This window comes from Cupriavidus sp. 01L45, from assembly GCF_056399885.1.
On sequence record NZ_JBFTSG010000029.1, the window covers coordinates 56,557 to 106,781 of the forward strand.

Sequence of the window (50,225 nt, forward strand, 5' to 3'; positions counted from 1 at the left end):
AGACTACCGGCTCGCCGCCGTCGGCCACGGCTGGGTTGCCGTGGTCGTGCCACGTCCACGATGGCGTGATGATGAAATCGCCTGGATGCATGGTGGTGCGCTCGCCGTTGACGGCGGTCCAGGCGCCGCAGCCTTCCACGATAAAGCGCAATGCGGACTGCGTGTGGCGATGGCTGGGGGCGATCTCGCCGGGCAGGATCAGTTGCAGTCCGGCATAGAGGGTGGACGTGATGCTCGACTTGCCGGGCAGACCGGGATTCTCCAGCACCAGCACGCGGCGCACGGCCTCTTCCGCGCTGATGACCTCGCCAGCCTGCATCACCAGCGGACGGATCTCGGCGTACTTCCAGATCGCCGGCTGCGCCTGCGGGCGCGGCTCGCGCGGCACCAGCGCGTGCAGCGATTCCCACAGGGGGGCGAGATGGTTGCGGCCGATGCGGCCGTAGTACGCCGAGCGATCCGCGTTCTTGCTTGCGTCTGACATGCTTGTCTCCGGGTCCTTCGCCCTGCGGGGCGGGGAGCAGCCACGGCGGGCTGCGGGCTGTGGGCTTCGATGGAAGATTTATACGCCTGGAGATATACCTTGTAAAATAACCAATTCCTCTTATCCATATCGATATGGATATAGCTCAAAGGGAATACCCTGATGGATTGGACCCAGCGCCTCCGGTTGCGCAACTTGCAAATGCTGCTCAGCCTGGCCCAGACCGGCAATATGAGCCAGACCGCCGTGGCGCTCAGCACCACGCAGCCGGCCCTGTCGAAATGGCTCAAGGAACTCGAAGACGATATCGGCCTGCCGCTGTTCGAGCGCCACGCACGCGGGCTGCGTCCGACGCCCTACGGYGAATCGATGATTGCGCACGCCAGGCGCATCGAGGCGCACCTGGATAGCGCCCGCGACGACATGCAGGCCATGCGCGAAGGCGGCGCCGGCCTGGTCGTGATCGGCACCTCGGGCGCCTCTGCCGCCGATACCGTGCCGCTTGCCGTCACCTCCCTGCTGCAGCGCCTGCCGAAAGCCCAGGTCCGGCTGGTGGAAAGCACGATGAACCTGCTGATGGCGCAACTGGCGCGGGGCGAGRCCGACATCGTGGTGGGACGCTCCGCCCCGGAACTGCAAGACGGGCAGATGCGCACCGAGGCGCTTTACATGGAGCCGATCCATTTCGTGACGCGCCCGCGCCACCCGCTGTTCGAACTGGCCGAGCCCGCCTGGGGCGATCTGCGTGCCTACCGGTGGATCGTCTGGCCGCGCGGCACGCCCATCCGCAACACGCTGGAATCGGCGCTGAACGCGGCTGGCGAGAGCATGCCCGGCGACTGCGTGGAGTCGAACTCGGTCATCCTCAACCTGACCTTGCTCAACCACAGCAATATGGTCGGCGTGGCCTCGCACCGGACCGCGCGCCGCCTGGAACAGCTCGGCGCCCTGCGCATCCTGCCCTTGCGCCTTGCCGGCTTCGGCTCGGTGTCGATGTACTGGCGCGACGATGGCTTCGGCCGCACCGCCGTGAGCGCCGCGCTCGACGCCTTGCGGCGCGCGGCGGTCCGCTCGGTCGACGAACACCCTGGCGACGCGGGCAACTGACGCCGGCGCCTCAGCCGCAAGGCACCAGCCGCCACTCCCCGCCGTGCCAGGCCAACCGATGTGTCAGCCGTAGCGCATCGAGAAAGCGCTGGTCGTGCGACACCACCAGGATGGCGCCCGGATAGGCGCTCAAGGCCTGTTCCAGCGCGCGCACCGAATCGATGTCGAGGTGGTTGGTCGGCTCGTCGAGCAGTAGCAACCGGGCCGGACTCCCCGCCCACAACGCGCACGCTAGCGCCGCCTTCAGGCGTTCCCCGCCACTCAACGCACCCGAGGGTTGCCGCACCAGCCCGGCGCCAAGGCCGAGCAAGGACAGGTGACTGCGCAGCACGCCCTCCGGCAAGGGACTGTCCAGCTCCCGCAGCCGCTCCAGCACCGACTGGCCAGGCGGCAGCAGCGAAGCCGCGTGCTGGTCGAGCCAAGCGCTGGGGACACCTGTCGTGCAACTGCCGGAAACGGGCCCGCACATACCGGCCAGCATGTTCAGCAGCGTCGTCTTGCCGCTGCCATTCGGGCCGGTGACAGCTACCCGCACCGGCCCCGACAGCGTCAGGCTGAGCGGGTGCGCGCCAGCCGGGAACGGCGCGACGGCTTTGTCCAGGTGCACCACGCGCTTGCCGGCGGCAACCACCGCGCCCGGCAGCATCAGTGCCACAGGCGGGCCCGGTTCGGTGCGCTGCGCGGCTTGCATGACGGCTTCGTCCAGCGCCGCGCGGGCTTCCTGCTGGCGCCGCTGTTCGCGGCCGGAATATGCCTGCGCGCCATCCTTGAGCCGGCTTAGGTAGATACCGGGCAGGTTAGCCGTCTTGCCCACGCGGTCGTTGCGGGCGGCGCGGCGCTGGTGGGCATCGTGCTGGCGCCGCAGGTCGCGCAGGGCCGAGCTCCTGCTGGCGCGCGCATGGTCAAGCGAGGCCTGCGCGGCGGCGGCTTCGGCATCCCGTTGCGCCGCGTACAGCGTGTAGTTGCCGCCGTAGTGCCGCAAGCCCTCTGGCGTCAGCGCCGCGATGTGCGTCATCTCTTCCAGCAATTCGCGGTCGTGGCTGACCACTACCAGGCCGCCGCGCCATTGCCGCAACTGCTCGCGCAGCCAATGCCGGGCGACAAGATCGAGGTGGTTGCTGGGCTCGTCCAGCACCAGGCCATCGGCACCGGAAAGAAAAGCACCAACCAGCGCCACGCGGGTGAGTTCGCCGCCGCTGAGGCTGCTGGCAGGCCGCTCCGGCTCCAGGTGGCCCAGGCCGGCTGCCTCGCAGGCCAGCCGCAGCTTGTCGCGCAGATCCCAGCGTCCCTCCAGCAGATCGAAGTCCGGCCCACCTGCCTCGCCGCGCTCAAGCCGCGCGAGCGCGTCGAAGGCCGGCGTCAGGCCGGCCACGTCCGCCAGCGTTGCGCCGTCGGCCGGTCTGCCGTCTTGCGGCACATAGGCCACCGTGCCGCTGCGGACCACGCGCCCGGCATCCGGCGCGACAAGGCCCGCCATGACTTTTGCCAGCACGCTCTTGCCGGTGCCGTTGCGACCCACCAGGCCGATGTGCCCGGCATGGAAGGTGTCGCTGAGGTCGTCCAGCAGAACCCGCCCGTCGGGCAGCGCCACGGTGACATGGCGCAGCGACAGCGAGAACGCCGGGGATGAGTTCGAATTGGAGTTCGAATTGGAACCAGTAGGGAAACCGCCGGACGGCGGCGCGCAGAATACCGCGAACGGCATCGATGTGAAGTCAGTCATGCAAGCTCCAGGCAATACGGATAACGCGTCCGGAACCCGAGGGGCTCGACAGGCGCGACCAGTCTTGAAGTGGGCTTACAGGATCATTTGGCGTTGACTCCGGTGATGATGGGGGATGTGACCGGTCAGGCCCTGGCCGAGTTCCCTCGTCCTGCGCCAGCTAGTACCGGACAAGGTAAAGCCCTCTACTTTTACAGCACTTTTCGGCCTGGATAACACAGGGCACCTGGCAGGCTGGCCCGGCAAGCCGCCGCCTTCCTGCCTTTGCCGGCTTTGCATGCCGCAGGCGCTTCCCTCGCCCACCCTTTCGTGCACAGCAATGCGCCATTGCACTTGCTTGTCATGACAAGTATTTACGCCCACTGTGGAGGTGAACAAGCAGGAGTCAACCATGAACACCCACTTCGTCTGGCACTACACCACCGCGACCCATTTGCCGACGATTGCCCAGTCCAGCGCACTGATCCCGACTGCGCAGCCCTTCGCCTCCGCCGCGGCCAAGGTGCTTTGGTTCTCGCGGCAACAGCAGTGGGAACCCTCGGCAGCCAATATCGAATGGAAACGCCGCGACGTTTTTTGTCACCGTGCCAGGAACGATGCCGGTTCGTCGCACGGTCTGTACCGGTTTGGCCTGCCCGGCTCGGATGGCCGGCTGCTGCCCTGGCCTACAGTGACGCGGGTAGCGGGGATCGGCGTGCCCGAGGCGATGGTCATGGTCGCCAACGGTATCCGCGCAGGGGCAAACCCCACGGACTGGCTGGGTACGTTGTCGGCCATCCCGCTTGCCGAACTGCGTTTCCAGGCCTGGAACGGCGAGAAGTGGACGGACGCGGACCTGCATGAATACGAACTCGCGGCGCGGCATGCGAGTGCCGCCGGGACGCAGGCRATCCCTCTCAGGGGCATGGATCTCGCTGCTCGCCGGGGCGCGGCACCCGACCTGCATTGAGAAATGATGCCAACCGATACGAAGCGAGACAGGAGGGCCACCATGTTTCAGCCGCCTCGCATGCCTCATCAGGCACGATAGTTTCCGTTTGCGGAAACTATCGTGCCTTGTCACCATCATCACCTATAGTTTCGCTAAACGGAAACTATATTGACTTTGGCTGTCATCAATCCTATTGTTTCCATATACGGAAACAATGAGCCCGGTTTCACTTCGCATGACGCTTGTTTCCGTAAGACGAAACAATCCCCCAGAAGCCAGGAAGTCTCAAACCCTATGCCGCGCCAGCTGCCAACCTCCCTGCCCCCTCCCCAGCCGCAAATCTCCAGTCTTGGCGAACTCGGCGCGCTCGTCCGTCATCGCCGGCTCAAGCAGAAGCTCAGGATCGACGACGCGGCGAGCTTTTGCGGCGTATCGGCGAATCTTCTGTCGCGGCTGGAAAATGGCCGCCCGGTCCAGACCGACAAGCTCCTGCTCGTCCTTTCCGGACTGGGCCTTGGCATGATCCTGGGACCGAAGGCGGCCACCGCGGATATCGAGATTTCCGCCAGCGCTTTCGAGGGTGCCTGATGGCAACGCACTCGCTCCGCGTTTTCGATGGTGCCGAGCTGGTGGGAGCCGTCCAGTATGACGCGCTGGAAGACAGTTTCTCGTTTGCCTATGACGAGGCCTGGCGTTCGGCCGCGCATCGCTACCCACTCTCGCCAGCCATCCCCTTCGATAGGCCAGCCAGTTCGGCAAGTCTCAGGCGCTTTATTGAGAACCTGCTTCCCGAAGGGCGGGCACTGGACATCGCCTCGGTCTACGGGCAAGTCTCGAAGAACAACGTCTACGGCCTGATCCGCCAGCTTGGCGGGGAAACTGCGGGGGCACTCAGCTTTCATGCCGACGCCCCGCCGCCAGCGCAAGCGCCACAGCTGCGCGAGATCTCCGCCGCTGAACTGAACCAGCGCATCCGCGACCGGGAGCAAGTGCCTTTCACCGTCTGGGATGTCCGGGTTCGCCTGTCCATCGCCGGCTACCAGGACAAACTGGCCGTCTTCATGGACGGGGAGCGCATCTACCTGGCCGACGGGGCCGGCGTCGCGTCCACCCACATCGTCAAGCCCGAGCCGGTCCATGACTCGGCCAGCTGCATGGTGGCAAACGAACACTTCTGCATGACGCTGGCCGGCCGCCTGGGCTTGCCCGTGGCGCCTGTGTCGATACTCCGCATCCCCAGCCCGGTCCTGCTGGTCACGCGCTTTGACCGCGTGAAGGAAAACGGCATCGTCAGGCGCCTGCATATCGTCGATGCATGCCAGGCGCTGGATCTTCCGGTGAGCTACAAATACGAACGGAATTTCGGCGCCGCCAGGGACGTTGCGGCGATCCGCGACGGCGTCAGCTTCGCACGGTTGTTTTCATTGCGAGAGAAAACGGTCGACCAGGCCGTCGCCCAGCGCATCATGCTGCAATGGGCGATTTTCCAGTTCCTGATCGGCAACAGCGACGCGCACGGGAAGAACTTCTCGTTCTTCTGCACGCGAGCCGGGCTGACGCCCACGCCCTTCTACGACCTGGTCTCCGTGGTCCAGTACGATCAGTTCCTGCATGACCTTGCGATGGCGATCGGCGATGCGTTCGACATGGCGGAGGCCACGCCCTATGCCTTCGCGGATTTCATGTCACGCATCGGCATCCGCAGGCCGACCGCCGTGCGGACCATGACAAGCCTGGCGCGCGCCGCTGCCGCGCAGGCCGCCGGGCAAGCGGAGGATCCGGTGTATGTCGGTGAAGAGCGTGACATGGTGCGCTCGATCGTCGCCCTGGTCCGGCGCCAGGCCGACCGCCTCATCGATATGGCGCCGAAGATACTGGCGGTCGACGCAGCCTTGCTGTAGGCCTAGGTGCTCCGGCTTTGCCAGACTCCGCCGCACAGGCAACAGCCCGTCTTTTGTCCCCCATCTTTATTTCACCTCGCGGTCAGGTCTTTGTCTTCATTTCCTGGAACCGGAGGCGCGGCGGCCAGTCATGCCGCGCCCTGCCGGACCGGCCCCGCGGCTGGCAGCGGCACCACCGGGACCGGGTCGACATGGGTCATCACATTCAACACGCCGCGCACTTCCAGCGCGCGCCGGCGCGCCTCCACGGCAACGCGGTGTCCGGCTTCCACGGTCATTGCGCCATCGATCTCAAGGTGCACATCCGCAAGGATGAAGTCGCCCATCTTGCGTGTCTTCAGGTCATGCAGGCCCTGCACGCCTGGCGTGGCAGCCATGGCCTGCCGGATCGCCTCGACGGTCTGCTCGTCCACGGCGCGATCCATCAGGTCGTGCAGCGCGTCGCGGGAAAACGTCCAGCCCATCCTTGTGACCATCAGGCCAACCACCAGCGCCGCTACGGGATCGAGCATGTGGTAGCCGAGCAGATTGCCGCCAATGCCGACCGCGACCACCAGCGACGAAGCCGCATCCGAGCGCGCATGCCACGCATTGGCAACCAGCATGCTGGAGCGCACGCGCTCGGCTACGGCGAGCATGTAGCGGAACAACAGCTCCTTTGCCGCCAGCGCGCCCAATGCCACCCACAGGGCGATGGGCTTGACCGGCAGCACCAACTCCGGTTGCTCGAGCTTTTGCACGGCCGACCACAGCATGCCGACGCCGACCGCGAGCAGCAGCACGCCGATCGCCAGCGACGCGGCCGTCTCGAAACGCTGGTGGCCATAGTGGTGATCGGCGTCCGCGCCCTTGCTGCTATGGTGGCTGGCAAACAGCACCACGAAATCCGAGACCAGGTCGGACAACGAGTGGATGGCATCGGCAATCAACGCCTGCGAGCCGGCGAACAGGCCGGCCAACAGTTGCATGCAGGTCAGCAGGATGTTGACCGCCACGCTCACCCACRTGCTGCGTCGCGCAGCCTGCGCCTTGGCCGGAGCGTCCTCGCCGGATGCTTCGTCTATCGTATCGACTTCCATCGATTTCTCTCTATGGCGTTGGGCGTTGGGGGCGTTGGGGGCGTTGGGGGCATTGGGGGCGTGGGGCTCGGGCGATCTCGCTTCGCGTGGCAGCCAGCCAGGGTGGCACCTGGCCGCAGCAATCCATATGCGGCCAAATGCTATATCAATTTACCTATTGATGCCGCGGGCAGCCCTCAACACCGCTGGCCCGTCAGTGCGACATCAGCAACGGAATTTCGGCATGGCGCATCAGCGTGCGCGTGGTGCCGCCCGTTACCAGCTCGCGCAAGCGTGCGTGGCCATAGCCACCCGCCACCAGCAGATCGGCCCCCAGGTGGCGCACGGCTTCCAGCAGCAGCCGGCCCACCCGGTCGCTGCCTTGCACGGCATGCATGACAGCGGTGATGCCGTGCCGCGCCAGATGATCGCGCAGGCCTGCGTGCGCGCCGGGGACATCGGGCATACCGTGGGTGCCTGTCCGATCATGCGTGCTCGACGCCGAAACCACCGTGACACGCCGCGCCTGGCGCAGCAGGGGCATTGCATCCGCCACCGCGCGGGCAGCCTCCCGTCCGCCGTCCCAGGCGATGGCCACATGCTCGCAAGTCAGGCGGCGCGCGCCAGGCGGCACCAGCAACACCGGCCGGCCGGCGTTGAGCATCACATACTCGGCAGTCTGCGCCACCAGCACGGGGACGGATTCCGGGCCGGGCGGGCGGGCCAGGACAACCAGGTCGGCCATCCGCCCCTGTTGGGCCAGGGCCCAGCCGGGCTCGTCCTCGATGAGCCGGTGCGTGAAGCCCACGCCCGGCGCCGCCTCGTGCATGGCACGATGGAAAGCGGCGCTGGCTTCGGCGCCCTGCGCCAGCAACTGGCGCCTGGCCAGTTCGGCGTAGCGCCCGGCCTCGTCGCCCGCGCCCCGGAAAGGCTCGAGCCGCATGCCGGTGGCTGTCACGCCGATCACATGGCCCGCGGAGCGCTGCGCCAGCCCGGCGGCAAGGCCGACGCGATCCGCACAGCCAGCGTCGGCGCCGAGTTCGACCAGCACGGTCTTGAAATCCATGGTGTTTTCCCTCCGTTCCGGGGACGTCCGCGAACGCGCGGAGACGTTGTCCGACCATCCGGGATGGACTCTACTCCGTGTGCCGTGCAGCGCAAGCGGGCGATGCGCGGGTGTTGCGGCAGATCAAGTTTTCTCCTGCCCCGAGTCCCCCTGCGCCGGGGTGCGCCGTGGCTCAATCTGGCTGGGCATCGGCGCCAGGCTGCGGATCAGCATGATGCTCATGTCGCTGAACGCCTGCGTGCATTGCGCCAGCGTGCCCCGCCACGCGGCATCTGCCAGCGTCAGGTTCTCCCACACCTCGACCGGGTGCGCCGGCGCAACGCCCTGGGCCACCAGCCAGGCGGCGATGTCCCTGGGCATGAAATCCCAGGGACGTGGAATGACGATGGCATTGCGCTGGTCCGCCAGCACATGCAGGAGATGGCGCTTGAACGGATCCAGGTCGCCGCGCCGGTGGAACGTCAGGAAGGTGGTTTCGTCGAAACAAACCTTGCCGCGCGCGGCCAGCACCTGGGCGGCGGAAATGCCAGGTACGGTTTCCACCGGATGGCCGCAAGCCCGCTCCACCCGCTCCAGGTACTGGAAGCCGCTGAAGTGCATGTCGCCCATGAACAGCACCACGCAGCGGCGGCCGGCATGATGCTCGGCCGCAACCCAGTCGAGCCGCTCGACCTGGTCCTGGTAGCCCATGGTGACAATCCGGGCATTCGGCGGCACCAGCGGCCGTATGACCTCGATGACCGTATCGAATCCGGCCACGATGTCGGCGCCGAGGATGAGGTCCGCTACGCCAAGGGTGAGGAAGTCAAGGTGCCCGGGACCTACGCCGGCGCAGATGATCATGGGAAATTCCGGTTCGATGGGAACGGCACGTGCATCGCGCCGCCAGGACAGCGCGCCATTATGCCAAGCCGGCCGCGTCGCGCCGGCCTTGCGGCAGGCGCTGCCATTGCGGTCCTGCGCGGGCAACCCGCGGTTTTCAGCGGTCGCTGAATCAAGTCCCCGATAGCGGTATGCAAAAAAAACTTCAGGATCCGCTACCGGATGCCGATACCTGCATCAGAGCCGAGTCAATGTCCCATGAGCCCAGGCGGGCCAGGCAGGCATTCTCGGGCGTTAGCGACGTTTACCTCACCCATGCCAGACAGAGACAAAGCGCTCAGCATAGCCGACCCGCATCAGTTGTTCCGCAATTCGCTTGAGCAAGCTTCCGACGCCGTCTTCGTACTGAACACGGACAACCGGGTRATCTTCCTGAACGCAGCGGCGGAGACACTCTATGGGGCATCCCGCAAGCAAGTCTTCGGGATGGACGTGGACGCGCTCGTGCAAAAGCTGCCCGGCATCGGCGCGCGCGCTCACGGCGCGGAACCCGGTCAGGACGGCGAGCATGCCCTGCCTTTGCCCGCCGTCCAGATCCTGCGGCCGGACGGCGAGCGGCGCTTTGGCTTTATCGCGGAGGCCAGTACCCGGCTCGGAGACGTCACGCTGCGCACGCTACTGTTGAAGGTGGCGGGCARCATCGAACCCAGCCGCGACGACCATCCACTGCTTTCGGTCATCGCCGACGAGATCGACAGCGCGGTCCTCGTGGTCGATGACGACTGGCATATTGTGTACGCGAACGCCGGGCTCACGCGCATGCTCGGCTACACGCGCGGCGAGATGGTTGGAAAGACGCCGCGCGAGCTGCTAGCCCGCGAATTCACGGATCCGGGCGTGATGGAGCGGCTGCATGCCCACCGCTCCTCCCCCGGCGGCGAACGCCATGAAGCGCTGGTGTACGCGCGCGATGGCAGCCCGCTGTGGGTCTCCGCCACGGTCCGGCATCTGGTCGCCAGCGACCGTCATCCGACCGGGGGCGACCGGCATCACGGCATCGTCATCCTCACGGATATCACTCAGCAGAAAGCCTACGAACTGCTGCAGCGAAAGGTGTTGCAGGCCATGGTGATGGAGCAGCCGCTCCCGGCCGTGATGGAACTGATCTGTGAGGAAGTGCAACGCGTTGCGCCTTCAGTGATTGCTTCGGTACTGCGGGTGGACGCCGACGGCCGTTTGCGCCCGCTGGCCGCGCCGAGCCTGCCGGCGCACTACGCGGCGGCACTGGACGGCATGAGCATAGGGCCCGCTGCCGGCTCCTGCGGCTCGGCCGCCTGGCTGGGCGAGCCGGTGGTGGTCAGCGATATCGCCAACGATCCGCTGTGGGCGGATTACCGCGATCTCGCCCTGCCGCTTGGCCTGGCGGCGTGCTGGTCGTATCCGATCAAGGCCAGCGACGGGCGCGTACTCGCCACGCTGGCGTTCTACTATCGCACTGTCCGCCAGCCAGATGCGTTCCACCTACAGCTCTTCGAGGTGTGCACTTCGCTATGCAAGCTCGCGTTTGAACGCGAGGCAGCGGCCGAGCGGATCATGCAGCTCGACCACTACGATTCGCTGACCGGCCTGCCCAACCGCAGCCTGCTGCAGATGCAGGCTAGCACCCTGCTGCTCGCCGCACGCCAGGCCGGCACCACGCTCTGCGTGCTGTTCGTCGACCTGGACCGTTTCAAGCATATCAACGACTCGCTTGGCCACGCCGGCGGCGACAAGCTGTTGCGCGAGGTTGCCCAGCGCCTGATCGCGCATGCCGGAGAATCCGCGCTGGTGGCACGGCTTTCGGGCGACGAGTTCGCTCTGGTACTGCCCGACAGCGACCGCCCCCGGACCATTGCCGCGGGCAAGCGCATCCTGGCCGCGCTGCACCAGCCGCTGCGCATCGATCACGCCAGCATCGCTCCGTCGGCCAGCATCGGAATCAGCATGTTTCCCGCCGACGGCGATGCCCTGGACTACCTGCTGCACTGCGCCGAGATGGCCATGTACGACGCCAAGGCCGCGGGGCGCAACCTGTTCCGCTTCTTCAGCATCGAGATGAACTGGGCCGCCCAGGAGCGCCTTGCGCTGGAATCGGCACTGCGCGATGCCTTGCTCGCGGAGGAACTGCATCTCAATTTCCAGCCCCAGGTGTTCCTGCGGGATGGGCGGCTCTACGGCCTGGAAGTCCTGGTCCGCTGGCATCACCCGCATTTCGGCATGGTGTCGCCCGACCGCTTCGTACCGCTGGCCGAAGACAGCGGCCTGATCGGCGCACTCGATCGCTGGGTGCTGGAGCAATCGTGCGCGCAACTCGCCGCCTGGCGCCTGCAGGGGCTGTCCGTGCCCACGATCTCGGTCAATATCTCGCCCGCCAGCTTCCGGGACCCGGGGCTGCCGGCACAAGTGGCCGAGACCCTGGCCCGCCACGGCCTGCCCGCCCAGGCGCTGGTGCTGGAGATGACCGAGGGGCTGCTGATGGAGGATGACGCCGGCATTGCCGCCACCGTCGCGGCCATCCACGCACAGGGCGTACGCTTGTCCATGGACGACTTCGGCACGGGATATTCCAGCCTTGGCTATCTCAGGCAGTTGCCCGTGCACCAGCTCAAGCTTGACAAGAGTTTCGTGATCGACCTGGAAAGCGATGCCGCCGCCCGCGAACTGGCCAGCGCCGTCATCCGTATTGGCGACAGCCTGAAACTCGCGGTGGTCGCCGAAGGCGTGGAAAACGAAGCGCAGCGCCAGTTCCTGCTCTCGCAGGGATGCCATATGGGACAAGGCTACCTGTTCTCGCGCCCGCTGGACGCCGCCGCGGTAGCACGCTGGATCACCACGCCACGGCCGGCCGAACACCAGTCCGCGGTGCCCGGCGACCGGCATTCCAGGCGCTGAGGGCAACGTTCACGTCTGGACCCGCCCAGGGCGATAGCCCGGGCGGTTCGCGCGGCCGGCTCAGGACGGCGAAGCCGGTCTCGCGTTTCCAGCCGCGCCCGCCGCTTTGGCGGCCTGCGCTCAGGCTTCCTCGCCCCCCACCTGCGCCTCGCCACCAAGCCGTGGCTTGGTGGCATAAGCTACGCCATGCATTTCCAGATAGTCGCGAATCAACTGGCGCACTACCTGGGAGGGCGTCTTGTCCTGTGCCGCGCACAGGTTCTCGAAGGCGTTCTTCTTCACCGGGTCGATCAGCAGGGTGAGACGGGCGGTTTTGGATTCCATGGGATTGCAGAGTGCCAGCCAGTGCGCCAGCAATGTTAATTTGATTAACATTTAATGATAATAGAACAACGGCCCAAGGGCAACCGACCGTCTTTCGTGCTGTGCAAAGGACTGGGCATTATCGATGTTTTTACCGAGGGTGCCGGGGGGCTGGCCATGTGATATCCCCGCTCGACCTCATCCACGGCTTGCTTTATTCCTGTACCGGGGCCGGTTGCCGTGGTGGCCGCGCAACGCCCCACCGGCCGCATGGCTGCCGCGGTCATCATCGCGCCATGGATCAGGGCAGCCATGGTGATGACCACGCGGCTCGCGCGGTACACTCCGTGGCTCGGACGCAACTGATTTACGGCCCAACACCACAAAGGTTCGCGCAGACACATTGCTTTGCAATTGCCCGGCTCGCCGCTATCTACAATCGAATTGTCGGGAGGCACATCCCGCCCATCAACGAGCCAGCAACGCATCATGCAGGACCAAGCTTTACCTCCCATCGTGATTTGCCTGCAGGGCCTGCGCGAGTTTGCCGCTTCGCTCACCGCGGGCTCCTTGCTCCAGTCCGCCACCTTGCAGGTGATCGCCGAATACGAACGCAATGCCCGGACTTCCGAGGACGCGTACTGCGCGCGGCTCCACTGCTGGGACTAGCCGCGGATCCAGCGGGACTGCCGTGCCGGCCGTTCAATGCCGGCACGCCAGCGGAGAGCGCGCGCCGCCGTCGCGCACCAGCGGCAGGATCGTAGGCGCGAGCGATTTCAGCAGTTGCACGGACAGCGCGCTGGTGAAGGCGTAGCGCGCGGCGTAGGGTTCCTGCACATAAGCCGTAACGTTGCCGAAATAACGGTCGCCAAGGAAGAATACGAAGGTGGCCGAGCGGCTGACCACGCGCGAGGAAATCAGCCGGCCGCCCGGCCCGTAGACTTCGTAGCGATGGTCGCCGGTGCCGGTCTTGCCGCCGGCCAGGATGCCGCTGCTGCCCAGCGCGGCTTTCAGCGAGCCAGCCGTGCCCGAATTCACCACGCCGACCAGCGCCGCGCGCACTACCTCCGAGATGTCCTCGCTCAACAGCCGCTTGCCCTGCCCGGCCAGCCCGAAATCGGTGGCGTATGGCGTGCCCTGCGCGAATTCCAGGCTGCGCAGCGCGGTCGCCTGCTGGCGCACGCCATTGCCCTGGATAATCCCGACCAGTTCGGCCAGGGCGGCGGGACGATCGCCGGCAGCGCCGATCGCCGAGGCATATGACGGCGTGATCCCGCTGAACGGATAGCCCAGCCGTTGCCAGCGCCGCGCGATTTCGGCGAAAGCCTGGCGCTCCAGCTGGCTGCGGATGCGGCGGGTCTGGCCACCGGGATTGCGAGCCTTGAACAGCCAGACGTACACCTCCTGGCGCTGGTCGGCGCTGTCGCGCAAGACTTCATCCAGGCTGGCGTCAGGCCGCTGGCGCAGGTAATCCAGCAGCCATAGCTCCAGCGGATGCACCCGTGCGAGGTAGCCGCGGTCGTTGAGCGAGAAGCTGGTCTGGCCGTACTTGCGGTACAGCGTCGCCAGCTTGTCATCGGTCAGCCCCACGCGCGGCAGGGTGGCACGCATGATCTTGTTGAACTGCTCCGGATCGATGTCAGGTTCGACGCTACGTAGCGCCACCGCCAGCCCCACCGGCGAGAAGTACCGGTTTTCCAGCAAGCGCTTCAACGCTTCCTGATGGGTCTTGCCGCGATACTTCGAATAAAAAGCGCGCAGGTAGTCGCTACCCTCCTTGTCGGCAAAGCGGACCAGGTAGGCCCGCCGCTGCGGCGCGGCCGGGTTGTTCAGCCACTCGTCGGCATCGGGATGCAGCCGGTAGGTCTCGTAACGCACGATATCCCGCATCAGGCGGATGAAGACCAGGTTCACGGAATGCTCGAAACCCTCCCGCACGGGCATGATCTTCGTGTTCTCCCAACGCTCGAAGTTGGTGAAGGTCTGTAGCCCGCCGCCGGTAAAGAACGCTTCGCCCGCCCCGCCGGAGTAGCGGCGCAGCATGGCGGCCTCCAGGATGGCGCGACGGCTCTTGTCGGAAGCGGTGAGCAGGTAGTTCAAAACCCACTGGGTCAACACATCGAGCTTGGCCGGCTTGACCTCGCGCAACCCGGCGGGCGCCATGTCGGCATATTTCTCATGCAGTTCCGAGATGATCTCGAGGTAAGTCACCAGCGTGCGCAGCTTGGCGGTGGAGCCCAGGTTAAGCCGCGCGCCGCGGTTGAGGTCGAACGGCAGGTCCAGGTTGTCGGCCTGCACGCGCAGCAGGTTCGCGCCGTCGATCTTCTCGTAGAGCGTGAAGCTGATCGCCAGCTTGCCGGGGTCGTCGCCTTCGCGCAGCAGGTTGTGGCCATACATGTTGAAGGCATGGGCGCCATCGCGCGTGCCCGCCTTCAATAGCGCCTCTGTGACGACACGTTGCAGACCGGTATTGATGGTGCTATGGGCCGTCAGGTCGAGGCGGTCCAGTTCATAGCTGCTGTCGAGATCGAGATAGCGCAGCAGGTCGGTGCGCACGCCGCTCAGGGCCTTGCGCGAAACAAACGAGATTTCGGGCCGGTCCAGCGACGGGGGAGACAGCTTCAGTGGCTGCGCCAGCGCCGCATCGCGCAGCCACGGCGGGATGGCGCCCGCAGCCGCCAGCAAGCGCAGGTAGCTGTCGGTCAATGCCACCAGCCCGGCGGTATTGCGGCGCAGGAAATGCGATGGCCCGCGCTGCGCGATGATCAGCGAAAGCGCCTCCTTGAACACCTTCGCCTGCCGCTCGCCGAGTTCGCCTTCGCCCTGGCCAGCGCCGGGTCCCGGGCCTGCCGCATTCGCCAGCAAGCGGTTGGCCTCGTCGAAATCCTGCCCGTACCAGGCCCACAGGCCATCCCCCAGCCCGTTGATCTCGCCCAGGCCGGCACGGGCCGAAAGCGGCACGGAGTTCAGGTAATCGAGCAGGATGCGCTGCCTGGCGGCCACGGTGTTCGGGCCGTCCAGATAGGCGCGCATCGACGCGCTGGCCATCTGCCGAAGCTTTTCCTTGGGCGAACTGGTTCGTCCCGCGCGCGAATGGCGGTATTTCTCGATCTGGGTGGCGAGCGTGCTGCYGCCGGCGGCGTCGTGCTTGTCGTTGAAAAAGCGCACGCCCTGGTCCATTGCGGCGCGCGTGAAGCGCCGCACATCAAGCGCGGGGTTGCGCGTGGGAAATTCGGGATCGAGCAGGTCGCGGTTCTCGATAAAGAGCAAGGCGCCCACCAGCAAGCCTGGAATCTGGTCGAAGCTGCCGTAGGTACGGGGCGGCGCGCTCCTGGCATTGAACGCCTCATCATTGCAATCGAGCAGGTCCAGGCGCGCATGGGTCTTTTCGTGGTACGGCGCGAATAAGCCGGAATCGGTCAGCTCGAGCATCTGGTCGGACCAGCGCGCCTGGCGTTCGCGGCGATAACCGCGCGCCTCCAGCAGTTCCGTGAACTGCGGCAAGCGGCTGTAGCCGAAGCGCAGATCATAAGGCCCGTCTTCCGGAAAGCGGATGCGATCACTCGGACCGTCCTTCACCGCGAACGCGATGTCCTTCGCCCGCCCGGCAAAGTAGCGCGCCTGCAACCGCGAAGTGGCCAGCTCCTCGCTGACGGCCGCGCAGACGAAGTAGACGCCACTAATGAGCAGCGCCAATAACAGTAGCCTGGGCCAGAGACGTCGACGCACGATTCAGGTCCGTTTGCGAGGAAACCGGGGATTCCCGGCACTTCGGCCACCGCAGGCCGCCTGCTGGTAACGATGGCACCGTTCCGCCACCTTTGTCACTACGTATACCCTAGTCCAATGGGGCCAAACGCACAAAAGTGGCATGCGGCGCCACCGCGCATCCCCCATCCCGCCATATGCGCGGGCCCGACCGCCAGCTTACACGCGGAACGCGGCGATAGCCTGGTCCAGTTGGCGCGCCTGCTCCTCCAGCGAGGCCGCCGCGGCAGCAGCCTGCTCGACCAGCGCGGCGTTTTGCTGGGTGCCTTCGTCCATCGACGTCACCGCCCGGTTGACCTGCTCGATGCCGCTGCTCTGCTCGGYCGAGGCGGCGGCGATTTCGCCCATGATGTCGGTCACGCGGCGAATCGCCGCGACCACGTCCTCCATGGTGCTGGCCGCGCGCCCGGCCAGGCTGCTGCCGGTTGCGACATGCGCCAGCGAAGTCTCGATCATGGACTTGATCTCGCGCGCCGCGCCGGCGCTGCGCTGCGCCAGGCCGCGCACTTCGCCCGCTACCACGGCGAAGCCGCGCCCCTGCTCGCCCGCGCGGGCAGCCTCGACGGCGGCATTGAGCGCCAGGATATTGGTCTGGAAGGCAATGCCGTCGACGACACCGATGATCTCCGCGACGGTCTTGGCCGCAGCGCTGATATCGCCCATGGTGGCCATCACGTCGCCTACCACCGCGCCACCCTGGTGGGCCACCTCGGCCGCGCTGACGGCAAGCTGGCTGGCCTGGCGCGCGTTGTCGGCGTTCTGGCGCACCGTGGAGGTCATCTGTTCCATGCTGGACGCCGTTTCTTCCAGGGAGGCGGCTTGCGCCTCCGTGCGGCCGGAGAGGTCGGCGTTGCCGGCTGCGATCTGCCGCGTGGCTGCGGTGATCGCACCGGCGCCCTGGCGCACGCGCCCCACTGTGTGCGCCAGGCTGGCCTGCATGCGCGCCAGGCCTTCAAGCAGGCGCCCCATCTCATCGCGGCGCGTAACCTGCACGGGATGGCTGAGATCGCCCGCCGCGATGCGGTCGAACTGCTTCAGCGCCAGATCCAGCGGGCCAACGATGGCGCGCAGCAGGAACACGGCGCAAGCGGCCGCCACCAGCAGCGCCAGTACGATGGCGGCAACCACCCCGTTGCGGAAATGGCGATACGCCACCTGCGACGCCTCGAAATTGCCGGCGGCCATCTTGAGTTGGAACTGGCTCAGCTTGAGGCTGCTGTCATTGGCGTCGCGAAACAGGCGGGAGAGCTTGCCGTCCATGATCTGGTCGGCCAGAGCGCGGTCCCCGGCCCGCAGCGCGACGATGATGGCGGCGATGCCATCGCGGTTGGCGGCCTCCCGCTTGGCCGCGACAGCCACGGCCAACTGGTCTTCCTCGCTGTCGCGCGGCAAGGCCATGAAGCGCTTCCATGCCTCGTCCGAACGCCGCGTCAGCTCTTCGGTACGGTCGAGCAAACCCTTGGCTTCCGGGCTGTCCGGGTAGAGCATGGCGCGGTCCAGCGCCGTACGCGCGCGGGTGAGGCTCAGGTCCGCTTCGCCCAGCGCCAGCGCCGAAGCGAGCTGGTTCGTGTAGGTGGACTCATGCGCGTCGTTGGCGGCACGCAAGCCGAGCAAGGCGGCCACTCCCACGCCCAGGGCAAGCAGGAACAGCAGGGAAACGGTAGCGAGAAGGCGGGCGCGAATGGTAAGGCTGGCAAGCATGGCGAGGTGCCCGGAGGCTAATGGCTGTGGAGCCCGCGCTGGGCTGAAAGCCTGTCTATCGGTGCGGTGCGGCGACAACTTGAGGGTCGGCCGCAAGTTGTGCGCAAACAGACACCTGGCCGCCTATTTCAAGCATCGGGATTGATCTGACGCAAACATCGGCATGATCCCGGTCAAGTCCGGGCCACGGCCTCCGTTAGTCCGGTGATCTCAAACCCCTGTCCCGATCCGATGATGAATAACCTGAGCGTGCGCACCGCCTTGCTGGGCATCCTGGTGACCTTTGCATGCATGATCGTGTTTGGCGCCGGTGTCGGCGTGCTCGCGCTAGGCGCCGCCAACCAGGCAACCGGCCGCGTCCAGCAGCTTTCCGCCTCCACGCTGTTGCTCAACGATGCGTACAAGGACATGACCCGGGCCCGCGCAGCGCTAGCACGGGCCTACGCCACGGCGCGCGAGGGTGGTGCCGGGGTCGATGCCGGCGCGCTTGATGCCGCCGCCAAAGCCCTCGGAAATTCCGCCAGGGCGTTGCAGCGCTTCGAGGCCACGCCCGCGCAGGAAGAGCAGGACGCGTCCCTGCGCCGCCAGGTCGCCGACGCCGCGCGGCGCCATGCCGGCACGATAGAGCGCGCCATGGCAGCGCTGCGCAGCGGCGACGCTGCTGCCTATGCCACCCTCAACGACAAGGAAGTCACGCCTTCGGGCGCGGACTACTCGGCGGGTGTCGAGCGCTTTCAGGTGGAGGCGGCCCGGCTGTCGCAACAGGAAACCGAAGCAAGCAGCGCGCGCTACCAGTTGGTGGTGAAACTGGTGGTGGTGGGCATCACCGCAGCGCTGGGCCTGATCGTGGCGGTACACCTGGGGCTGCGCGCGTTCGTCGTAGCGCCCCTGGCTGCCGCCGCCGAGCATCTCGACTGCGTGGCCAAGGGCGACCTGAGCCACCGCGCGGTGGCGGCCAGCGGCAATGAGGTGGGACGCGTGCTCGCCGCCGTGGCACGCATGCAGGAGGCGCTGACGCGCACCGTCAGCCAGGTGCGCGCAAGCTCCGACTCCGTCAACACCGGCGCGCGCGAGATTGCCGCGGGCAACACCGACCTGTCGGCACGCACCGAGCACCAATCCGCATCGCTCGAGCAGACCGCCGCCAGCATGGAGGAACTCACCTCCACGGTCAGCAACAACACGGAAAGCGCGCGCCAGGCCAGCGAGCTGGCCGCCGAAGCCGCCCGCCTGGCCACGCGCGGCGGCGACGACGTACGCGGCGTGATACAGACCATGGGCGACATCAGCAGCAGTTCGAAGCGGATCGCCGACATTATCAGCGTGATCGACGGCATTGCATTCCAGACCAATATCCTGGCGCTCAACGCCGCCGTGGAAGCGGCGCGGGCGGGGGAGTCGGGACGCGGTTTCGCCGTGGTGGCGGGCGAGGTCCGCGCTCTGGCGCAACGCAGCGCCAGCGCCGCACGCGAGATCAAGTCCCTGATCGACGACTCCGCCAGCAAGGTCGGTGCGGGCAACGCACTCGTCGCCCAGGCCGGCCAGACCATGAGCGAGACCGTGGACGCCGTGCAGCGCCTGGCGCGGATCATGGAAGACATCTCGTCGGCATCGCTTGAGCAAAGCGCCGGCATCGTGCAGGTCAGCGAGGCCGTCACCCAGATGGAGGCCGTCACCCAGCAGAATGCGGCGCTGGTGGAACAGGCGGCCGCCGCGGCCGGATCGCTCGAAACGCAGGCGCGCCAGCTTGCCGAGGCGGTCGGCGCCTTCCGGCTCGCGCAGGCCGCCTGAGGGCCAGCACGCACGCCCCTCTACAACCACCTCAGGCCACTTTCATGCAGCCGCCAGTCCGCGCTGCAAAGTGGTCTTGAGCATGGAGAACACCTGCCGCGCCACCGGGTTGGCCGCATTCGGCCGGGCCCACAGGTAATACGTCACATCGGGCAGGCGCGGCAGCCCGTCCTTGTCGCCCAGCACCCGCATATCGGCGCCAAGCAGGTCGATGCTACGGGCCGTGATGCCCAGGCCCGCGCGGATGGCCGCCTTTATGCCAATCAGGCTCGGCGCAAAATAGGCCGTGCGCCAGGGCACGCCGGCCTCCTTGAGCGCTTCCAGCGCCAGCTTGCGAAACAGGCTGGGTTCGTCGGCCAGGATCAAGGGCACCGTGCTGCCCTGCTCATAGGCAAAATCCGCCGCGCACACCCAGATGGTGGGCGAAGTGCGCAACACCAGGCCATCCAGGCTGCTGTCTTCGCGGGTGGAGACAGTCAGGTCGATTTCCCCGCGCCGCAACGACTCCATCAGGAAAGGGCTGCGCCCGACATGGATCTCCAGGCGCAAGGCGGGGGAAGCCCGCGCGATGTGCGACAGCAGCGGCGGCAGGATGGTGTCGGCCACATCGTGCGGCGCGCCGATACGCAGCGATCCGGTCAGGTCGCCCTCGCGCAGCACGCGCAACGCCTCGTCGTTCAGGTTCAGCAGTTGCCGCGCATATTCCACAAGCTTGTTGCCATGCCGTGTGAGTTGCTTGCCGCGCCCCTGGCGCTCGAACAACACCAGCGCCACCTGCTCCTCCAGCCGCTGCATCTGCTGGGTGACGGCGGACTGGGTGCGATGCAGCCGTTCCGCCGCCGCGGCAAAGGTACCGTGGTCGGCAATGGCCACCAGGGTGCGCAGCAGGTCCAGGTCGAGATTACGCATTCATTAGACTTGCTTAAGTGTTTTCATGGGTGATTAAGTGGTTTTGGGCACGGGCCTTCATTACAGTGAAACCAGACAAAGATACGTCCCGCCCCGCAAACCAAGAACTATCAAGACTCAGCAAGGATTCTAGAGACATGTCGATCGCACAACAACGCCAGGCCGCCGTCGGGGAAACCATTCGATCCATCAAGGAAATCGTAGCCAGCGGCGGTGTCACCCGTGACTCGCTGGCCAGCGTCCTGGATCAGGTGGCGCAACTGGCGGCCAGGCCGCAACTGTGGGCCGAGAGCGAATTCGCCCCGCCCGAGGAAGGCGAGCGCCAGGCCCGCTACCTGATTGCGGAAGATCCCGACCAGAGCTTCGCGCTGTACCTCAACGTGATGCGGCCGGGCAAGCGCATCCCGCCGCATGACCACACCACCTGGGCCTGCGTGGCCGGCGTGGTGGGGACCGAGTACAACGACGTCTACCTGCGCACCGACGACGGCAGCGTGCCGGGCGTGGGTACGCTGGCGCACTCGCACACCGTGGAAGTGGGCCCGGGCTCGGGCATCGCGCTGCTGCCCGACGACATCCACTCGGTCGAAATTCGCGGCGAAGCCGTGATCCGTCACCTGCATATGTACGGCCGCGCCCTGGAAACCCTGACCAGCCGCACCGCTTATGACCTCGAAACGGGCCGTTGCCAGGCCATGAGCGTGGGCGTCAAGACGCGCCGCTAAGCGGCACCGGGGCGGTGCGGCACTGACACGCCCGCACCGCCCCGCCTCTGCCGAAGCCCTTTTCCAACGCACTACCGCTTGCCTCCCGCCCGTGCGCGGCCAGGAGGCCAGGCCCCCTTTTTGCCTGAAGAACCGCATGCCCGACATCCTTACTACCCATTACACCCTGCTCGATCCCGCTGCCCTCAAAGGCTGGCTGCACGACCAGGAGGAGATCGCCCTGTTCGATATCCGCGAACATGGCCAGTACGGCGAAGGCCATCCCTTCTACGCGGTACCGCTGCCTTACAGCCGGCTCGAACTAGACATAGGCCGGCTGGCCCCGAATCCTTCGGCGCGCATCGTGCTGGCCGACGATGGCGACGGCCTGGCGCCGAGCGCCGCGCAGGCCCTGGCGGCCCTCGGCTACACGCGCTTGTTCGTGCTGGACGGTGGCGTACCGGGCTGGCATGCCGCCGGCTATGCGCTGTTCGCCGGTGTCAATGTGCCATCCAAGACCTTCGGCGAACTGGCCGAGCACCATTACGGCACGCCCCGCGTCTCGGCCGCCGAACTGGCCGCCATGCAGGCCGGCGAGCAAGCCCCGGTGGTGCTTGACGGCCGGCCCGTCGCGGAATTCCGCAAGATGAATATCCCCGGCGCCATCTGCTGCCCCAATGGCGAGCTGGCCTACCGCCTGCGCGACCTCGTGCCGGACCCGGCCACGCCCATCGTGATCAACTGTGCCGGCCGCACGCGCAGCATCATCGGCGCCCAGACCTTGATCAATTTTGGCGTGCCCAACCCTGTATACGCGCTGGAAAACGGCACCCAGGGCTGGTACCTGAACGACTTCAGGCTGGAACACGGCGGCACGCGGCGCTATCCGGACAACGCCGCGCCCCGCGGCCTCGATGCGGGCCGCACCGCCGCGCAGGCGATGGCGCAGCGCTTCTCGGTCCCTCGCATCGATGTGGCCGAGGCCCGCGCGTGGCTCGACGACCGCTCGCGCACCACCTTCCTTTGCGACGTCCGCACGCCGGAGGAGTATGYCGCCGGGTCGGTACCCGGTGCCCAGAACACACCCGGCGGCCAGTTGATCCAGGCCACCGACCAATATGTGGGCGTGCGGCGCGCGCGCCTCGTGCTGATCGATGCCGATGGTGTGCGTGCGACCGTGGCAGCGAGCTGGCTGCGCCAGATGGGACACGACGCCGTAGTGCTCGAAGGCGGGCTGGAGGCGGCGCTTGGCGGCCGCCTGGCCGCGCCCGCCGGTCCGCAGGCGCCGGCTCGCGCCCTGCGCCGTATCGATGCCCCCACGCTGGCCGCGGGCCTGGCCGGGCAACAGGTGCTGGCGCTCGATGTGCGCGCCAGCATGGCGTATCGCGCCGGCCACGTGCCCGGCAGCCGCTGGTCGATCCGCCCGGTCTTTGCCCGCGACCTGGCCGGCGTGCCAAGCGACACGCCGCTGGTGCTGATCGGCGACGAAGGCCAGCCGGGACTGGCCGGGCTGGCTGCCGGCGAACTGGCGGTGCTCGGCTACCGCGATGTCCGCCTGCTGGCCGGCGGCGTGGATGCCTGGCAGGCCGCGGGAAATACGCTCGCCACGGGGGACGAGGCGAACAGCCTGCCGGATGCGCGCTGCATCGATTTCCTGTTCTTCGTGCACGACCGCCACGACGGCAACAAGGAAGCCGCGCGCCGCTACCTGGCGTGGGAGACCAACCTGATCGGCCAGCTTGACGCGCAGGAACTGGCCACTTTCCGATTCGCCTGATCCGGCCAGCCCGGGATCGTTCCGCAACATGACCCGCCAACAGCGACCGAGCCCTTCGCGCATCCGGCACCCGCCCGCACGCGTGCTGGGCCATGCGCGCGGACGGCAAGGCGAGTCGCCTGGCTTTGATTCCCACACGGCTCGACGGTGCAGCGCCAAGGGGACGTCCCGGCATTCCGGGAACACAGGGGCAAGCGGGGCCGCAGAAGCCCGCCCGGCCCCCCTTCGCTCTGGCATCTCTCTACATACAAAGGGGTTCTTCATGTCACGCATCAAGCAGGTACTGGCCGGCACTTTCGCCACCGTCGCAGTCCTCGCCATCACGATGGCCACGTCCGCTACATCCGCCACTGCACAGCCGCTGGCGCCGGTTGGCGGTTTCCCGTCGCAGCCGCTGCGCTTTGTCTCGCCGTTTCCGGCCGGCGGCGGCAACGATGCCGTCACCCGCATCGTCACCACGCGGCTCACCGAAGTGCTCGGGCAGACCGCCGTCACAGACAACCGCGGTGGCGCCGGCGGCAATATCGGTACGCGCTTCGTGGCCGAATCCAAACCCGACGGCTATACCTTGCTGACCTCGCAGGTGTCGGTGATGGCCGTCAATCCGACGCTGTACAGCGCCCCCGGCTTCGACCCGGTCAAGAACTTCATGCCGGTCACGCAGATCAACGCGGCGCCGCTGGCCATCGTGGTGGCAGCCAATGCGCCGTGGCAGACGTTTGCCGAACTGGCCGCCCAGGCCAAGGCCCAGCCGCAGAAGATCACCTTTGCCACGCCCGGCAACGGCACGCTCTCGCACCTGGTTGGCGTGGTGCTGGACAAGGACAGCGGGGTGGCCCTGCAGCATGTGCCCTACAAGGGTGCCGGCCCCGCCATCAACGATCTGCTGGGCGGGCAGGTGAATGTGCTGATCACTTCCACCTCCTCGGTGGCGAGCTTTATCCAGAGTGGCCGCATGCGTGCGCTGGCGGTCACCAGTCCACGCCGCCTGGGTGTGTTCGCCAAGGTCCCGACGCTTGAGGAACTCGGCTATCGCAATGCCCGCTTTGAAGACTGGTATGGCGTGTTCGCGCCGGCCGGGACTTCGCCCGAGCGTATCGCCTATCTGAACCGCGCCATCGCGCAGGTGCTGCAGATGCCCGAAGTGGTGAAGCTGATCAACGAAGGCGGCAGCGACGTGGTGGCCAGCAAGCCGGACGCATTCGCCGCGCAGCTCAAGAGCGACATCGCGCGCTGGTCGCACATCGTCAAGCTCTCCGGCGCCCGCGTGGACTGATCAGCCTGGATTCGAAGCGGGCGGCATGGCTCTTGCAGCCGCCTGCACAGGCAACGACAAAGTACAAAAGACAAGCACCAGCCGTCATCACCGCCGTGCCACCCCGGCGCGGCGTCCTACCAGGCCAGGCCATGAAAAAGCAAAGCATACTTACCCATCTCGCCCACGTCGGCCGAACCGCCTCCGTGGACGGCGGCCAGCCGGTCAATCCGCCCGTGGTGCGCGCCAGCACGGTGCTGTTCGACTCGGTGGCGCAGATGCGCGAGATGCGGGCGCGGCGCGGCAGCGAGCGCCTCTTCACTTATGGCGCGCGCGGCAACCCCACCGCGTTCGCACTGGAAGACATGGTCACCGAGCTGGAAGGCGGCTACCGTACGCGGCTCTTTCCCAGCGGGCTGGCGGCGGCGGCAATGACGCTGCTGGCCTATCTGCGCCCCGGCCAGCATGTGCTGCTGCCCGATTGCGTCTACGAGCCGGTGCGCAAGCTCGCCGAAGGCTTTCTCGCGCAGCACGGGATTGCCACCAGCTTCTATGCCGCCGACGGCCACGACCTGCAAGCCAGGCTGCGGCCCGAAACCCGTCTCGTGTACGTGGAAACGCCCGGCTCGCTGGCCTATGAGATGTGCGACCTGCCGGCCGTCGCCGACATAGCGCATCGTCATGGCGCGCTGGTGGCGGCCGACAACACCTGGGGCTCCGGCCTGCTGTACCAACCACTTGCGCTCGGCGCCGATATCTCCCTGATGGCCGCGACCAAATACCTGTCCGGGCATTCCGACGTCATGATGGGCACGGTCTGCACGACCGAGGCCGCCTGGCCCGCGTTGGCCGCGCTGGCCGACGCCTTCGGCATCGCTGTCAGCCCGGACGACGCCTATCTGGTGCAGCGGGGCATGCGCACGCTGGGCGCCCGCCTGTCCCAGCACGAACGCGGCGCACTGGCGGTGGCGCACTGGCTGTGCACCCGCCCCGAAGTCGCCGAAGTGTTCTGCCCCGCCCTGCCCGGCGACCCCGGACACGCACTGTGGCGCCGTGATTGCCACGGCACCAACGGCCTGCTGTCGTTCTCCCTGCGCGATGCCGCGCCGGATGCCGCCGAACGCTTCATCGACAGCCTTGCGCTGTTCGGCATCGGCGCCTCCTGGGGCGGCTTCGAGAGCCTTGCTGTGATCGCCGACATGCACGCCGCGCGCACCGTCACCGACTGGTCGGCGCGCGGGCAGGTGATCCGCTTGCATATCGGGCTGGAGGAGATCGACGACCTGCTGGCGGACCTGGCGCAGGGGTTCGCGGCGATTGCCGCTGACAAGGAGACCGTCCTGCCTTTGGCGACACACGCGGATGCGCTGCCTGCACTGTCCGGGCATTAGCAGGTGTCCGAATGGCACTGCGTCTTGTACCTCTGTGCTAGCATTGCATTCAATGCAAGCACAGGAGACCGGATATGGCGACACTGACCATTCGCAATATTGATGAGGATCTCAAGGCACGTTTGCGCATTGAGGCCGCACAGCACGGTCGCTCAATGGAAGAGGAGGTTCGCGTCATCCTGCGTCGTGCCCTGAACAAAGCACCTGGCCCCGGCCCATTCGGAAGCCGGTTACACCAGCGCTTTGCAGGCCTGGCTGATCCGGGGATCGAGCTACCCCCACGCGAGGAACAGCCTCGGTCGGCGGATTTGCCCGAATGATCGTACTCGATACCAATGTAGTGTCGGAGTTCATGCGGGCACAGGCCGAGCCGGCTGTCATCGGATGGCTCGACCGGCACTCACAACATGAATATGCTGTAACGGCGGTGACCGTTGGCGAGCTTCTATTTGGCATTGCGCGCTTGCCGGAGGGGCGCAGAAAAAGCGGGCTACGAGAAGCAGCGCTCCAGATGCTCGAGGAAGAATTCGCGGGACTGGTGCTTCCATTCGACGAAGCGGCCGCCGTCCACTACGCCGCGCTGGTGTCCCAGCGGGCTCAAGCCGGACGCCCCATCAGCATGGCAGATGCCCAGATTGCGGCTATTTGCTCTCATCATGGCGCCGTACTTGCCACACGCAACGGAAAGGACTTCGAAGGAATTGGCCTGACTGTCGTGAATCCATGGATGGGTTGATAGCGAGCGCCAGCGGAGATGTCCAAGCCTGTGCCCTGACCGTTTATCCGCGCGAACAACATCGGCGATCTTCAGGTTCGCCCTCTTCGCTTGCCCGCCTCCGCACAGGATTACAATGCCGGCTTTGGCGTCCCTCACGCAATGCCCGCGACCATAGCCGACTGCCCTCCCGCCGTTTTCTCACCTGACGAGCAGCAGAGCTTCTACCGCCTCATCGCCTCGCGCCGCGACATGCGGCACTTCATTGCGGGGGCTTCGGTCGACGAGGCCGTCTTGCTGCGCCTCCTCCATGCCGCGCATAGCGCCCCCTCGGTTGGCCTGATGCAGCCGTGGCGCTTCATCCGTATCGCCAATCCCGCCCTGCGCGGGGAAATTGCCGCCCTGGTCGAGGCCGAACGGCAGAACACGGCGATGGCGCTGGGCGAGCGTGACGGCGAGTTCCTGCGCCTGAAAGTGGAAGGCGTGCGCGAATGCGCCGAGCTATTGGTGGTTGCGCTGGCGCCCGACGATGGCACCGTGTTTGGCCGGCGCACCATGCCGCGCGAGATGGCGCTATGCTCCGCCGCCTGCGCCATTGAAAACCTCTGGCTGGCGGCGCGCGTGGAGAATCTCGGGCTGGGCTGGGTTTCGATGTTCGCGCCGGACGCGCTCGCCACGCTGCTGAAGCTGCCGCCGGGCGCGCAGCCTATCGCCATTCTCTGCCTGGGGCCGGTGCAGGCCTTTTATCCCGCGCCGATGCTGGAAGTGGAAGGCTGGCGGCAGGGGCGCCCGCTGGCAGCCATGATGTCCACCGATACCTGGAATCAGCCTGACGCCTGAAGCGCTCTCAAGGCGCGACCGACGGCTCCCGCTTCATGCAACGCAGCACAAAGGTGGAATGGCTGTGCCGCAAACCCGGCAGCTTGTAGAGCTTGTGGCGCAGGAACTCCTCGTAGCCTTCGGTGCCCGCCACCGCCACCTTGATCAGGTAATCGTATTCGCCGGTCAGCAGGTAGGCTTCCATCACTTCCGGCAGTTCGGCCAGCGCTTCCCCGAAGCGATCCAGCATCTCGTCATCGTGCCGGTCCAGCGTGACTTCGATCAGCACGGTATCGGGCAAGCCGAGCGCCTTCTGGTTCAGCAGCGCCGCATAGCCCTCGATCACCCCGCTTTCCTCCAGGGCACGCACGCGGTTCCAGCAGGGCGTGGGCGACAAGCCGACCTGCTCGGCCAGCTTGAGATTGGATAGCCGGCCATCGCGCCGCAACGCGCGCAGGATGCGCCGGTCCGTTTCATCGAGCTTCGGGGTGGTTGCCATGGTTTTTGCCACTACAAGAGATGAAGTTACTGCTCAATCTATCATAGATAGATAATCCATCTCCAAATTACGCAAAACCGAAGACAATAAAGAAGCTCATTCTGGGGCCCCGCTGGTAAATTTGCCGCATGAACTTCACACCCGCCTCCCCCACCGGTGCCGACGCCATGCCTACCCTGAACCTCGCAGTGCAACTCGAACGCAGCGACCTTTTCAGCGCCATCGAATGGACGCTCGCCAACGCCCGCCGCACCGGGCTGCGCCTGCTCGACATGCGCTTCGGCCACGCGGCGGCGCCCCACCAGCTCACGCTGTCGGTCGCCGCCGGCGATGCGAACCTGCTGGATCTGTTCGTCAAGCGACTGGAAAACGGCGCCGATGTGCTCGACGTGCTGGAAGTGCTGGAAGTGCCGGATGTCCCCGCGCCGGCAAAACGCGCCGTACCGGCGGCGCAGCCGGTCGCCATGGAATCTTCGCTAGAATGCATCTGAGCCGCCGATGCCGGAAATGGTCAGCGCGCGGCTCGGTGACGCCCGCTCCGGGCGCCGTCCCCTGCGCCGCGGTGCCTCCACATCGCGGCGGATACCGTGCCAGCCGGTCGTTCGGAATGCGTCATGCCACGTCGTTTGCCGCCGCTCTCATCCCTTCGCTTATTTGAAGCCGCCGGGCGCCACCAGAGCTTCAAGCTCGCTGCCGCGGAGTTGAGCGTCACGCCAAGCGCGGTGAGCCACGGGATCGTCGGACTGGAGCAGTCGCTCGGCGTCGAGCTCTTTATCCGCGAGCCCCGCGGGCTGTCCCTGACGCCGGCGGGCGCGGACTACCTGACCTACGTGTCCAAGGCGTTCTCCCTGCTCGAAACCGGGACACAGCGCCTGCCGAACCAACGGGAAAACCGCACGATCGCCGTGAGCTGCGCGCCCACCCTGGCATCGCGTTGGCTGTTGCCGCGCCTGCATGGCTTTCGCGCGCGGTGGCCGGATATCAATGTCACCGTCGACACCTCGCAGCGGCTGGTCGGTTTTCCCGCCGACGGGTTCGATTTCGCCATCCGGATGAGCCGGGCCCCCACCGCTGGCGCTTGCTGGACCCGGCTGTTCGGCGAGCAGCTGGTCCCGGTATGTAGCCCGCCTATCGCGACAGCTTGCTCGATGCAAACGGCACCATGGACCTTCGGCGCGCGACGCTGATCCACGTCAACCCCGCGAGCGAAGACTGGCAGGCCTGGCTGGATGCCGCGCACATTGCCGGGATCGCGTCATCCGGCGGTTTGCGCTTCGATACGATCCAGCTGGCCTTCGAAGCGGCCAGCGCGGGCCTTGGCGTCGCGCTGGGCAGGCGGCCGCTGGTCGACAGCGATCTCGCCAGCGGGGCGCTGGTCGAAATCGGGCCCGAAGTGATCTCCGCCCGGACCGCCTACTGGCTGGTAAGTGCGGCGGGCGCGGATCACCGGCCCGACCTCTCCGGCTTCAGGCAGTGGCTGCTGAGCGAAGCCGGGGCCTTCGAGGACAGCGCCTCGGCCGCCGTTTCAATTCCATAGCAAAGCCACAGGCAAAGCCGGCGCATCGCGCACCGATCCGCGATAGCACAGGTGAATTTCCCTCACCTGTCGTCAAGATCTTTTCCTTTGCCGCATCGCCCCTCCGCTGCCAGTATTGGCGGCACGAGGAGGGCCAAACACCATGTTGACGGCACCCAGCAGGCAAGCTGCATCTTTAACGCACCCGGCAACGCTCGTCGTTGTGTCGGCGGCGCTCATCCTGAGCGTCGTCATGGGTATCCGGCAGACCTTCGGGCTATTTATCGGGCCACTGTCGTTCGACCGCGGGATGCCTGTCACCGTGATCGCGTTCGCGATCGCGCTTCACAATCTGGCGTGGGGATTCGCGCAACCGTTCGCGGGTGCCGCGGCCGACCGATACGGGTCCGCGCCGGTGGTTGCCGCCGGCGCGCTCAGCATTGCCGCCGGCCTGGCACTCGCGGCCATGGCACCGTCGGGCGCCATGCTAGTCGTCGGCATCGGCCTGCTGTTCGGCATCGGGATCAGTTGCACCAGCTTCGGCGTCGTCCTGTCGGCGGTTGGCCGCATGGCATCCCCCGAGAAGCGCAGCATGGCGATGGGCCTGGCGAGTGCCGGCGGATCGCTCGGCCAGGTCCTCATGGTTCCGCTTGCGCAGGCGGTGCGGGAAACATCGGGCGTATCGGCGTCGCTGTTCGTATTCGCGTTCCTGATGCTCGTGGTGGCGCCATTCGGGATCCTTCTGGACCGCCGGGATGCGTGCCGCGCGCCACTGGCGGAGCCGCAGGCGTTTTCCCTGCGTGAAGTCTTGTCCAGGGCGTGCCGGCACCCCGGCTATCGCCTTCTCACCATTGGCTTCTTCGCCTGCGGATTCCAGCTTGCCTTTATCGCCACGCATTTGCCGGGCTATCTGACGCTCTGCCATATGCCCATGGGACTGGGGGCGACGGCGCTGGCCCTGATCGGGCTGTTCAATATGCTGGGAAGCTGGGCATGTGGCTGGCTGGGCGGCCGCTTTCGCCAGCAGTACGTGCTGGGCTGGCTCTACCTGGTCCGGTGCGTGGCCATCGGCGCCTTCCTGCTGGTGCCGAAGACCTCCGCCTCGGTCGTTATCTTCGCCGCCGTGATGGGCCTGACCTGGCTGGGGACCGTGCCGCTGACGAGCGGGCTGGTGGCGAAGATCTTCGGCACACGCCACCTGGGAACGCTGTTCGGCGTCTGCTTCCTGAGCCATCAGGCCGGCTCGTTCCTGGGTGCATGGCTAGGCGGCTTCGTCTTTGACGTGACCGGTTCCTATTCGCTGGTATGGGGCGCCACGGCAGCCGCCGGGCTGCTGGCGGCGATATTGCACTTCCCCATCGACGATACCGTGATGGGCACCCCTGCCCTTCGATCGGATCCGGCGCCAACGTAGCCAGCGGACATTCACGCGCGCTCGCGCTGCTCGAAACTCCGCGTGAAATAGACCAGCCCGGACTGCGCTCGCAACCGGTAGAGCGAAGCCGGGCGCCGCCCGGTTTCCTTCTGCGTGCCGAGCTCTTCCAACAGGCCCGCCGCCAGCATGCGGGTCCGGAAAGCCTTTTTCTCCAGTGGCCGGCCCAGCACGAGTTCATAGACGTGCTGCAGCTCGCCAAGCGTAAAGTCCGGCGGCAACAGGTGCGCGGGCAGCGAAGTGTATTCGGTCTTGCCGCGCACGCGCCCAAGCGCCGCGCCCAGGAGGTCGGCGTGATCGAAGGCCAGCGGCACGGACACGCCGTCGCCCTCCACCGGCGCCCAGCGCAGGTCGGCGGCATTGCCGCCCTTCTGCGGGGCCAGGGTGGCATCGGCCAGCAAGGCCATGTACACATGGGTGGTGGACCAGCCGCGCGGATCGCGCTTGGCGCTGCCCCAGCTGCCCACCTGTTCCAGATACGGGCTATTCACTCCGGTCTTCTCCGCCAGCTTGCGCAGCGCGCACCCCTGCAGATCCTGATCCCGTTCGATGTCCACGAAACCGCCCGGCAGGGCCCATTGCCCGGGGAAAGGCTCGCCTTGCAACTGCGGGCGCTGCACGAGCAGCACCTGCAAGGCCCCGGCACGGATGGTAAGGATGACCACGTCCACGGTGGTCAGCGGGCGCCCGAAGGCGGGCGCGGCGGGCTTCGTCATAGGGCTGTGCGCTCCTTGCGGCAGGTTGTTCAGGCCGGATTATAAGTTGACAAGTGTCACAGCCCCACTTACATTAGTGGCACAGACACACTTAATACCCGCCACCGAATGCGGGCAATCAAAGACACCACGCGAAAGGACCACCATGTTCGGCATCCGATTCATCAAGGCAGATCCCACCACCTACCTGATGCAGATGAAGAGCGGCAAGATCGTCCGCGAAGGCAGCGGCCAGTCGTTCTACTACTACGCGCCCACCACCTCCCTGGTGGCGGTGCCGGTGGGCAGCCAGATCCTGCCCTACATCTTCGAGCTGATCACCACCGATTTCCAGTCCGTCACGGTGCAGGGCAATCTCTCCTATCGCATCGCAGAGCCGCGCAAGACAGCCGCCATGCTCAATTTCGCGCTCAAGCCGGATGGCCGCAACTACATTTCCGAGGATCCGCAGAACTTGCGCACCCGCGTCGAAGGCGTGGTGGAAGTGCTGGTGCAGCAGGCCGTTAGCGCGGAAACGCTGCGCTCCGCCCTGCAGGCCTCGGACCGCATGGCGCGCCAGGTCGAAGGCGCGCTCAAGAGCCAGCCGGACGTGCTCGCTTTAGGGCTGGAAATCCTCTCGTTCTCGATGGTGGCCGTCAAGCCGCGCGCCGAAACCGCGCGCGCCCTGGAAGCCGAAGTCCGCGAACAAATCCTGAAAGCCGCCGACGACGCCATCTACGCGCGCCGTAACGCCGCGGTGGAAAACGAACGCGCCATCAAGGAGAGCGAGCTCGACACCGAAGTCGCCGTGGAACTCAAGCAGCGCACCATCCGCGAGACGCAGATGGAAGCCGAAGCCGCGGTGCAAAAGAAGCAGGCCGAACTCGAAGCCAGTGGCATGGAAGCGCAGATCGCGCTGGAAGCGCGCCGCAAGGAATTCGTGGGCCTGGAGGCCGATAACACCCGCACCACCGCCGAGGCCGAGGCACACCGCCTTGGCGCCGTGATGCAGGCGCTGCAGGGCGCAGACGCGCGCATCGTGCAGGCGCTGGCCGCATCGGGCATGGCCCCAGGCCAGTTGATCGCGCAGGCCTTTGGCGGCATTGCCGACAAGGCGGAGCGGATCGGGCAGCTGAACATGTCGCCGGAGCTGCTGCAGTCGCTGCTGGCACCGCAGGCCAAGGGCCGCGGCTGAGACCATACGGGACAAAGGGAGCAAGACACATGGGCACAGCCGCCGATCGCAAGGTAGTGCTGGTGACGCGCAAGACGCGGCTGGAAGAACTGCTGGCGCGCTACCACTCGCTGGCGCAGGCACGCTTCTACCTGGAGCACCTGGGCGCGGACATCACCGATTACCGGCGCGAGCACGACACCTACCTGGCCGCGCGCGAGCAGGTCGCCGCCGTGCTGTCGCGCTACCTGCGCAGGCAGGTGGTGGACCGCCAGTTCCTGCCTAATTTCCTGTTCGGCCCGGACGACATCGTCGTCGCGCTGGGCCAGGACGGCCTGGTCGCCAACACCATGAAGTACCTCAATGGCCAGCCGTTGCTCGGCGTGAATCCCGACCCGGCGCGCTATGACGGCGTGTTGTTGCCGTTCCAGGCTGGCGACCTCGCGCGCGTGCTGGCCGAGGCGATGCAGGATCGCCGCCCTGCACGGCCAGTCACCATGGCGCGCGCCGAGTTGTCGGACCAGCAGGTGCTGTACGCGGTCAACGACTTCTTTATCGGCCCGCGCAGCCACACCTCGGCGCGTTATGAGGTCCGGCTCGGMGCGCAGTGCGAGGTGCAATCGTCGAGCGGGGTCATTGTCTCGACCGGGCTCGGCTCTACGGCCTGGCTCAAGAGCATCGTCACCGGCGCGCGCGCCATCGCGCAGGCGGACGCACCGTATCAGGCCTTGCCGTGGGATACCGACCGGCTGGTATTTGCCGTGCGCGAGCCCTTTCCCAGCCGCGCCACCGATGCCACCCTGGTGTATGGCGACATCCCGCGCGGCGAGCAGATCGTGCTGCGCTCGCTGATGCCCGAGTCCGGCGTGATCTTCAGCGATGGCATCGAAGCGGATTTCCTGCAGTTCAATGCGGGCACCGAGGCACGCATCGGCGTGGCGGAGCGCAGCGGGCAACTGGTGCAATAGCGGCGGCGCGCGCTGCTGTCCGCGCTATGCAAGCTCCGGCAGCAGTTCGATCCCGTCCAGCTCGGCGGCACAGGTATCGCGCACGATAGAGACAAAATCGCGCACATAGGGCCGCTCCGCCAGCGCGGCCGGCGTGGTCGCATACAGCTCGCTCCACAAACCCTTGGCGCCAATCCGCTTGGCCAGCACATAGTCGTGGTCGACGTAGTTCTTCACGCCCCAGTTGGGCAGCGCGGCCACGCCGCGGCGGCTGGCCACCAGTTGCAGCACCGCCACCGTCAACTCGGCCGTGCGCCGCTGCAGCTTGATGCCGGCGGGCTCCAGCACTTCGCGGATCAGGTCGATGCGCTGCTCCGGCACCGGGTAGGTGATCAGGGTTTCGCCGGCCAGGTCGGCCGCCTCGATCCGGCGCTTGTTGCGCAGCCGGTGCTCGTTGGCGATCACCGCCAGAATCTCGAAGCGAAACAGCGGCGCCACCGCCAGTCCGCGCTTGGCCGGCGGCAGCGAGCCGATGACCATGTCGGTGCGTCCCTCGGCCAGCAAGGCCAGCGGATCGGCGTGGAACCCCGCCACCAGGTCCACCTCCACTTCCGGCCAGCGCCGGCGGAACTCGTCCATCACGGGCATCAGCCAGTCGAAGCAGGTATGGCACTCCAGCACGATGCGCAACTCCCCGCGCGTATCGCCTTTGAGCCGGGCTAGATCGCGTTCGGCCGTGCTGATGGCGGCAAGTGTCTCGCGGGCCAGCGCCAGCAGGCGTTCGCCGGCCGGGGTAAAGCGCAGGCCCTGGCGGGTACGGTCGAACAGCGGCAGGCCGTAGTGCGCCTCAATGCCCTTGATCTGGTGGGACAGCGCCGACTGGCTCACATGCACGCGCTCGGCGGCCGAGGCCAGCTTGCCTGACTCGGCGATCGCCACCAGGGAGCGCAGGTGCCTGACTTCGATCACGGCTGGCTCCTGCGTTGGGCCGGGCAGCGCCTGGTCGGATTGATATGAAATTGATTCATACGTTGATTAAATCTTATCGCTTGATTCATTTTACTCCGGATTCCAAACTGGGCGCCATCGTCACATCTCACATACGGAGCATTGCATGGCACGCACCCATATCCCCGGCTTTCCCCGCATCGGCGCGCAGCGCGAACTGAAGTTCGCCCAGGAGGCCTTCTGGCGCGGCGAAACCGACGAAGCCAGCCTGCGCCAGGTGGCGGCCGGGCTGCGCCAGCGTCACTGGCAGTCGCAGGCGCAAGCCGGGCTGGACAGCGTCGCGGTGGGCGACTTCGCCTACTACGACCAGGTGTTGAGCCTGAGTGCGTTGCTTGGCGCCCTGCCCGCGCGTTTCGGCTTCGACCCCGGGCAACTGAGCCTGGCGCAGTATTTCGAGCTGGCCCGCGGCAACAAGGCGCAGCCCGCCATGGAAATGACCAAGTGGTTCGACACCAACTACCACTACCTGGTCCCCGAACTCGCACCCGATACCCGCTTCGATGGCGGCGTGGACTGGTTCTTCGATGAAGTGGAAGAAGCGCTGGCGCTGGGCCTGACGGCCAAGCCGGTGCTGATCGGGCCGGTCACCTACCTGTGGCTGTCCAAGACGCATGTGGACGGCTTCGACCGCCTGAGCCTGCTGCCCGGCCTGGTGGCCGCTTATGGCCGCATCCTGGCCCGCCTGCGCGAGCGCGGCATCGAATGGGTGCAGATCGACGAGCCGGCGCTGTGCCTGGACCTGGCGCCGGCGTGGCTCGATGCGTATGACGGCGCCTACGCCGAACTGGCCGGCTCCGGCGTAAAGCTGCTCCTTGCCACCTATTTCGACAGCGCCGCCGACCACGCGGCACGCGCTGCCGCCCTGCCGGTGCAAGGCTTCCACATCGACCTGGTGCGCGCGCCGCGGCAGCTCGACGCCTGGCGCAAGGTGCTGCCGGCCAATGCGGTGCTATCCGCCGGCGTGATCGACGGCCGCAATATCTGGCGCACCGACCTGCGCCGCGCGCTGGCCATCCTGGCGCCGCTGCACGCCGAACTCGGCGAGCGCCTGTGGGTCGCGCCGTCCTGCTCGCTGCTGCACGTGCCGGTTTCTCTCGATGCCGAGCACAAGCTCGATGCGGAGATCAAGACCTGGCTGGCCTTCGCCACCGAAAAGCTGGCCGAAGTGAAAGTGCTGGCGCGCGCGCTGAATGAAGGCGAGGCCGCGGTAGCCGCCGAGCTTGCCGCTACCGATGCCGCACTCACCTCGCGCCGCAGCTCGCGCCGCGTGGTCAACCAGCAGGTGCAGGCACGCGTCGCGGCGGTCAGCGCCGCCATGGCGGAACGCAAGAGCCCCTTCCAGACCCGCATCGAACGCCAGCGCGCCGCGCTGCAGCTGCCGGCGCTGCCGACCACCACGATCGGCTCCTTCCCGCAGACGACCGCGATCCGCCAGACGCGCGCCGCCTACCGCCGCGGCGAGATCGGCGCGCTGGACTACCTGCAACGCATCCGTGCGGAAATCGAGACCGCGGTGCGCAAGCAGGAAGCCCTGGGACTGGACGTGCTGGTGCACGGCGAAGCCGAGCGCAACGACATGGTCGAGTATTTCGGCGAGCAACTGTGCGGCTACACCTTCACCGAGAACGGCTGGGTGCAGAGCTATGGTTCACGCTGCGTCAAGCCGCCCGTGATCTACGGCGATGTGTACCGCCCCGAGCCGATGACGGTGGAAACCACGCGCTATGCGCAATCACTGACCGAGCGTCCGATGAAGGGCATGCTGACGGGTCCCGTCACCATGCTGCAATGGTCTTTCGTGCGCGACGACCAGCCGCGCGCCACCACCACTTTGCAACTCGCGCTGGCCATCCGCGATGAAGTCTCCGACCTGGAGCAGGCCGGCATCCGCATCATCCAGATCGACGAACCCGCCTTGCGCGAAGGCTTGCCGCTGCGCAAGGGCGACTGGGCAGCGTACCTGGAATGGGCGGTGCACGCGTTCAAGATCTCGGCCGCATCGGTGGCGGACGAAACGCAGATCCACACGCATATGTGCTATGCCGARTTYAAYGACATCCTGCCSGCCATCGCCGCGCTGGATGCCGACGTGATCACCATCGAGACCTCGCGCTCGGCCATGGAACTACTCGAAGGCTTTGGTGCGTTCGACTATCCCAACGAGATCGGACCGGGCGTGTACGACATCCACTCGCCGCGCGTGCCGAGCGTGGAAGCCATCACGCACCTGCTCGAACGGGCTTGCGAGGTCATCCCGCCGCAACGCCTGTGGGTCAATCCGGACTGCGGGCTGAAGACGCGCGCGTGGCCGGAAACCGAAGCCGCGCTGGCCAATATGGTGGCCGCCGCGCGCAGCCTGCGCGAGCAGATCGGCAAGACGGGCGCCCCCACCTGGCAGCGCACCACCCGCCGGGCGGGCCTCGGCGGGCACGCGGCACAGCATGGCACGGGCCACGCAGCGGGCTGTGTCGATTGCGTGAGCCACGCGGCCTGAGCAACCCGGCATCGAATGAAGCCGGCTTAGATCGAATTAAATCGAATTAAATCGAGTTAGCAAATACGTCAGCCAGCTTTCCGGTGTGCGAAGCATGCCGGAAAGCTGGCTGTTTTTTGTTTCCCGACGGGTAAAAGGAACGGCTTCGCCCTGCCGTCCACATCGCCGGATGTGCCCTGGTGCAATTAATGCGGCACTGTGTCACATAGCGCGCGGCAGGGGGTCTTCCGTATCGTACGCGCCTATCCAAGCACGACGAAAAGGCGCGGCCCCAAGCAGGTCCGGCGTCACAAGGGAAAACATGAAACGAGCCAGACACTGGAAGCGGCGTGCCGCCGCCCTGCCCGCCGCGGCATTCACCAGCGCCGCCCTCGCACAAGCCGCCAGCCCGGCCCCGGCGGACGCCGCTGTCACACTGCCCATAACCACAGTGACAGCCAAGGCGCCGGGATCGCTGACCGTGCCGAATGTCCAGCAGCAGAAACAGGCGCTGGACCAGACGGCCGGCTCGGTAGGCTTTGTCGACGCTGCGTCCTACAGCGACACTTACGCCAGCAACCTGCGCGACGTCCTCAAGGATGCGCCAGGGGTTTATGTGCAGGAGCGCTACGGCCAGGAACTCCGGCTATCCGTTCGAGGGTCGGGCATTGCGCGCGGCTATCACACGCGCGGCCTCGAAATCCTGCAAGACGGCATTCCCACCAACTTCGCGGATGGCAGCGGCGACTTTTACCAGATCGATCCGCTCGGCCTGAGCGCCGCGGAAATCTACAAGGGCGGCAATGGGCTGGCTTATGGCAGCACCACGCTGGGTGGCGCCATCAACTTCACCACGCCCACCGCGCTGACCGCCGACGCGCCCAACCAGTTGCGCGTGGACGGCGGCAGCTTCGGCACCGTGCGCGCCAGCGGCCAGGTCTCGCGCCAGATCGGCGCTTTCGATTTCCTGGCCAACCTGAGCGTCAACCACGCCGATGGCTACCGCGCTCATGAGCGCGGCCAGTACGAGCAGTTCAATGCCAACTTCGGCTACCGCTTCAGCCCGGCGGTGGAAACGCGCTTCTACCTCGGTGCCTATATCGTCGACCAGAAGCTGCCCGGCTCGCTGTCGTTGTCCGATGCACTGAACAATCCGACGAAGGCCTCGCCCGCCGCGGTGGCCGGCGACCAGGCGCGCAATACGCGTACCGAGCGCGTTGCCAACGTGACCACCGTCAAGCTCGACAGCGGCCAGCTCGATTTCACCACCTGGGTCATCCACAAGAGCCTGTACCACCCGATCTTCCAGGTCATCGACCAGGACTCCTGGACTTACGGGTTCGCCCCGCGCTACACCGGCACGCAGACCGTTGGCGGCCTGCGCAACCAGCTTATCGTCGGCGCGCGCTTCTTCGGTGGCAACAACGATGCGCGCCAGTACATCAACAACGCGGGCAACCGTGGCGCCCAGACGCTCAATGCGGCGCAGGACGCGTATAACTACGAGGCCTATCTCGAAGACCGTCTTTACGTAACGCCGACTGTCGCGCTGATGGCGGGCGCCAAGGCTTACCGCAATGTCCGCAACTACCATGACTACGGCGGTCTGCCGGCCGACCCTACAGCCAAGTCCGACAGCGTCGCCTATAGCGGCGTGAACCCCAAGTTCGGCGTGCTGTGGGAGCCGGTTCGCGACGTGCAGGCCTTTGCCGACATCACGCGCAGCGCGGACGTGCCCGACTTCACCGACCTGACCCAGACCTTCGCGGCCACCACCCGTTTCGTGCCGCTGAGCGCCCAGCACGGCTGGACGCTGGAACTGGGCACGCGCGGCAAGCGCGAGCGATTCTCCTGGGACGTGACCGCGTACCGCTCGCTGGTACGCGACCAACTGCTGCAATACACCACAAACCCGAATATCCCGGCCGCCACCTTCAACGCCAACCGCACCACGCTGCAAGGCGTGGAGCTTGGCGTCTCGAGCGACGTGCTGCAAAACGTGTTCGGCTCGGGCGACAAGCTCACGCTGTCGCAACTGTGGAACTACAGCGACTTCCGCTTCGACAACGATCCGCAGTACGGCAATAACCGCATCGCCGGCGTGCCCGAGCACGTGCTGCGCACCACCATCGCCTACAGCCGCGCGGCCGGGCTGCGCGTGGCCGGCACCATCGACTGGGTGCCGGGCGGCGCCTATGTCGACTACGCCAACACGCTGCGCGCACCCGGCTATGCGCTGTTTGGCCTGCAAGCCAGCTATGAATTCCAGCGCGGCGTGACAGTCTTCCTCGACGCGCGCAACCTCGGCGACAAGCGCTATGTGAGCGACTTCAGCACCGTGACCGATGCCCGGACCGCAAACACCATGGTGTTCTACCCGGGTTCCGGCCGCGCGCTCTACGCCGGCATCAAATACAAGTTCTGAGCCGGCAGGCAGTTCGCTGGCATCCTGATGAGAAAAACCCGCCAAGGCGGGTTTTTCTCATTCCTGTGGCTGAAACCGCCCGGAAATCAATCCACCCGTTCCACCGCGGGCGCGTTCCATGCACCGTCCAGCATCGCTTGCCGGGGCCAATACACGCGAAGCGTCAGGTTGAAGGCGTCTGGCGGCGCCGGCAGCCAGTTGGCGGCGCGGCTGCCCTGCGGGCGGGCGTTCTGGATAAAGATATCGAGCGAGCCGTCGCGGTTATACCTGAGCCGGTCGCGGTCGCCGATGGCGTAGCGGCCAAGGGGATTGGCGACGAATGCCTGTTTGCTGTTGTAGAGGGTCAATGACCAGAAGGCATCGGTCGGCGGCATCTGGCCCTTGTTGAAATGCATCCGGTAGCGATGCGCGCCACTCAGCGGCTGGCCCGCGGCATCCACGCGCGTAATGGGGTAGAGCGCGTCCTCCGGCAAATTGGCGCCCAGCCCCACCCATGCCACCACCGCACGCTTGCCATAGGACGTACCGTAATTGCCGAGATCCCGGTGCACGGTCCATTGAATCCCCGGCTCGCCGCCGCGCCTGGCGGCTGCGACGATGCCCGCCAGGGCGGTCGTGGCGCCTTCCTGCACCGCGCGCGCCGTCGAGGGCTCCATCGCAGTTACGGAGAATGGCATGCCCGGGACGATGCCGAGCTTCTTGGTCGATTCCACCATGGCGGCGTCGGCCGCCGCGGGCGGATTGGCGGGCAGCAGCGCTGCGAAACGCGTGAAGAACGCCTGCGCGTCCATGGCTGCCACCTGCTCCACAGGTGGCGTCTCCACGTCCACGGCAACCGCTTCGGTCAGGCTTGGCTGCGTGGCCTTGGGCCGCGCCTTGCCACCCCGCTGCCATGCCGAGAGCGGCATCAGCCGATACTGGTCTTGCAAGTGGCGGACCGCCGCATAATCCTGCTTGCCGTTGGTCTGGGTACGGCCAATCAGCCACACCATATCCGTGGGGGCGCGAATTTCCTTTACACCCGCTGGCAATGTGCCTTTCCATTTAGGACCGGTTACGGCAAACACAGCCCGCTTGGTACCGGTGGTACGCTTGCCTGGAGACGCGAAGACATTGGTCCATGCGTCCATCAGCGGCATCAGGTAATAGCGGCCGTGTGTATCGGGCAGCGACAGGATCACCGGCTCGGCGGACAAGTCCAGCCATGCCGTCGAATAAAGCGTATCCGCATTCGGGCTGACCACCTCGGTGAAAGAAGCGTCCGGGAAGCTGCGCTTGTGCGAGAAAGTATTGACGGGCGTGCGCGCTGTCATGACTTCGCGCGTCACATCCATCAGCACCAGTGGATAGGCGTAGACGAATACCTCGGTCGACAAGGCCTTGTTGGCCGCATCGGACGGCAGCGAGGAGGCTTGCGGCACGGCGGACGATTGCGGGCCCGTGGCACAGGCGGACAACAGCAGACCGAGCGCAAGCGCACTCGTTATTCGGCGTAGCGAAATCATCATGACCCCGGTTCCTCGTCGGACTGGCGACCTTCCACGCGCTATCGCCGACGAACGGACGACATCCTTGCGCGGAGGTGCGATTATTTTCCCCGAGCGATGATGTTCCGCAGCAAGGTACTTGTCAATTAAACCACGGTGAACAATGCGGGGAAGCGAACCAACACCCGTTACGCCGCGCCTCGTCCCGGCATACTCGCGCCGCGTCTTGCCCTCCGCTTTCCGGCCAATCCGGCAGCCTGAGTCAAGACAATATGTTGTCGGGCGGGAATACAGGCGTATGAACCGCCTCTCCGGCAGAGCCTGGATCTTTCCGCACGGGACTGCAGCGATTCGCCCCACCGTCAAGGCGTGCATTATCTCGATAATGCGCAGAATAATAATCCCAGCGCGAACCGTTTCGATAACGTAGACCCGTGCGCGGTATCACCATTGGCGCGCAAACTCGCGCCCAATATCCGGGCATCGTTCAGGGATATAACCATTTGCCGTGAGCCGGACGGCGCCAGGGCGGCATGGCGCGCGCCGAGCGATTGTCGCCACGACGCACGGCGGTCCTGAAACACGCTCCCGATGTTCGGCTTGGGCGCTCCGCTCATTTGGCCGATACTGGGAATGCTGGCCGTCCTCGCTCGCCGCACGGTGCTTCGGCCCGGCTTGCCCCAGCGTCCAGATGCGAGCGGACCGGACCGCGGATTGCATTCACGCGATGGACGAGACCGTCATGGCAACTGGCAGCGCGACGTTGGCCAAGCACCCCGATCTGTCACCGGCGCAGGTATATCTCTTTGCGTTCACGCTGGGCTGCGCTACTGGCGTGGATTTCGTGGCGTCATCCATGATGGGCGTCGCCGGTACGCACATCCGGGGCGGCATCCACGCCTCGCCGGAGGATTTTCTCTGGAGCCTCACGTCCTATGCCGCCGCGGCCATGGCCGCCAACCTGGTGCTGCGGCGCATCGCGCAGGACATCAGTTATCGCGGCTATACCCTGCTCGGCCTGGCCATCGCCACCGTGGGCGCCGTACTGTGCACCGTTTGCAATACGCCACTGGAACTGAGCCTGGCGCGCGCCGTGCAAGGTTTCGGCGCCGGCGGCTTGTTCACCGCCTCACGCATCATCATCCAGCTGGTGGCGGCCCGCGAAGAGCGCCGCCCTCTCTTTCTCGGCTTCAATGCCGGCGGCATGGGCCTGGCGGCGCTGGCCCCGTGGCTCACGGCGGTGCTGGTGGAGGATGCGAGCTGGCGGATGATCTTCGCGGTGCAGGCAGGCATGTCGGCCGCGGCGATCCTGCTGGTGTTCGTCTCGTATCCACGACGGCTCGCGGCATCGCTTGCACCGTGGGAAGTGGACGTCGGCGGCATGGATTGGATTACAGTGATCTTGCTGGGCACGGGCGCGCTGGTCCTGCTGCACGGGCTGGGCGACCTGCGCTTCTATGAGTTGACCAGTTCGCCATCGGTGGCTATCACCCCTCTCGCCGGACTGGCGCTTGTTGCGGGCGTCTTCATCCACCAGCACCGCCATCCCGATCCCTGGCTCAATCCCAAGCTGTTGTTCGGCCGCCGCTACCTGGTCGGGCTAGGCTTCTACACCCTGTACTACTTCCTCAACGGACTGTGGGGATATGTAGTGCCCAGCACGCTGCAGTCCGGGCTGGGCTTCACGTTCCAGACCGCGGGCAAGGTCTTGACCATCACCGGGCTGATCGGTTTTGCGGGTCTTTGCGCCTTTACCTATGCGGGCACGAGGCTGAAGGGGCAGCGGCGCTACATCGCCCTGGGCTATTTCATGTTTGCCGGCGCGGCCTGGCTCCTGAGCCAGCGGATGATGCCGGGGGCATCCATGGCCGTCCTGCTGCCGGCCCTGACGCTGCAGAGCCTGACCACGCCCTTCATCCTGGCACTGGTGGCAGGCCTGACCTATGCGGACTTCAGCGTCGAGGATTTTGCGCACGCGTATCAGTTCAAGAACATCATGCGCCAGATCGCAACGGCCGGCGGCACCGGCGTAGCCAGCCTGTGGCTCCAGTACGGCGAGGCAATGGCGCGCACGCAACTGGTGGCCCGGATCACCCCGTTCGACCTGCCCGACGGCTTCGATGCCGCCACGCTGACACGCTGGTCGGCACTGATCGACCAACAAGCGCAGTTGATTGCGGTGAGCAATCTCTTCGCGCTGCTGGCCTTCGCCTGCGTGGGTGTGGCACTGGTTGCCGTGGCGCAGCGGGCGCTGCGGTAAATCACGCGAATACTACACAGTCATGGACGCACCGCGCTCCAAAATCCCCCAAAGCGGCGGGATTATGAGTCAGCAAAGGGACTCTACAATGCTGCAGCGCGGCGCAGATGCCACGCCAGCCAGCCGTACAGGACGCATGACCATGATGTATTACGTTCTCGGATTTTTACTCTTCGAAGCTTTGTGGTTCTTCCCATTCAGGAAGGTCTTCAAGGCCGCGCATTTTGGTGGGCTGTACGCCTACCTGGCGCTGATCCCGCTCATYGGCCCACTGCTCTGCATCTGGATCCTCGCGGCCCGCCCCTGGCCGCTCAAGACCAAGCTCGTGCGCACGTTCTCCCAGACCTGACACGCGCGAGTTGCCAATCCCGGGCCGGCATGCGCCTGGCGCCAGACAAATCGCCAGGCGAAGGTTTCAGAAGTCGTGCTCTTCCAGCAACACGGGGTTCAGCGAGCGGTCCGCGGACCATTTCGCCCATGCCGCCTCCTGGATACGGCCAAGATTCCGCTCGAAAATACCCAGGTGGCTGCCGATCTGGCCCTGGGCCAGCGCATCGAGTGCCGAACGCGACACAAAGCCACTGCCTGCCACGCCGTCCGCCACGATGGAGAAGCCGATGAGCTCGCCATCTTCGGACGGGGCTGGAGTGTGTATCTGGAAGGCAGTCGACATCATTTGCTCACTTTGAATCGGAGACAGGATCCTAGCATGGCCGGCCTGACGCAATAGCGCCAGGGGCCCGGCCCGGGCCACCCGCACATTCATGCACGCCGTCATGGGAAGGGTATCGCCCGATTCCATCATCGGCCCCTCCTCCATGAGTATCCTCCTTACGCATTGAAAAGAGCACTTATCTGCTCATCACCGTCAGGAGGCACAAGCATGGATCGTCGTCATTTCCTTACCGCCGCGGTAGCCGCCGCGGCTGTCGGCTCTGCCCCCGCGTTTGCCAATAGCTGGCCGAGTCGTCCGCTGCGCCTGGTCGTAGCCTATCCCGCCGGCGGCGGTACCGATGTGGTGGCGCGGTTGTTCGCCGACTTCCTTGGCAAGTCCCTCGGCCAGTCGGTGGTCGTGGAAAACAAGCCCGGCGGCGCAACCATTCCCGCGACGCTGGACGTGATTCGCGCCAAACCGGATGGCCACACGCTGCTAATGACGCTCGGCTCCTCGGCTACCTCCGGCGCGCATATCAACAAGGTGCCCTATGACCCCCTCACGGACCTGACGGCACTGGCCGAAGCGGCGCGCGCGCCGGTGCTGCTGGTGGCAACCAAGAATGCGCCCTTCTCCACGCTCGCCGAGATGATCGCGTATTCCAAGAGCGCCAAAGCGCCACTGCATTCGGCTTCCTACGGCCCGGGCACGTCGTCGCACTTTGGCCCGCTGCTGCTCAACAAGCTCGCCGGCAGCAGGCTGGAGCCGGTGTTGTATAAAGGCTCGGCGCCCGCCACGCAAGACCTCGTGGGCGGCGTGGTGCCAGTGATGATCGACGGGCTGACCACCGCGGTACCGCTGTACCAGTCCGGCAAGACCAAGGCTCTGGCCATCACCACGCCGGAACGCTCGGACATGGCGCCGGGTGTTCCCACGTTCCGCGAGCAGGGATTTCCGGGCATGGAGCAATTGAGCGGCTACTTCGCGTTGTTCGGTCCCAAGGCCATGCCACCGGATGTCGTCGCCGCGGTCTCGGTGGCCATCCAGAAAGTGCTGACTGATTCGGCCTATCACAAGCGGCTGTTCGCGGTCGGTGTATTGCCGCCGCAGTCCATTACGCCGCCGGCCTTCGCCGCCCAGGTCAAGGCAGACTATTTACGCTGGGGGGAATTCATCAAGGAGATCGGCTTTACCATCGACGCTTAAGCCGCGGTGCTGGCGCGTGCGCAACGCGCGCGCCGGTGGTGCCGTCGTCAGAGCCGCGCGGCAGCCGCCGTGACCCAAGCCGCGGTCTTATCCGGAATCGTGACCGGCAGCATGTGCCCGCCCGGCACGAGTTCCAGATCCAGCGCCGGCAGTTTGTCCTTCATCGCCTTGCCGTGCGCCTGCCAGTCAAGCACGGCGTCGGCGGTCCCATACAGGATGCTGATCGGCAGGGTCAGCGATGCGTAGCGCTGCGCCATGCCGGGGAGATCCTCCGCCACGCTGACCATATCGGACGACGCGGCGTAGAAACTGCCGGGCCGCAGGCCAAGCAGCCCGCCACCGGCAATCGCAAAATCCTTGGGCGGCTGATCGGGGCTGAAAACCAGATCGAGCATTGCCCGCCCGCGCAAGATGGACCTGGGTACCGCCCATGTCCACGCGATGGCGCGACGCAGCGTGGCGGACGAGATCGACAACGCGCGGAACATGGGCGGCACGCCCTCCACCGGATGGGTCAGCGGCGCGATCAGGGCGAGGCCGCCGACCGCGCCGGGATGATCGAGTGCAACGCCCAGGGCAACCGCGCCACCCAGGGAATGGCCAACCAGCAGGGGATTCTCCACGCCGAGCGCCCGGATGAACTTGGCCACGACCGCGCTTTGCGCGCTCAGGCGGGCCGACATCGCCGCTGGCCTGGTCGAGTACCCCGAACCCGGCCGGTCGACCAGGATGACGCGGAACCGGCTGGTCAGCCGCTCCAGCAAGGAGTGCGAGAAATTCCCGGTCTGCCCGCCCAACCCGTGAACCATGACAATGACGGGGCCCTGGCCCTTGTCGATGTAATGAAGCCGGGCACCATCGATCTCAATGAACTTGCCCTTGGGCGGCAGCGCCTTTTCCACCTTGTGCGCGATGAGTCCGGTAAATGCCACCAACCCAAGCAAAACAATCCCACCGATGGCAATGCAGGCAATCAATATGGCCATTGCGTCTATCCTTTCAACTGTTAACGGAATCGGCGGCCATGCCGGCAGCCACCGCCGGGCCGGGCCGCATGGCGTCCGCGCCGGCGCGGCCGAACGCCATCTCGCTGTCCACGACCCTGCCGAACTTCAGGGCCATCAGGTCGAACAGGTAGTTCTGGTGGACCTTCCAGGGCCGCCTGGAACCCTGCTTGGGCAAAATGTTGCTGGCGCGCCGGACATAGCCGGAACTCAGCGACAACGAAGACTCCTCACCGGCAGACGGATCCGTGCGGCGCGGTGCGCACCACGCATGGCCATGCGCGTCCATATGATTGAGCAGGCGGCACACGTAGGTCGACGACAATTCCGCCTTCAGGGTCCAGGAGGCGTTCACATAGCCCATGGCGACCGCCAGGTTCGGCATGTCACTGTACATCATGCCCTTGTACATAAAGGCCTGCGCCGGGTTCATCGGGGTTCCGTCCACCTCGATCTTCATCCCGCCCGCCACCTTCAGTTGGAGTCCGGTGGCCGTCACGATGACATCGGCATCGAGCCGCTCGCCTGAGCGCAACTGCAGTCCGGTCTCGGTGAACGATTCGATCTGGTCGGTGACTACCGACGCCTTGCCGGAACGAATGGATTTGAAGAGATCGGAGTCCGGCACAAGGCAGAGCCGCTGGTCCCACGGCTTATAGGACGGCGTGAAATGCTTGTCGACATCGTAGTCCGGGCCGAGCTGCGCGCGCACACCCTTGAGGATTTTCTGCTTGACCAGATCCGGCTTCTTGCGCGACAGATTGTAGAAATACATGCCCAACAGGACGTTTTTCCAGCGCGTGACACGATGGGCCATCCCCGCCGGCAAACGCCGCTGCAACCATGCGGAAACGGCATCGCTCGACGGCCGTGCCACGATGTAGGTTGGCGAACGCTGCAGCATGGTCACATGGGCCGCGCGCTCCGCCATCGCCGGCAGCAGCGTGACGGCGGTCGCGCCGCTGCCAATTACGACCACGCGCTTGCCGTCATACGCCAAGTCAGACGGCCAGTGCTGCGGATGCACGATCTTGCCGCCGAAGCGCTCCATGCCAGGCCAGCCTGGCATATAGCCATCGGCGTAATCGTAGTAGCCACTGCACAGGTAAAGAAAGCTGCAGGTAAAACGGACCGGCGTGCCATGCGGACCGGCCGTTGCCTCGACTGTCCATCGCGCGGTCTCGGTCGACCACGACGCCTGCGTGGCGCAGTGGCCAAAGCGGATATGCCGCTCGATGCCGAATTCCCGGGCCGTACCGCGGATGTACGCCAGGATGGAGTCGCCATCGGCGATCGACTTTTCACTGCGCCAGGGGCGGAAACTGAAGCCGAGCGTATACATGTCCGAGTCCGAACGCACGCCGGGATAGCGAAAGAGGTCCCAGGTACCGCCGATCGCCTCGCGCCCTTCCAGGATGGCGAAGCTCTTGCCGGGGCAACTGGTTTGCAGGTGGTAACCAGCGCAAATACCGGAAAGCCCCGCCCCAACGATCAGCACATCGACGTGTTGCGCCGCGCCTTCATTTGCGGCGTGCCCCGCCTTCAACGCTTCGGCCGACGTGCCGGCATGGGCCTGGGAATGCGGATGTTCCGCGTTGCCTGATAGCATCGATAGTCTCCTGTTGACCAAACCGGGCCGGACGCTTGCCGCGCCGAATTATCAACGTGCATCCGTGTTGTCTTCAGACTAGACTAGGGTGTTCACCCTAATTAATCAACCGGGATTGCCAGATCTAGGGCTTACCCCTAAGACCCAGCGAAGCAAACATGCAGATGACGAAACATGACAGGATTGGCCGGCCATGACGGCGGAAGGTGCGCCGGCCCGGCGTCCCAAGACGCGCGAGCGCATTCTGGATGCCTGCCTGAGCCTGTTCAACGAGCGCGGCCCGGTCGTGGTCACCACTGCGGAAATCGCGTCGTCGGTTGGCATCCAGGAGGGCAACCTCTACTACCACTTCCACCGGAAGGAGCAAATTCTCGAGGCACTCTTCGACGATTTCGAGCGGGCGCTACGTGAGACCTCGGTAGCGGATCTGGCGCAGGGCGATGACCCCGGCCGTTTTGCAAGCTACCTGAGCGGCTGGTTCAGCCTGATGTGGGAGTGGCGCTTCTTTTATCGCGACGCGGCGTCCATCCGTGGCCTTGCACCGGCATTGCGATCACGCAGCGAATTGCTGGCCAACGATGGGCAGCATCATGTCCGGCGCGTGTTCGGCTGCATGGAATCCGCTGGACTGTTGCGTGCCACGCCCGAGCAACTTGACCAGTTGGTCGTCAACACCTGGATCGTGTCTACCTACTGGATCGACTATCTCCGGTCCCGTCATGGAATTGATTCCATCAAGCGGGAACACATCAGTTGGGGGGCGTCACAGGTGATGAGCTTGTTCTCGCCATATATGACGAAAACGGGGACGGCACTACTGAATATTCAGGGGGCGCGGGATTGACGACACCCATGACGCCATCTCTGCGGACGGCGGCATGGCGATCCCCACCATGGCCATCGCCATTGACGACATGCAGGAAAGCGAAATCGCTCTAAGGTGAAAGCTTGCCCCGCCTGCGCCATGACGGCATCCGGGATTCCTTGAGTCACTTACCGGAGAGGAACATGACAGTGACGCTCAGGTATTGGTCTGAAGACGGCGATGAGGAAACCGTCGATGTATCGTCAGTACAACTCCTGTTGCAGATGACACCCCACCCTCCTTCGCCATTGCCGAAGAGCGCCCCGGCCAGCGAAAAGAAGCCTGAAAAGTGGACCATCCCAGACGATCCCCCAGGTGATTTCGCCTAGCGTGCATGCGGCGGCAGGCCAAGCAAAAAGCCCGTGCGGCATGAACCGGACGGGCTTTTGGTGTTGGTTGCGGGGGCAGGACTTGAACCTGCGACCTTCGGGTTATGAGCCCGACGAGCTGCCAACTGCTCCACCCCGCGAAAGAGAATATACGCGGATTAAGAGCATCTGGATACCCCTAATACAAAAAGAACTGGAAAGTGCTAAGGCAAGCGGCCATTTGCGTAAGCAAGCGGCGTCTGATCCATGTGGCAAGTGAAGGACAACTGGCCTCGCGTGCGCCACATGTACATCGCACCTGCTCCACACTCGCCTGGAAAATATCTCCAAAAACGCTCAGCCATTGCCGTCTATCCACAGCTTCGCCCATTCATAGGCCGCCACCTTCGCGTCGGCGGACGAGGCATGATTGCGGCCAATCGACCTGGCATCCTGCACTACCGCCCCATCCTCCCAGATCGCGCACGACGCAATGTGCAATCCGTCCTTGATCGTCTTGCAGTAGACGTGGACGACATAGCCTTTGTATTCCGTGGTGCCGCTTTCCATCTGCGTCCTAGCTCCATTTCCATTTCGATGGATGCTAGCACGCGGCGCCTGCACAGCCCGGTGTCACAAGCGTCGTGCGGGCGAACCGGCCGCAGGCCGGTCGCATTCCAGCCGCTTGATCAGCGGATCAAGCGGCGGTCGACTTCTTGGCTGCCGCGCCAGCGGTGGCGCCTTCCTGCTCGGCGGCCTTGCTAGTGGCGACGGCTGCGGCCTGGAGAGTGCTTTCAGCAGTTTCAACGGCCTGCTTGGTTGCCTTCTGCACTGACTCGTAGGCGTTGTTGGCGGCGCTGATCGCGGACTTTACGATGGCAACGGTCGACTCGGCGCCTGCGGGCGCATTCTTGGCGAAGCTCTCGACGAGGGCCTGTATCTTCTTCGAGTTTTCAGCCAGTTGGACTTCGGCGACCTTGGTGAACTCTGACTGGGTCTCCGAGGCAATGTCGTACACGTGGCGGCTATACGCCATGGCTTTTTCGGCAATCGGCTGGACCAACGAGGCATGGATGGCCAGGATCTCCTGGGCATCCTTCGCGGCGAGCGCCTTCCTGGCGTTATCCACGTTTTCGGTGAAAGTCGTCTTGACCACTTGCAGGTTCAGTTCGACCAGCTTCTCAATACCTTCGAAGGCTTTGGTGGTCAGGCCGAACAGCGTTTCCACATTAGCCTTATGGACAGCCGCGACTTGTTCCGGGGTGAAGTTCATGCTGGTCTCCATGGGTTAGGTTCAACACTGTGCAAGGTAGGCTGTTTTGATGTCAAAGACATGACGCAGCCGACTTTCGCCGATCAGCCGTGATCGCGACGGATGACAATTTCGAAGCCGCAAAAGCAAAACCCCCCAGTACTTTCGTACTGGGGGGTTTCAAGGGAGAGCCTGGCGATTACCTACTTTCACACGGGTATCCGCACTATCATCGGCGTGGAGTCGTTTCACGG

At 65.7% G+C, this 50,225-nt stretch carries 43 protein-coding genes, 1 tRNA gene and 1 pseudogene (1 of these 45 running past the window's edge); 26 read left to right on the forward strand and 19 right to left on the reverse strand.

The window, feature by feature from the left end; all coding sequences use genetic code 11:
• Window positions 1-484 carry the start of a gentisate 1,2-dioxygenase gene (gene gtdA, locus AC1DT6_RS20385; protein ID WP_441629064.1) on the reverse strand. 563 nt of this gene lie to the left of the window's left edge, so the window shows 484 of its 1,047 coding nt (coding positions 1-484); the start codon lies at window positions 482-484; its stop codon lies off the left edge, out of view.
• Window positions 485-646: 162 nt separating this feature from the next.
• Here gtdA and AC1DT6_RS20390 point away from each other — a divergent pair, with 162 nt between their 5' ends.
• Entirely contained in the window at window positions 647-1,591 is a 945-nt protein-coding gene (locus AC1DT6_RS20390) for a LysR substrate-binding domain-containing protein (RefSeq protein WP_477114830.1), read from the forward strand.
• Between the two features lie 10 nt (window positions 1,592-1,601).
• On the opposite strand, the gene AC1DT6_RS20395 is transcribed toward AC1DT6_RS20390, so the two are convergent.
• Window positions 1,602-3,314 (reverse strand): ABC-F family ATP-binding cassette domain-containing protein, encoded by a 1,713-nt coding sequence (locus tag AC1DT6_RS20395; RefSeq protein WP_441629068.1) that lies wholly within the window; start codon window positions 3,312-3,314, stop codon window positions 1,602-1,604.
• A gap of 391 nt (window positions 3,315-3,705) precedes the next feature.
• Here AC1DT6_RS20395 and AC1DT6_RS20400 point away from each other — a divergent pair, with 391 nt between their 5' ends.
• The 3 genes from AC1DT6_RS20400 (at window position 3,706) to AC1DT6_RS20410 (ending at window position 6,146) form a co-directional block, all read left to right on the forward strand.
• On the forward strand, window positions 3,706-4,263 hold the full coding sequence (locus AC1DT6_RS20400; protein WP_441629070.1) for a hypothetical protein: 558 nt from the start codon (window positions 3,706-3,708) through the stop codon (window positions 4,261-4,263).
• Window positions 4,264-4,539: 276 nt separating this feature from the next.
• Complete coding sequence (locus AC1DT6_RS20405; RefSeq protein WP_441629072.1) at window positions 4,540-4,833, forward strand: helix-turn-helix domain-containing protein; 294 nt, start codon at window positions 4,540-4,542, stop codon at window positions 4,831-4,833.
• On the forward strand, window positions 4,833-6,146 hold the full coding sequence (locus AC1DT6_RS20410) for a HipA domain-containing protein (protein WP_441629074.1): 1,314 nt from the start codon (window positions 4,833-4,835) through the stop codon (window positions 6,144-6,146). The genes AC1DT6_RS20405 and AC1DT6_RS20410 overlap by 1 nt, the downstream gene beginning before the upstream one ends.
• Window positions 6,147-6,274: 128 nt before the next feature.
• On the opposite strand, the gene AC1DT6_RS20415 is transcribed toward AC1DT6_RS20410, so the two are convergent.
• From AC1DT6_RS20415 to AC1DT6_RS20425, 3 genes are all read right to left on the reverse strand, one after another.
• Entirely contained in the window at window positions 6,275-7,225 is a 951-nt protein-coding gene (locus tag AC1DT6_RS20415) for a cation diffusion facilitator family transporter (protein ID WP_477114831.1), read from the reverse strand.
• A 193-nt stretch (window positions 7,226-7,418) separates the two neighbouring features.
• Window positions 7,419-8,270: a universal stress protein gene (locus AC1DT6_RS20420; RefSeq protein WP_441629078.1), complete on the reverse strand. Its 852-nt coding sequence runs from the start codon at window positions 8,268-8,270 to the stop codon at window positions 7,419-7,421.
• Between the two features lie 123 nt (window positions 8,271-8,393).
• Entirely contained in the window at window positions 8,394-9,113 is a 720-nt protein-coding gene (locus AC1DT6_RS20425; protein WP_441629080.1) for a cobalt-precorrin-7 (C(5))-methyltransferase, read from the reverse strand.
• Window positions 9,114-9,407: 294 nt separating this feature from the next.
• On the opposite strand from AC1DT6_RS20425, the gene AC1DT6_RS20430 reads away from it, so the two are divergent.
• Window positions 9,408-12,023 (forward strand): sensor domain-containing protein, encoded by a 2,616-nt coding sequence (locus AC1DT6_RS20430; RefSeq protein WP_477114832.1) that lies wholly within the window; start codon window positions 9,408-9,410, stop codon window positions 12,021-12,023.
• A gap of 120 nt (window positions 12,024-12,143) precedes the next feature.
• Here AC1DT6_RS20430 and AC1DT6_RS20435 read toward each other — a convergent pair whose 3' ends face one another.
• Window positions 12,144-12,347, reverse strand: a complete 204-nt coding sequence (locus AC1DT6_RS20435; RefSeq protein WP_441629084.1) for a CopG family transcriptional regulator — start codon at window positions 12,345-12,347, stop codon at window positions 12,144-12,146.
• Window positions 12,348-12,815: 468 nt separating this feature from the next.
• Between AC1DT6_RS20435 and AC1DT6_RS20440 the strand changes: the two genes are divergently transcribed.
• On the forward strand, window positions 12,816-12,995 hold the full coding sequence (locus AC1DT6_RS20440; RefSeq protein ID WP_035864305.1) for a hypothetical protein: 180 nt from the start codon (window positions 12,816-12,818) through the stop codon (window positions 12,993-12,995).
• A gap of 33 nt (window positions 12,996-13,028) precedes the next feature.
• Here the strand turns inward: AC1DT6_RS20440 and AC1DT6_RS20445 are convergent, their stop codons facing one another.
• Both AC1DT6_RS20445 and AC1DT6_RS20450 read right to left on the reverse strand, forming a co-directional pair.
• Window positions 13,029-16,022 carry a transglycosylase domain-containing protein gene (locus AC1DT6_RS20445; protein WP_477114833.1) on the reverse strand — a complete coding sequence of 998 codons (2,994 nt, stop codon included), beginning with the start codon at window positions 16,020-16,022 and terminating at the stop codon, window positions 13,029-13,031.
• A gap of 231 nt (window positions 16,023-16,253) precedes the next feature.
• Complete coding sequence (locus AC1DT6_RS20450) at window positions 16,254-17,795, reverse strand: methyl-accepting chemotaxis protein (RefSeq protein ID WP_477114834.1); 1,542 nt, start codon at window positions 17,793-17,795, stop codon at window positions 16,254-16,256.
• A 234-nt stretch (window positions 17,796-18,029) separates the two neighbouring features.
• On the opposite strand from AC1DT6_RS20450, the gene AC1DT6_RS20455 reads away from it, so the two are divergent.
• Window positions 18,030-19,586: a methyl-accepting chemotaxis protein gene (locus AC1DT6_RS20455; RefSeq protein ID WP_441629102.1), complete on the forward strand. Its 1,557-nt coding sequence runs from the start codon at window positions 18,030-18,032 to the stop codon at window positions 19,584-19,586.
• 42 nt (window positions 19,587-19,628) lie between these two features.
• Here AC1DT6_RS20455 and AC1DT6_RS20460 read toward each other — a convergent pair whose 3' ends face one another.
• Window positions 19,629-20,495, reverse strand: coding sequence for a LysR substrate-binding domain-containing protein (locus AC1DT6_RS20460; RefSeq protein WP_441629090.1), 867 nt, complete (start codon window positions 20,493-20,495; stop codon window positions 19,629-19,631).
• A gap of 137 nt (window positions 20,496-20,632) precedes the next feature.
• On the opposite strand from AC1DT6_RS20460, the gene AC1DT6_RS20465 reads away from it, so the two are divergent.
• The 7 genes from AC1DT6_RS20465 to bluB all read left to right on the forward strand — a co-directional run bounded on the left by AC1DT6_RS20465 (window position 20,633) and on the right by bluB (window position 27,177).
• Entirely contained in the window at window positions 20,633-21,220 is a 588-nt protein-coding gene (locus tag AC1DT6_RS20465; RefSeq protein WP_441629092.1) for a cysteine dioxygenase family protein, read from the forward strand.
• A 136-nt stretch (window positions 21,221-21,356) separates the two neighbouring features.
• Window positions 21,357-22,976 carry a rhodanese-like domain-containing protein gene (locus tag AC1DT6_RS20470; protein ID WP_477114835.1) on the forward strand — a complete coding sequence of 540 codons (1,620 nt, stop codon included), beginning with the start codon at window positions 21,357-21,359 and terminating at the stop codon, window positions 22,974-22,976.
• 262 nt (window positions 22,977-23,238) lie between these two features.
• Window positions 23,239-24,252: a Bug family tripartite tricarboxylate transporter substrate binding protein gene (locus AC1DT6_RS20475; protein ID WP_441634953.1), complete on the forward strand. Its 1,014-nt coding sequence runs from the start codon at window positions 23,239-23,241 to the stop codon at window positions 24,250-24,252.
• A 131-nt stretch (window positions 24,253-24,383) separates the two neighbouring features.
• Window positions 24,384-25,622: a cystathionine beta-lyase gene (gene metC, locus AC1DT6_RS20480; RefSeq protein ID WP_441634951.1), complete on the forward strand. Its 1,239-nt coding sequence runs from the start codon at window positions 24,384-24,386 to the stop codon at window positions 25,620-25,622.
• Between the two features lie 74 nt (window positions 25,623-25,696).
• Entirely contained in the window at window positions 25,697-25,942 is a 246-nt protein-coding gene (locus tag AC1DT6_RS20485; RefSeq protein ID WP_441634949.1) for a FitA-like ribbon-helix-helix domain-containing protein, read from the forward strand.
• Window positions 25,939-26,358 carry a type II toxin-antitoxin system VapC family toxin gene (locus AC1DT6_RS20490; protein WP_441634947.1) on the forward strand — a complete coding sequence of 140 codons (420 nt, stop codon included), beginning with the start codon at window positions 25,939-25,941 and terminating at the stop codon, window positions 26,356-26,358. Before AC1DT6_RS20485 ends, AC1DT6_RS20490 begins: the two co-directional genes overlap by 4 nt.
• 141 nt (window positions 26,359-26,499) lie before the next feature.
• Window positions 26,500-27,177, forward strand: coding sequence for a 5,6-dimethylbenzimidazole synthase (bluB, locus tag AC1DT6_RS20495; RefSeq protein WP_441634945.1), 678 nt, complete (start codon window positions 26,500-26,502; stop codon window positions 27,175-27,177).
• A gap of 7 nt (window positions 27,178-27,184) precedes the next feature.
• Here the strand turns inward: bluB and AC1DT6_RS20500 are convergent, their stop codons facing one another.
• Window positions 27,185-27,655 carry an Lrp/AsnC family transcriptional regulator gene (locus AC1DT6_RS20500; RefSeq protein ID WP_441634943.1) on the reverse strand — a complete coding sequence of 157 codons (471 nt, stop codon included), beginning with the start codon at window positions 27,653-27,655 and terminating at the stop codon, window positions 27,185-27,187.
• 128 nt (window positions 27,656-27,783) lie between these two features.
• Between AC1DT6_RS20500 and AC1DT6_RS20505 the strand changes: the two genes are divergently transcribed.
• From AC1DT6_RS20505 to AC1DT6_RS20515, 3 genes and pseudogenes are all read left to right on the forward strand, one after another.
• Window positions 27,784-28,146 (forward strand): hypothetical protein, encoded by a 363-nt coding sequence (locus AC1DT6_RS20505; RefSeq protein ID WP_441634941.1) that lies wholly within the window; start codon window positions 27,784-27,786, stop codon window positions 28,144-28,146.
• 123 nt (window positions 28,147-28,269) lie between these two features.
• A pseudogene (locus tag AC1DT6_RS20510) lies at window positions 28,270-29,192 on the forward strand (LysR substrate-binding domain-containing protein).
• Window positions 29,193-29,334: 142 nt separating this feature from the next.
• Window positions 29,335-30,585: an MFS transporter gene (locus tag AC1DT6_RS20515; RefSeq protein WP_441634939.1), complete on the forward strand. Its 1,251-nt coding sequence runs from the start codon at window positions 29,335-29,337 to the stop codon at window positions 30,583-30,585.
• Between the two features lie 11 nt (window positions 30,586-30,596).
• Here AC1DT6_RS20515 and AC1DT6_RS20520 read toward each other — a convergent pair whose 3' ends face one another.
• Window positions 30,597-31,319 (reverse strand): NUDIX hydrolase, encoded by a 723-nt coding sequence (locus tag AC1DT6_RS20520; RefSeq protein WP_441634937.1) that lies wholly within the window; start codon window positions 31,317-31,319, stop codon window positions 30,597-30,599.
• Window positions 31,320-31,464: 145 nt separating this feature from the next.
• Here AC1DT6_RS20520 and AC1DT6_RS20525 point away from each other — a divergent pair, with 145 nt between their 5' ends.
• A complete protein-coding gene (locus AC1DT6_RS20525; protein WP_035864275.1) occupies window positions 31,465-32,493 on the forward strand; it encodes an SPFH domain-containing protein in 1,029 nt (342 codons plus the stop codon).
• A 29-nt stretch (window positions 32,494-32,522) separates the two neighbouring features.
• On the forward strand, window positions 32,523-33,440 hold the full coding sequence (locus AC1DT6_RS20530) for a diacylglycerol kinase catalytic domain-containing protein (protein WP_441634935.1): 918 nt from the start codon (window positions 32,523-32,525) through the stop codon (window positions 33,438-33,440).
• Between the two features lie 24 nt (window positions 33,441-33,464).
• On the opposite strand, the gene AC1DT6_RS20535 is transcribed toward AC1DT6_RS20530, so the two are convergent.
• A complete protein-coding gene (locus AC1DT6_RS20535; RefSeq protein ID WP_441634933.1) occupies window positions 33,465-34,388 on the reverse strand; it encodes a LysR family transcriptional regulator in 924 nt (307 codons plus the stop codon).
• A gap of 145 nt (window positions 34,389-34,533) precedes the next feature.
• Between AC1DT6_RS20535 and metE the strand changes: the two genes are divergently transcribed.
• Together metE and AC1DT6_RS20545 are read left to right on the forward strand one after the other, a co-directional pair.
• Window positions 34,534-36,921 (forward strand): 5-methyltetrahydropteroyltriglutamate--homocysteine S-methyltransferase, encoded by a 2,388-nt coding sequence (gene metE / locus AC1DT6_RS20540; RefSeq protein WP_441634931.1) that lies wholly within the window; start codon window positions 34,534-34,536, stop codon window positions 36,919-36,921.
• Window positions 36,922-37,222: 301 nt separating this feature from the next.
• On the forward strand, window positions 37,223-39,325 hold the full coding sequence (locus AC1DT6_RS20545; RefSeq protein ID WP_441634929.1) for a TonB-dependent receptor family protein: 2,103 nt from the start codon (window positions 37,223-37,225) through the stop codon (window positions 39,323-39,325).
• A gap of 86 nt (window positions 39,326-39,411) precedes the next feature.
• On the opposite strand, the gene AC1DT6_RS20550 is transcribed toward AC1DT6_RS20545, so the two are convergent.
• Complete coding sequence (locus AC1DT6_RS20550) at window positions 39,412-40,833, reverse strand: DUF1254 domain-containing protein (RefSeq protein ID WP_441634927.1); 1,422 nt, start codon at window positions 40,831-40,833, stop codon at window positions 39,412-39,414.
• A 721-nt stretch (window positions 40,834-41,554) separates the two neighbouring features.
• Between AC1DT6_RS20550 and AC1DT6_RS20555 the strand changes: the two genes are divergently transcribed.
• Together AC1DT6_RS20555 and AC1DT6_RS20560 are read left to right on the forward strand one after the other, a co-directional pair.
• Window positions 41,555-43,072 carry an MFS transporter gene (locus AC1DT6_RS20555; RefSeq protein ID WP_441634925.1) on the forward strand — a complete coding sequence of 506 codons (1,518 nt, stop codon included), beginning with the start codon at window positions 41,555-41,557 and terminating at the stop codon, window positions 43,070-43,072.
• 88 nt (window positions 43,073-43,160) lie between these two features.
• Window positions 43,161-43,421, forward strand: a complete 261-nt coding sequence (locus tag AC1DT6_RS20560; RefSeq protein ID WP_441634923.1) for a hypothetical protein — start codon at window positions 43,161-43,163, stop codon at window positions 43,419-43,421.
• A gap of 66 nt (window positions 43,422-43,487) precedes the next feature.
• Here AC1DT6_RS20560 and AC1DT6_RS20565 read toward each other — a convergent pair whose 3' ends face one another.
• Window positions 43,488-43,748 (reverse strand): hypothetical protein, encoded by a 261-nt coding sequence (locus AC1DT6_RS20565; RefSeq protein ID WP_477103045.1) that lies wholly within the window; start codon window positions 43,746-43,748, stop codon window positions 43,488-43,490.
• A gap of 207 nt (window positions 43,749-43,955) precedes the next feature.
• Between AC1DT6_RS20565 and AC1DT6_RS20570 the strand changes: the two genes are divergently transcribed.
• Window positions 43,956-44,933 carry a tripartite tricarboxylate transporter substrate binding protein gene (locus tag AC1DT6_RS20570; RefSeq protein ID WP_441634919.1) on the forward strand — a complete coding sequence of 326 codons (978 nt, stop codon included), beginning with the start codon at window positions 43,956-43,958 and terminating at the stop codon, window positions 44,931-44,933.
• 47 nt (window positions 44,934-44,980) lie between these two features.
• Here AC1DT6_RS20570 and AC1DT6_RS20575 read toward each other — a convergent pair whose 3' ends face one another.
• On the reverse strand, window positions 44,981-45,919 hold the full coding sequence (locus AC1DT6_RS20575) for an alpha/beta fold hydrolase (RefSeq protein WP_441634917.1): 939 nt from the start codon (window positions 45,917-45,919) through the stop codon (window positions 44,981-44,983).
• A 13-nt stretch (window positions 45,920-45,932) separates the two neighbouring features.
• Window positions 45,933-47,546 (reverse strand): flavin-containing monooxygenase, encoded by a 1,614-nt coding sequence (locus tag AC1DT6_RS20580; RefSeq protein ID WP_441634915.1) that lies wholly within the window; start codon window positions 47,544-47,546, stop codon window positions 45,933-45,935.
• A gap of 193 nt (window positions 47,547-47,739) precedes the next feature.
• On the opposite strand from AC1DT6_RS20580, the gene AC1DT6_RS20585 reads away from it, so the two are divergent.
• Entirely contained in the window at window positions 47,740-48,390 is a 651-nt protein-coding gene (locus AC1DT6_RS20585) for a TetR/AcrR family transcriptional regulator (protein WP_441634914.1), read from the forward strand.
• A gap of 164 nt (window positions 48,391-48,554) precedes the next feature.
• Window positions 48,555-48,740 carry a hypothetical protein gene (locus tag AC1DT6_RS20590; protein WP_441634912.1) on the forward strand — a complete coding sequence of 62 codons (186 nt, stop codon included), beginning with the start codon at window positions 48,555-48,557 and terminating at the stop codon, window positions 48,738-48,740.
• A 64-nt stretch (window positions 48,741-48,804) separates the two neighbouring features.
• Here the strand turns inward: AC1DT6_RS20590 and AC1DT6_RS20595 are convergent.
• The 3 genes from AC1DT6_RS20595 to AC1DT6_RS20605 form a co-directional block, all read right to left on the reverse strand.
• Window positions 48,805-48,880: transfer RNA gene (locus AC1DT6_RS20595), tRNA-Met, on the reverse strand.
• Between the two features lie 196 nt (window positions 48,881-49,076).
• On the reverse strand, window positions 49,077-49,289 hold the full coding sequence (locus AC1DT6_RS20600) for a hypothetical protein (RefSeq protein WP_441634910.1): 213 nt from the start codon (window positions 49,287-49,289) through the stop codon (window positions 49,077-49,079).
• A gap of 127 nt (window positions 49,290-49,416) precedes the next feature.
• Entirely contained in the window at window positions 49,417-49,992 is a 576-nt protein-coding gene (locus AC1DT6_RS20605) for a phasin family protein (protein WP_441634908.1), read from the reverse strand.
• Window positions 49,993-50,225: the final 233 nt, after the last annotated feature.

What these genes read in the sequence shown, in the direction of transcription:
- AC1DT6_RS20395 (WP_441629068.1), bottom strand. Translation starts at nt 3,314, where the DNA reads ATGACTGACTTCACATCGATGCCGTTCGCGGTATTCTGCGCGCCGCCG.
- AC1DT6_RS20405 (WP_441629072.1), top strand. Translation starts at nt 4,540, where the DNA reads ATGCCGCGCCAGCTGCCAACCTCCCTGCCCCCTCCCCAGCCGCAAATC.
- AC1DT6_RS20410 (WP_441629074.1), top strand. Translation starts at nt 4,833, where the DNA reads ATGGCAACGCACTCGCTCCGCGTTTTCGATGGTGCCGAGCTGGTGGGA.
- AC1DT6_RS20420 (WP_441629078.1), bottom strand. Translation starts at nt 8,270, where the DNA reads ATGGATTTCAAGACCGTGCTGGTCGAACTCGGCGCCGACGCTGGCTGT.
- AC1DT6_RS20425 (WP_441629080.1), bottom strand. Translation starts at nt 9,113, where the DNA reads ATGATCATCTGCGCCGGCGTAGGTCCCGGGCACCTTGACTTCCTCACC.
- AC1DT6_RS20435 (WP_441629084.1), bottom strand. Translation starts at nt 12,347, where the DNA reads ATGGAATCCAAAACCGCCCGTCTCACCCTGCTGATCGACCCGGTGAAG.
- AC1DT6_RS20440 (WP_035864305.1), top strand. Translation starts at nt 12,816, where the DNA reads ATGCAGGACCAAGCTTTACCTCCCATCGTGATTTGCCTGCAGGGCCTG.
- AC1DT6_RS20455 (WP_441629102.1), top strand. Translation starts at nt 18,030, where the DNA reads ATGAATAACCTGAGCGTGCGCACCGCCTTGCTGGGCATCCTGGTGACC.
- AC1DT6_RS20460 (WP_441629090.1), bottom strand. Translation starts at nt 20,495, where the DNA reads ATGCGTAATCTCGACCTGGACCTGCTGCGCACCCTGGTGGCCATTGCC.
- AC1DT6_RS20465 (WP_441629092.1), top strand. Translation starts at nt 20,633, where the DNA reads ATGTCGATCGCACAACAACGCCAGGCCGCCGTCGGGGAAACCATTCGA.
- AC1DT6_RS20475 (WP_441634953.1), top strand. Translation starts at nt 23,239, where the DNA reads ATGTCACGCATCAAGCAGGTACTGGCCGGCACTTTCGCCACCGTCGCA.
- metC (WP_441634951.1), top strand. Translation starts at nt 24,384, where the DNA reads ATGAAAAAGCAAAGCATACTTACCCATCTCGCCCACGTCGGCCGAACC.
- AC1DT6_RS20485 (WP_441634949.1), top strand. Translation starts at nt 25,697, where the DNA reads ATGGCGACACTGACCATTCGCAATATTGATGAGGATCTCAAGGCACGT.
- AC1DT6_RS20490 (WP_441634947.1), top strand. Translation starts at nt 25,939, where the DNA reads ATGATCGTACTCGATACCAATGTAGTGTCGGAGTTCATGCGGGCACAG.
- bluB (WP_441634945.1), top strand. Translation starts at nt 26,500, where the DNA reads ATGCCCGCGACCATAGCCGACTGCCCTCCCGCCGTTTTCTCACCTGAC.
- AC1DT6_RS20500 (WP_441634943.1), bottom strand. Translation starts at nt 27,655, where the DNA reads ATGGCAACCACCCCGAAGCTCGATGAAACGGACCGGCGCATCCTGCGC.
- AC1DT6_RS20505 (WP_441634941.1), top strand. Translation starts at nt 27,784, where the DNA reads ATGAACTTCACACCCGCCTCCCCCACCGGTGCCGACGCCATGCCTACC.
- AC1DT6_RS20515 (WP_441634939.1), top strand. Translation starts at nt 29,335, where the DNA reads ATGTTGACGGCACCCAGCAGGCAAGCTGCATCTTTAACGCACCCGGCA.
- AC1DT6_RS20520 (WP_441634937.1), bottom strand. Translation starts at nt 31,319, where the DNA reads ATGACGAAGCCCGCCGCGCCCGCCTTCGGGCGCCCGCTGACCACCGTG.
- AC1DT6_RS20525 (WP_035864275.1), top strand. Translation starts at nt 31,465, where the DNA reads ATGTTCGGCATCCGATTCATCAAGGCAGATCCCACCACCTACCTGATG.
- AC1DT6_RS20545 (WP_441634929.1), top strand. Translation starts at nt 37,223, where the DNA reads ATGAAACGAGCCAGACACTGGAAGCGGCGTGCCGCCGCCCTGCCCGCC.
- AC1DT6_RS20550 (WP_441634927.1), bottom strand. Translation starts at nt 40,833, where the DNA reads ATGATGATTTCGCTACGCCGAATAACGAGTGCGCTTGCGCTCGGTCTG.
- AC1DT6_RS20555 (WP_441634925.1), top strand. Translation starts at nt 41,555, where the DNA reads ATGGCAACTGGCAGCGCGACGTTGGCCAAGCACCCCGATCTGTCACCG.
- AC1DT6_RS20565 (WP_477103045.1), bottom strand. Translation starts at nt 43,748, where the DNA reads ATGATGTCGACTGCCTTCCAGATACACACTCCAGCCCCGTCCGAAGAT.
- AC1DT6_RS20570 (WP_441634919.1), top strand. Translation starts at nt 43,956, where the DNA reads ATGGATCGTCGTCATTTCCTTACCGCCGCGGTAGCCGCCGCGGCTGTC.
- AC1DT6_RS20575 (WP_441634917.1), bottom strand. Translation starts at nt 45,919, where the DNA reads ATGGCCATATTGATTGCCTGCATTGCCATCGGTGGGATTGTTTTGCTT.
- AC1DT6_RS20580 (WP_441634915.1), bottom strand. Translation starts at nt 47,546, where the DNA reads ATGCTATCAGGCAACGCGGAACATCCGCATTCCCAGGCCCATGCCGGC.
- AC1DT6_RS20585 (WP_441634914.1), top strand. Translation starts at nt 47,740, where the DNA reads ATGACGGCGGAAGGTGCGCCGGCCCGGCGTCCCAAGACGCGCGAGCGC.
- AC1DT6_RS20590 (WP_441634912.1), top strand. Translation starts at nt 48,555, where the DNA reads ATGACAGTGACGCTCAGGTATTGGTCTGAAGACGGCGATGAGGAAACC.
- AC1DT6_RS20600 (WP_441634910.1), bottom strand. Translation starts at nt 49,289, where the DNA reads ATGGAAAGCGGCACCACGGAATACAAAGGCTATGTCGTCCACGTCTAC.
- AC1DT6_RS20605 (WP_441634908.1), bottom strand. Translation starts at nt 49,992, where the DNA reads ATGAACTTCACCCCGGAACAAGTCGCGGCTGTCCATAAGGCTAATGTG.